The 41612-nt window shown below is 65.1% G+C and carries 36 protein-coding genes and 2 pseudogenes; 22 read left to right on the top strand and 16 right to left on the bottom strand.

Going from position 1 to position 41612, the window contains the following annotated elements:
* The 4 genes from ACLP4W_RS14015 to ACLP4W_RS14030 form a co-directional block, all read right to left on the bottom strand.
* Positions 1-104 (bottom strand): HAD hydrolase family protein (locus ACLP4W_RS14015; RefSeq protein ID WP_442386882.1); only part of this gene is annotated, 104 nt, incomplete at its 3' end.
* Positions 105-150: 46 nt separating this feature from the next.
* Positions 151-915 (bottom strand): lysophospholipid acyltransferase family protein, encoded by a 765-nt coding sequence (locus ACLP4W_RS14020; RefSeq protein ID WP_442386821.1) that lies wholly within the window; start codon positions 913-915, stop codon positions 151-153.
* Between the two features lie 17 nt (positions 916-932).
* On the bottom strand, positions 933-1688 hold the full coding sequence (locus ACLP4W_RS14025) for a lysophospholipid acyltransferase family protein (RefSeq protein ID WP_442386823.1): 756 nt from the start codon (positions 1686-1688) through the stop codon (positions 933-935).
* Positions 1689-1691: 3 nt separating this feature from the next.
* On the bottom strand, positions 1692-2459 hold the full coding sequence (locus ACLP4W_RS14030) for a lysophospholipid acyltransferase family protein (protein WP_442386884.1): 768 nt from the start codon (positions 2457-2459) through the stop codon (positions 1692-1694).
* 124 nt (positions 2460-2583) lie between these two features.
* Here ACLP4W_RS14030 and ACLP4W_RS14035 point away from each other — a divergent pair.
* From ACLP4W_RS14035 to ACLP4W_RS14045, 3 genes and pseudogenes are all read left to right on the top strand, one after another.
* Positions 2584-2823: pseudogene (locus tag ACLP4W_RS14035) on the top strand (aminoglycoside phosphotransferase APH(3')); the annotation flags it as partial.
* A 59-nt stretch (positions 2824-2882) separates the two neighbouring features.
* A complete protein-coding gene (locus tag ACLP4W_RS14040; protein WP_442386825.1) occupies positions 2883-4433 on the top strand; it encodes a Rieske 2Fe-2S domain-containing protein in 1551 nt (516 codons plus the stop codon).
* Complete coding sequence (locus ACLP4W_RS14045) at positions 4430-4762, top strand: hypothetical protein (protein WP_442386826.1); 333 nt, start codon at positions 4430-4432, stop codon at positions 4760-4762. Before ACLP4W_RS14040 ends, ACLP4W_RS14045 begins: the two co-directional genes overlap by 4 nt.
* On the opposite strand, the gene ACLP4W_RS14050 is transcribed toward ACLP4W_RS14045, so the two are convergent.
* The gene (locus ACLP4W_RS14050) at positions 4745-6157 is read right to left on the bottom strand and encodes a condensation domain-containing protein (RefSeq protein WP_442386828.1); all 1413 of its coding nucleotides are present in this window, start codon (positions 6155-6157) and stop codon (positions 4745-4747) included. The genes ACLP4W_RS14045 and ACLP4W_RS14050 overlap by 18 nt on opposite strands.
* Positions 6158-6618: 461 nt before the next feature.
* On the opposite strand from ACLP4W_RS14050, the gene ACLP4W_RS14055 reads away from it, so the two are divergent.
* Together ACLP4W_RS14055 and ACLP4W_RS14060 are read left to right on the top strand one after the other, a co-directional pair.
* The gene (locus tag ACLP4W_RS14055) at positions 6619-7338 is read left to right on the top strand and encodes a GAP family protein (protein WP_442386830.1); all 720 of its coding nucleotides are present in this window, start codon (positions 6619-6621) and stop codon (positions 7336-7338) included.
* A gap of 115 nt (positions 7339-7453) precedes the next feature.
* Positions 7454-8599, top strand: a complete 1146-nt coding sequence (locus tag ACLP4W_RS14060) for a PE-PPE domain-containing protein (protein WP_442386832.1) — start codon at positions 7454-7456, stop codon at positions 8597-8599.
* Positions 8600-8630: 31 nt separating this feature from the next.
* Here the strand turns inward: ACLP4W_RS14060 and ACLP4W_RS14065 are convergent, their stop codons facing one another.
* The 4 genes from ACLP4W_RS14065 to ACLP4W_RS14080 all read right to left on the bottom strand — a co-directional run bounded on the left by ACLP4W_RS14065 (position 8631) and on the right by ACLP4W_RS14080 (position 15971).
* The gene (locus tag ACLP4W_RS14065; protein ID WP_442386834.1) at positions 8631-11861 is read right to left on the bottom strand and encodes an MMPL/RND family transporter; all 3231 of its coding nucleotides are present in this window, start codon (positions 11859-11861) and stop codon (positions 8631-8633) included.
* A gap of 69 nt (positions 11862-11930) precedes the next feature.
* Positions 11931-13373 carry a condensation domain-containing protein gene (locus tag ACLP4W_RS14070; RefSeq protein WP_442386836.1) on the bottom strand — a complete coding sequence of 481 codons (1443 nt, stop codon included), beginning with the start codon at positions 13371-13373 and terminating at the stop codon, positions 11931-11933.
* Positions 13374-13712: 339 nt separating this feature from the next.
* Positions 13713-15287 (bottom strand): phytoene desaturase family protein, encoded by a 1575-nt coding sequence (locus tag ACLP4W_RS14075; RefSeq protein WP_442386838.1) that lies wholly within the window; start codon positions 15285-15287, stop codon positions 13713-13715.
* 66 nt (positions 15288-15353) lie between these two features.
* Positions 15354-15971: a TetR/AcrR family transcriptional regulator gene (locus ACLP4W_RS14080; protein ID WP_442386840.1), complete on the bottom strand. Its 618-nt coding sequence runs from the start codon at positions 15969-15971 to the stop codon at positions 15354-15356.
* A 70-nt stretch (positions 15972-16041) separates the two neighbouring features.
* On the opposite strand from ACLP4W_RS14080, the gene ACLP4W_RS14085 reads away from it, so the two are divergent.
* Positions 16042-16530 carry a DUF2834 domain-containing protein gene (locus ACLP4W_RS14085; protein WP_442386886.1) on the top strand — a complete coding sequence of 163 codons (489 nt, stop codon included), beginning with the start codon at positions 16042-16044 and terminating at the stop codon, positions 16528-16530.
* On the opposite strand, the gene serS is transcribed toward ACLP4W_RS14085, so the two are convergent.
* Positions 16527-17780: a serine--tRNA ligase gene (gene serS, locus ACLP4W_RS14090; RefSeq protein ID WP_442386842.1), complete on the bottom strand. Its 1254-nt coding sequence runs from the start codon at positions 17778-17780 to the stop codon at positions 16527-16529. The genes ACLP4W_RS14085 and serS overlap by 4 nt on opposite strands.
* Positions 17781-17891: 111 nt before the next feature.
* Between serS and ACLP4W_RS14095 the strand changes: the two genes are divergently transcribed.
* From ACLP4W_RS14095 to ACLP4W_RS14105, 3 genes and pseudogenes are all read left to right on the top strand, one after another.
* Entirely contained in the window at positions 17892-19217 is a 1326-nt protein-coding gene (locus tag ACLP4W_RS14095; RefSeq protein ID WP_442386843.1) for a septum formation family protein, read from the top strand.
* A 4-nt stretch (positions 19218-19221) separates the two neighbouring features.
* A pseudogene (locus ACLP4W_RS14100) lies at positions 19222-19650 on the top strand (metallopeptidase family protein).
* Positions 19647-19892: a hypothetical protein gene (locus ACLP4W_RS14105; RefSeq protein ID WP_442386845.1), complete on the top strand. Its 246-nt coding sequence runs from the start codon at positions 19647-19649 to the stop codon at positions 19890-19892. Before ACLP4W_RS14100 ends, ACLP4W_RS14105 begins: the two are co-directional and overlap by 4 nt.
* Here the strand turns inward: ACLP4W_RS14105 and ACLP4W_RS14110 are convergent.
* The 4 genes from ACLP4W_RS14110 to ACLP4W_RS14125 all read right to left on the bottom strand — a co-directional run bounded on the left by ACLP4W_RS14110 (position 19869) and on the right by ACLP4W_RS14125 (position 25524).
* Positions 19869-20555 (bottom strand): histidine phosphatase family protein, encoded by a 687-nt coding sequence (locus ACLP4W_RS14110; RefSeq protein ID WP_442386847.1) that lies wholly within the window; start codon positions 20553-20555, stop codon positions 19869-19871. The two genes, ACLP4W_RS14105 and ACLP4W_RS14110, sit on opposite strands and share 24 nt — an antisense overlap.
* A gap of 2 nt (positions 20556-20557) precedes the next feature.
* Positions 20558-21508 carry a prephenate dehydratase gene (gene pheA, locus ACLP4W_RS14115; protein WP_442386849.1) on the bottom strand — a complete coding sequence of 317 codons (951 nt, stop codon included), beginning with the start codon at positions 21506-21508 and terminating at the stop codon, positions 20558-20560.
* Positions 21509-21680: 172 nt separating this feature from the next.
* Entirely contained in the window at positions 21681-23237 is a 1557-nt protein-coding gene (locus ACLP4W_RS14120) for a hypothetical protein (protein WP_442386851.1), read from the bottom strand.
* Complete coding sequence (locus ACLP4W_RS14125) at positions 23230-25524, bottom strand: peroxidase family protein (protein WP_442386852.1); 2295 nt, start codon at positions 25522-25524, stop codon at positions 23230-23232. Before ACLP4W_RS14125 ends, ACLP4W_RS14120 begins: the two co-directional genes overlap by 8 nt.
* Before the next feature lie 411 nt (positions 25525-25935).
* On the opposite strand from ACLP4W_RS14125, the gene ACLP4W_RS14130 reads away from it, so the two are divergent.
* The 4 genes from ACLP4W_RS14130 to ACLP4W_RS14145 all read left to right on the top strand — a co-directional run bounded on the left by ACLP4W_RS14130 (position 25936) and on the right by ACLP4W_RS14145 (position 32791).
* A complete protein-coding gene (locus ACLP4W_RS14130) occupies positions 25936-29055 on the top strand; it encodes an ATP-binding protein (RefSeq protein ID WP_442386854.1) in 3120 nt (1039 codons plus the stop codon).
* A gap of 230 nt (positions 29056-29285) precedes the next feature.
* Positions 29286-30707, top strand: coding sequence for an FAD-dependent oxidoreductase (locus ACLP4W_RS14135; protein ID WP_442386856.1), 1422 nt, complete (start codon positions 29286-29288; stop codon positions 30705-30707).
* 35 nt (positions 30708-30742) lie between these two features.
* Positions 30743-31552 (top strand): DUF2470 domain-containing protein, encoded by an 810-nt coding sequence (locus ACLP4W_RS14140; RefSeq protein ID WP_442386858.1) that lies wholly within the window; start codon positions 30743-30745, stop codon positions 31550-31552.
* A 33-nt stretch (positions 31553-31585) separates the two neighbouring features.
* A complete protein-coding gene (locus ACLP4W_RS14145) occupies positions 31586-32791 on the top strand; it encodes an LCP family protein (RefSeq protein ID WP_442386860.1) in 1206 nt (401 codons plus the stop codon).
* A gap of 38 nt (positions 32792-32829) precedes the next feature.
* Here the strand turns inward: ACLP4W_RS14145 and ACLP4W_RS14150 are convergent, their stop codons facing one another.
* Positions 32830-33654 carry a glycerophosphodiester phosphodiesterase gene (locus ACLP4W_RS14150; RefSeq protein WP_442386862.1) on the bottom strand — a complete coding sequence of 275 codons (825 nt, stop codon included), beginning with the start codon at positions 33652-33654 and terminating at the stop codon, positions 32830-32832.
* 4 nt (positions 33655-33658) lie between these two features.
* Positions 33659-34705, bottom strand: a complete 1047-nt coding sequence (locus ACLP4W_RS14155; RefSeq protein WP_442386864.1) for a DUF4328 domain-containing protein — start codon at positions 34703-34705, stop codon at positions 33659-33661.
* A gap of 778 nt (positions 34706-35483) precedes the next feature.
* On the opposite strand from ACLP4W_RS14155, the gene ACLP4W_RS14160 reads away from it, so the two are divergent.
* The 9 genes from ACLP4W_RS14160 to rraA form a co-directional block, all read left to right on the top strand.
* On the top strand, positions 35484-36107 hold the full coding sequence (locus ACLP4W_RS14160; protein WP_442386866.1) for a superoxide dismutase: 624 nt from the start codon (positions 35484-35486) through the stop codon (positions 36105-36107).
* A 194-nt stretch (positions 36108-36301) separates the two neighbouring features.
* Positions 36302-36835 (top strand): peptidase, encoded by a 534-nt coding sequence (locus ACLP4W_RS14165; protein ID WP_442386867.1) that lies wholly within the window; start codon positions 36302-36304, stop codon positions 36833-36835.
* Between the two features lie 252 nt (positions 36836-37087).
* Positions 37088-37783, top strand: coding sequence for a TMEM165/GDT1 family protein (locus tag ACLP4W_RS14170; RefSeq protein ID WP_442386869.1), 696 nt, complete (start codon positions 37088-37090; stop codon positions 37781-37783).
* A 455-nt stretch (positions 37784-38238) separates the two neighbouring features.
* Positions 38239-38637, top strand: coding sequence for a transcriptional regulator (locus ACLP4W_RS14175; protein ID WP_442386871.1), 399 nt, complete (start codon positions 38239-38241; stop codon positions 38635-38637).
* A 123-nt stretch (positions 38638-38760) separates the two neighbouring features.
* The gene (locus ACLP4W_RS14180) at positions 38761-39417 is read left to right on the top strand and encodes a DUF6474 family protein (protein WP_442386873.1); all 657 of its coding nucleotides are present in this window, start codon (positions 38761-38763) and stop codon (positions 39415-39417) included.
* Between the two features lie 8 nt (positions 39418-39425).
* Positions 39426-40106, top strand: a complete 681-nt coding sequence (locus tag ACLP4W_RS14185; protein ID WP_442386875.1) for a YcnI family copper-binding membrane protein — start codon at positions 39426-39428, stop codon at positions 40104-40106.
* Positions 40103-40612 (top strand): copper resistance CopC family protein, encoded by a 510-nt coding sequence (locus ACLP4W_RS14190; protein WP_442386877.1) that lies wholly within the window; start codon positions 40103-40105, stop codon positions 40610-40612. The genes ACLP4W_RS14185 and ACLP4W_RS14190 overlap by 4 nt, the downstream gene beginning before the upstream one ends.
* 101 nt (positions 40613-40713) lie before the next feature.
* On the top strand, positions 40714-41124 hold the full coding sequence (locus ACLP4W_RS14195) for an Rv3852 family protein (protein WP_442386878.1): 411 nt from the start codon (positions 40714-40716) through the stop codon (positions 41122-41124).
* 30 nt (positions 41125-41154) lie between these two features.
* On the top strand, positions 41155-41612 hold a 458-nt coding region (rraA, locus tag ACLP4W_RS14200; protein WP_442386880.1), incomplete at its 3' end, for a ribonuclease E activity regulator RraA.

The raw sequence follows: 41612 nt of genomic DNA on the forward strand, positions 1-41612 counted from the left end.
GCGACGGCGGCACGTATCGCGTCACGGGTGCGCGGGGTGATGGTTTCGTCGTCGTCGAACAACGTGCCGTCGACGTCGCAGGCGATGAGCGCCGGCAAAGTCATCGAGACGATCCGCCCTTTTCAGCCGTCAGTTCGGTTCGCTTTCGGTCTATCCCGGTCGCGTCACGCCGTCGGTCCCGTACCTCTTTGCCCGCTCGGCCAATTCGGCGATTCGGAGCGCGCTGGAGTCATCCTGATTCGGCGCGCCGCCACCGAGCCGCCGCGGCACCCAGTACTCCCCGTCGGGATGCGGATACTCCTCCTGCACTCGGTACAGCAACGCATTCATCGCTTGGCGCAGTGCGGCATTGAGCTGCTCGGCGGTGCCCTGCGGCGGCAGCGGACGCCCAGCGGCCACGGTGATCGGAATCTTGTTACGGAACAGCTTCTTTGGATGATCTTTAGGCCAAATCCGGTGCGCGCCCCACACAATCATTGGAACTATCGGCACCTGCGCCTCCAGCACCATCCGAGCTGCCCCGGTCTTGAATTCCCTCAGCTCAAAGCTGCGGCTGATAGTGGCCTCGGGATGCATCCCGATGAGTTCGCCCTCGCGCAGGCGCTGCACGGCCACCTCGAACGCGTCGTGCCCCATCCTGCGGTCGACCGGGATGAGCCTAGCGTGCTTGATCACATAGTTGACCGCTTTCACGTCCGCCATCTCGGCCTTGATCATGAAGTACATGCGCCGGCCCCGCTCACGCGTGGACAACATCGTCGGAAGCCAGTCCAGGTAGCTCGTGTGATTCTGGGCAAGTAAGGCACCGCCCCGCGCAGGAATGTTTTCCAGGCCTTGGAACGTGAATTTTGTTCCGTTCACCGCCACGATCGGCGGTAAGACCCACTCTCCCAACCGGTAGAACGCCTCAGCCATGTTCTTTCCTTCCACCCCTAGCGCGACTGACGCGGGGTACGGCTGGCGGCCCTCGCCGCCGCCTCATCGGCATCCAGCTGAGCCGCCTCGGCGAGCGTCGGTGCGCCACCACCCAGCCGCCGCGGCACCCAGTACGCCCCCGGCTCGTGCGGATACCGCTGTTGGGCCTGGTGCAGCAGCGTGGTCATCGATTCACGCAGCGCGACGTCGGTGCCCGCGATGTCTTGGGCGGCATGCAAGGGCACACCCACCTGCACGGTGATCGGCATCTTGTTGCCGCCTACGTGTCGCGGGTGGTCCTTGGTCCAGATCCGATGCGCACCCCAGACGATCACCGGGACGATCGGGACATTTGCCTCGATAGCCATCCGGGCCGCCCCCGTCTTGAAGTCCTTGAGCTCGAAGCTGCGGTTGATCGTTGCCTCCGGATAGACCCCGACCAGCTCGCCCTCGCGAAGCCGCTGAACGGCCACCGCATAGGCGTCCGCCCCGGCGCCGCGGTCGACCGGGATGGTGCGGGTGCGCTTGATCAGAAAATTGACCACCTTCACCTGCTGCATCTCGGCTTTGATCATGAATCTAAGCCGACGACGCCGGCGATGCACGGCCAATGCGGCGGGAAGAAAGTCGACGTAGCTGGTGTGGTTGATCGCGATCACGGCGCCGCCCCGCTCGGGGATGTTCTCCTCCCCGCTGTAGGTGATGCGGCTGCCTGCGGCCAGGACTACGAGCTGAGCCAGGATCTCGAGGGCGCGAAAGGTTGGCTCCGCCATCGGCTACTGCTCCCGCGCCCTAGCGTGGGCGCGGCGGGCCGCCCGCGCGGCTGCCTCCTCGGCGTCCATGCGGGACGCCTCAGCCAGCGATGGAGCACCACCGCCCAGCCGACGCGGCACCCAGAACTCACCGGCCGGGTGGGGTCCATAGAATTCTTGGGCTTGTTCCAGCAAATGCTGCATCCGCGAGTGCAAAAGCATCTTCAATTCCTCTACGGATAGCGTCGGTTCGATCGGCTCGCCGACCAGCACCGTGATCGGCACCTTCGGCCGCAACAGCTTCTTGGGGTGGTCCTTGGTCCAGATCCGCTGCGCACCCCAGACGATGTGCGGAACGATCGGCACTCCGGCCTCGACCGCCATCCGGGCGGCCCCCGACTTGAACTCCTTGATCTCGAAGCTGCGGCTGATCGTGGCTTCCGGGTAGACGCCTACCAACTCACCGTCTTTCAGACTCCTGACGGCGGCTTCGTAGGACGCGGCCCCGTCTTGTCGATTGACGGCAATGTGCCGCAGGCTGCGCATGATCGGCCCGGTGATCTTGTGGTCGAACACCTCCTGCTTGGCCATGAATCGCACCTTGCGCCCCAGGCCCTGCTGGAAGGTGGGCAAACCCGCGAAGGTGAAGTCGAGGTAGCTGGTGTGGTTGATCGCGATGACCGCGCCCCCGCTTTTCGGTAAGTTCTCGACCCCCGTGACGGTGATCTTCAGACCCTGTACCCGCCAGATCAAGCGGACAAGCTGGATGACAGTCCCGTATACCGGTTCCACAGCCACCCAGCCTAGTGCTCCCAACTATGAGCCGCCTGAAGTGCCCAGAAGAGGCAACCCTTGTGATTTCCGTCATCACCGCCCGCGGTGCCCGCGGTCGTCGACCGGTTTGCGGCCGGCAACCTGCTCACCCAACACGGTGATCAATGACGACGGCCGCTGCTGCGGGCACGTCGACCTCGGCGCACTCGGTGTCGCGGGTCGGTGGGCCGACCTCGCGGTGGCGATGCTGTCGTTGAGCTGGAATTATCCCGGCCGAATCCGGCACGCGGAGTTCTTCGCCGCATACGGCATCGAGCCTGATCCGGCCCGCATCGACTACTACCGGCGGTTGTGGCGGGCCGAGGATGCCGCCTCGCGCTAAGCTCGGGGGCTGAAAAGCCGTTACCCGGCCGAGGCCCCAACGGCCCCAGGAAGGTATTTGTGCAGGTCACGAGCGTAGGGCACGCCGGATTCTTGATCGAGACCCCAGCGGGCAGCATCCTCTGCGACCCCTGGGTCAATCCGGCCTACTTCGCGTCCTGGTTCCCGTTCCCGGACAACAGCGCGCTGGACTGGGACGCATTGGGCGACTGTGACTATCTGTATGTATCGCATCTGCACAAGGACCACTTCGACGCGAAAAATCTGACCGAGCACGTCAATAAAGACGCGGTGGTTCTGCTGCCCGACTTCCCGGTGCCCGACCTGCGAAATGAGTTGCAGAAGCTGGGCTTTCACCGGTTCTTCGAGACCACCGACTCGGTCAAGCACCGGGTCAGCGGGCCCAAAGGCGACCTCGACGTCATGGTGATCGCCCTGCGGGCACCTGCCGACGGCCCGATCGGTGATTCGGCACTGGCCGTTTCCGACGGCGTGACAACGGTTTTCAACATGAACGATGCCCGGCCGATTGATCTGGATGTGCTGACATCCGAGTTCGGACGCGTCGATGTACATCTGCTGCAGTACTCCGGAGCGATCTGGTACCCGATGGTCTACGACATGCCGGTCCGCGCCAAGGAGTCGTTCGGCATCCAGAAACGGCAGCGTGGGATGGATCGCGCTCGCCAGTATATAGCCCAGGTGGGGGCCACCTGGGTTGTCCCGTCGGCGGGACCCCCGTGCTTTTTGGACCCCGAGTTGCGCCACCTCAACGACGACCACGGCGATCCGGCGAACATCTTTCCCGACCAAATCGTGTTCCTGGATCAGATGCGAACGCACGGGCATGACGGCGGCCTGCTGATGATCCCGGGGTCTATCGCGGATTTCGCAGGCGCGAAACTGAATTCGCTGCGCCATCCGTTGCCCGCCGACCAAGTCGAGGCCATCTTCACCACCGACAAGGCGGCCTACATCGCCGACTATGCCGACCGGATGGCGCCGGTGCTGGCCGCGGAGCGGGCGAGCTGGGCCCGCGCCGCCGGAGAGCCACTGCTGGAACAACTGCGCGCGCTGTTCGAACCGATCATGCTGCAAAGCGACGAGATCTGCGATGGAATCGGCTATCCCGTCGAGCTGGTCATCGGTCCCGAGACGGTGATCCTCGACTTTCCGAAACGCGCCGTGCGCGAACGTATTCCCGACGAAAAGTTCCGTTACGGGTTCGCCATCGCGCCCGAGGTGGTCCGCACCGTGCTGCGCGATCACGAGCCGGACTGGGTCAATACCATCTTCCTGTCAACCCGTTTCAGGGCATGGCGGGTCGGCGGCTACAACGAATACCTGTACACATTCTTCAAGTGCCTGACCGACGAACGGATCGCCTACGCCGACGGATGGTTCGCCGAGACCCACGATGATTCCGCGTCGATCACGCTGGACGGCTGGGAGATCCAGCGCCGTTGCCCCCACCTCAAAGCCGACCTCTCGAAATTCGGTGTGGTAGAGGGCAACACGTTGACCTGCAACCTCCACGGGTGGCAGTGGCGGCTGGATGACGGCCGCTGCCTAACCTCGCGGGGTCACCAGCTGCGGAGCTCGCGGAAATGAACGAGGCTTACGATGACGGCCTGGTCCAGCTGGATCGCGCGGCGATCACGCTGCGCCGCTATCACTTTCCTTCCGGCACGTCGAAGGTCATCGCGCTGGACGCGATCCGTGGGTATGAAGCCGAGGCGTTGGGCCTGTTCGTACAGCGGTTCCGCATCTGGGGCAGCTCGGACTTGCGCCGCTGGCTTCCGCTGGACATAAACCGGCCGTTCAAGTCGACGCTCATCACCCTGGACGTGCCGGGGATCTGGCCGAGCCCGGCGTGCACGCCGGCGCGCCCGGACGAGTTCACCGCCCTTCTCGACGAGTTGCTAAGTCAGCGCGGTTAGCGGCGCACGACCAAGCCTGCCGTAGGCGGCACGGGCGAACGTAAATTTCATGGCCTCGATGTAACGGGCAACAGATTCGCGAGCGACCGGGTTGTCGGGGAACAGTACCGTCACCGTGGTCTCCTGCTGGAACCGATTTACCCACAGCGAAACTTGATGGGAAACCCTTCCCTCGTCGTAGATCCGGAAATTCAAATCGGAGTTAGCGACAGTAGAAAGCGGCGCAATGCTCGCGTCGAGGAACGACATCACGAAATTGCCGGGCCGTGGCCTCTTAAGCCCCACCTCGGCGGGCGCCAACTCCAATACGCGATCAAACGGTATGGTCGCCAGGTCGATGCCCGAATCGAAGGAAAGTTGCGCGGCACGGGCCGCATCCTCGAAAAGCCCTGCGACGACGGGGACGGTGATTGGAACCAAGCCGGTGAACCAGCCCGCCGTCATGAGTTCTGTTGGTGTCCTCCGTGTATCAATGGTCGTGACCACTGAGAACGTTTCAGCGCCGGTCAACAGACTTTCCGTGAGCGCGGCGCACCCGAAGACGCCGCCACTGAAACGGGCGCCCGCGGCGACGCAGATTGCCTCGAATCGCTCTGTCTGTTGCTCGTCCATCAGCGTTTCGGTGAGCAGTCTGCCCGCATAGGGCACCGATAAATCACCGAGGGGCAACGGGAAGTAAGGAAGGGTTCCGCCGTTGTTGGCCGCGAACTCGATCCACCCGCGCACCTCAGGGGAGTCGAGCGTCGAAGCAGCCAATTCCTCGCGCTGCCGGACACAGTAATCGCTATACCGGCCCGCCTCCGGTAGCTCAACAGGCGCGTTGCCGCCCATGAGGGCGAGGTACATCATGTGGATCTCCGTCAATAGGACACCCACAATCATCGGGTCCACGCAAAGATGAGCGATACTCGCATAGAACGTGAAGTGGTCGTCGCTCTGAATAACCCCGAATACGAAGCAATCCCACTGCAGCGGTTGCGGTGTCGATATGTGTTCGCGCAAGTCCGCCGGCGTCATATCCGCGTGCTCAATCGGAACGAGTTCGATATCGGCCGGGTCGACGATGGTATGTCGAACCACACGTTCCGCATCGTGGTACTCAAACCAGCTGTGGTACGTGTCGTGCCGACGAAGGTGCGCATTGATCGCGTAATTCATGGCACGGATGTCGCAGCGGCCCGGCATGTCCCAGGTGAAGATCATCAGGCGCGACATATCGAGACCTCGCGCTGCGTGATCGCTATAACGCCGCAGATGTTGGGCTTGCTGATAACTGGGTGGCACCGAATTGACCGGCGCTTTTCGCGCTTTGGCAATCGTCGCGGGTGATGCATGCCAACAGACGACAGGGCCCGGATCCGGCGTCCAGTCGTGGAGTGTGGTTACGCCAAACACTGGATCCTCCTGTAACTCGACGCTCTCCGGGGTCCGCATAGATCGAGCTGAGCGACCCCCCAAGCACATGCTTCTCGCCAGCCCCCGGCACCGCCAGCGCGGTCGCCACGGTGCCCGCCAGCGCGCACCGCAATTAACCTGCAGCTAGCCATTGTTAGGTTACTCCACATCATCTGTTAACGTGACTTCAATACCGACGGTACCAAATCGGCACACTCACATACCCCCAGAGCTTTCCCCGGCCGCAAATGATATTGCGGGATGGCGTAGCATAACGTGCCCGCTTGACGGTCGTGTTACGGAACCTGTGCGGCCGCTGCGCCTGCTTCACAGGCGGCCCTGATGAACTCTATTCCAGAAACCCCCTGATGAACTCTATTCCAGAAACCCGGAGCACGGGTGCGGCCTCGCCGGAAGGTTTGCAGCCCAGAGCCGGGGGAGGTGGGGTACGGTTCCCCAGCATGTGGACGACCGTGCTGGTACTGGCGAGCTCGGTGATCTTCGAGCCGATCCGGCTCGGTCTGGTGGTTCTTCTGCTCAACAGGCGGCGACCGCTTTTGCAGCTGTCCGTTTTCTTGTGCGGTGGTTTCGCAATGGGTGTCGGCGCAGGTCTGGTCGTGCTTTTCATCCTCAGGACCACGCCGTTGGTCGGACACTTCACCACGGCGAAAGTCCAGGTCGCGACCGGGCTCATCGCCCTGCTCATCGCCGTTGCGCTGGCCGCAAACGTCTCACTCAGAAAGCTGGTCCCCAGGGCCGCGGCCGGCGGCGATGGTGGCGTCGCCCTGCTTGAACACAGACCGCCAACTGGCCTGCAGAAGCTGACCGAACGTGCGCGATATTTTCTGCAGGGCGACTCGCTGTATGTCGCGGGGGTTGGCGGGCTGGGGGCCGCATTACCCTCGGCCAACTACATGGGCTCGATGGCTGCCATTCTTGCCTCCCACGCCGCGCTGGCAACACAGGCGCAAGCCCTTCTCGCGTTCAACCTCGTGGCGTTCACGGTGGCGGAGATCCCCCTCATCAGCTTCCTGGCAGCGCCGCAGAAGACGCGCGTGTTCATGGCAGCGCTGCAAACGTGGCTCCGGTCCCGTAGCCACCGGGACGCCGCGGTGTTGGTGGCGGCGGGGGGTTGCCTCATGCTCGTACTCGGGTTGACCCAACTCCAGGGCGGCGGGTAAACGCGTAGCGAGCCGGCTAACCGCCCGATCGGCGGCCCGTTGACCAAGCTCAGGCCGCATGAATTGCTCTGCCGCACGGTACGCCCTCGTCGTTGCCCCGCACGAGGTAGGATCCTTGCCATATGTCGATCGCGGACGCGATGACAATCTTGTCGGTCGGCCTCTTCAGGGGGAGTTTGTGAGCAAACTGTTCGCCGGGGCTGTCGCGCTCGGAATGTTAACTTGGGCAACAGCTTTCGGTGATGGTGTCGCCTCCGCCGACACGGCGTTGATTGTGCCGGGCACGGCGCCGTCTCCTTATGGGCCGTTGCGGTCGCTGTACCACTTCAATCCCGCGATGCAGCCTCAGATCGGCGCAAACTATTACAGCCCCGACGCCACCCGGCAGATCATTTCCTATCCGGGGAGCTTTTGGCCGGTCACGGGCTTGAATTCGCCGACGGTCGGTAGCTCTGTGAATACCGGCGCAAACAATCTCGACCAGGCGATCCGTAGCACCAACGGGCCCATCTCTGTGGCCGGACTGTCACAAGGAACGCTGGCGCTCGACCGCGAGCAGACACGACTGGCGAACGACCCAACCGCACCGCCGCCGGGCCAACTGACGTTCATCAAAGCCGGTGACCCCAACAATCTGCTCAGCAAGGCGTTCCGGCCCGGAACCCGGGTGCCCGTCATCGACTACACCGTTCCGGCTCCCTTGGAGAGTCAGTACGACACGGTCAACATCGTGGGCCAGTACGACCCCTTTTCTGATCCGCCCAACCATGCGGGGAATCTGCTGGCTGACCTGAACGCGGTTACCGCGGGCGGGTACTACGGCCACAGCGCCACGGCATTCTCGGACCCGGCCCGGGTGGCGCCCTGGGACATCACGAAGACAACCAACAGCTTGGGCGCCACCACGACGACGTACTTCATCCGCAGCGAGCAGTTGCCGCTGGTGCGGGCGCTCGTGGACATGGCGGGCCTGCCTCCCGAGGCGGCTGGTCCGCTCGGCGCGGTGCTGCGGCCGATGATCGATAGGGCGTACGCGCCGGGGCCAGCGCTCGGTCCGGGCAACCTCGTCAATGGTGTCCCCCATATCCCCGCCATCGCTCCCGCAATCTCCGCCCCCATCCAGGGCACCGCCGCGGGCATCAATGCGGCCACCACCACCTTCACAGTCGCCAACGCGGCCCGAAACGCCGTCTCCGGACTTCAGGTGGGCAAGGGTGTGTTGCCGAAGGTCGGCCGTCTGCTACTCAAAGCCACGAAATAATCTCCAGCCGGCCAAGCCTGCACGCCGACCGCTAAAGCCTGAGCCCGTCGTGCAACGAGAAACCGATCAGCTGATCGTCTGTCCACGCTGGCCACTTCTCTTCGTCAGGCAACAGCGGCTTACGTTTGACCTGGCGAGCGCGCCCGCGGTCCCGTCGTAACGGCCACCAACCCGGCGGCCGCCAGCCCGACGGCCGCCACCAGTTCGCCCGTCCGACTAGCACGGCGATCGCGGGCACCGTGACGGTACGCAGCAGGAAGGTATCCAACAACAGCCCGGTCCCGAGAACAAAGCCGCTCTGCACGACATTGTTGAGGCTGGAGAAAACCAGACCGAACATCGAAGCGGCCATGATCAGGCCCGCCGCGGTGATCACACCGCCGGTCGAGCCCACGGTACGGATGACGCCGGAACGGATGCCCGACCGGGACTCGTCGCGCATCCGGGATATCAGCAACATGTTGTAGTCGGCGCCCACCGCGACCAATATGACAAAGGTTAATCCGGGAACGCTCCAATGCATTTCCTGACCGAGGATGAGTTGGAACACGATGACGCCGATACCGAGCGCCGACATGTAGGAAATAATCACCGAACCGATCAGGTACAACGGCGCAACGATCGCGCGTAGCAATGCGATCAAAATCAGCAGCACAACGCAGACGGTCATCACAATGATGAATCGCAGGTCATGACTGTAGTAGTCGCGCGTCTCCTTTACGAAGACGGGTAACCCCACTACCGATACCTTGGCGTCGGCCAGCGTGGTGTTCGGTTGAGCCCCCTGCGCGGCCGCCGTGATGGCATCGACCTGGTCCATCGCGGCGGTGCTGAAGGGATTGCGATCGGTCTGGATCAAGTACCGCACCGCGTGTCCGTCGGGTGAAACGAAGGCGGAGGCAAGTTTTTGGAGCTGGTCGGTGTCCAACCCGCCCAAGAGGTCCTGAACCTCACCTGGCATCGCCCCAGGGCTGCCGCCCTTGCCAGTGGCATACGACAATGCCTGCGCCGGAATGTAAAAGCCTGACATCGCCGGAGTTGTCGCGTCGTTTTTCATGGCCATCAGGAACGCGGAGGCCTCACCCAGCCCGAAGCCCATCTTCTTGACCTGGTCGACCAGAAGCTGCACGCCGTCGGCCAGTTGCCGGCTGCCGTCGGCAAGGGAGTTGGTCCCCTGCTGCAAAAAGTTGATCTTCGCCCGCATACCACCCGGACTGCCCATCCCCAACGAGCCCATAGCCCCAGTAGCGGTAGCCAGTGCCCGCCGCAACCCGGATACCGTTGCTGCCAGGGTCTGCACGGCTTGCGTCGCCTGTAGCTGTCGGGCCAGCTCGGATATCTTGCCGAGCGTTCCGTCGTCGCGCGCGGTGACCAGTCGCTGCAGTTCGGTGCGCGCATTGACACAGGCGGGTTCGGCACCGCACATCGGACTGTTGTCGAGTGCCCCCAGCACCGGGCTGGCCCAATCGGAGTTGTTGGCAACAAAATTGGCGTTTGCGCCGATGGTGTCACCGAGGGCACGCATGCTGCTGACAAGCTTCTCCGCGCCCTCGAGTTCGCCGAGTGCCCGATTCCCGCCGAATACGTTCTGCAGATATCCCAGCGCGTCAACCAGACCGCTGACGGCCGACACAGCCTGGTTGACTTGGGTCCGTACGTCGCTGAGCTTGCCCGCCATGAGGTTGGCTCCGCCCGCCAGCTTGTCGAGATCACCTGTGTGGTCGACGATCTGCTTGGAGCCCTCGTCGAGCTTGTTGCCGACTTCGCCCGCCTGCCAAGAAGTCTTAGCTTGCTCCAGGGACTCGCCGGTGGGTCGGGTGATGCCCCTGACCGTCGCCACACCCGGCACCTGGCTTACCCGTTGCACCATCTGCTCCAAGTCGGCAAGCGCCGTCGGCGTGCGCAAGTCGTGCGGCGATTGGATGAAGAGGTACTCGGGAATGATCAAGTTGGGCGGGAAATGCTTGTCCAGAGCGGCATATCCGACCGAACTCTCGACGGAAGCCGGCAGCGCCATTCGCTCGTCGTAGTTGTAGTGAGCCAGACCGGCGCAGCTGGCCAGAATGATCAGCACGAGCGCACTGGCCAGCAGATGGGCCTTGGGCTTACGCACGATCTGTACGCCCGAACGCCGCCAGAAACGGCGGGTGAGGTCACTTCGTGGCGCGATCCAACCACGGCGTCCGGCGAGCACGAGCAAGGCCGGTAGCAGGGTCACGCCGGCGAAGAAGACCACGGCTACCGAAATTCCCAACACCGGGCCGGCGCTTTTGAGGATCCCCAATTGGGTGAAGATCATCCCGAAAAACGTGACCGCCACGGTGGCCGCGGAGGCCGCAATCACCTTGCCGATGGACGTCAACGCCTTGGTGACCGCTTGATCCGAATCCACGCCCTGCCGCAGATAGTCGTGATATCGGCTGATGAGAAAGACGGCGTAATCTGTTCCGGCGCCGACCATCATCCCAGTCATAAAGATGGTGGTCTGGTTGGCAATGCCCAGGCCGGCTAATCCGACTATTGCAACAAGGCGCTGCGCAACCACCACGGACATCCCGATCATCACCAGCGGGAGCACCATGGTGACCGGGTTGCGGTAGATGACCAGCAAAATGACGAACAACAAGATGACGATGGCAAGCTCGATCCGAGTCCTGTCCTGCTGCCCGGTGAGATTGAGGTCGGCGACGGTGGACGCAGGCCCGGTCAGATTGGCCGTCAGCGTAGACCCCGCGACGTTGTGTTTGACGATGTCGTCCACCTGCGCATACGCCTGTTTCGACTGAGTCGAGCCCAAGTCGCCGGGCAGACCAATGGGCAGGATCCACGCCTGGTGATCCTTGCTGGTCATGACCTCACGCAACGGCGGTGTCGAAAGGAAATCCTCCAGCGTCACCACATCTCGGGTGTCCTGGCGCAGGGCGTCAACCAGTTTTTTGTAGGTGCCTTCGTCGGCCTGGCTCAGCCCTTTGGCGTCGCTCAGCACTACCACCGCGATGCTCTCCGACCCGGGTTCGTGGAAAGCCGCGGCCATGTTGTCGGTGGCGACCAGCACCGGGGCGTTGGACGGCAGAATGTCCACCGGATGCCGCTGGGAGACCTCGTCGAGGGACGGCATGGTCAGCGAAAGCACGCCCGCGAGCACGACCCAGGCGCCGATCACCAGCCACGGCCTGCGCGTGATCAGGCGCGCCAGTCGTGGGAAGACGCCCACTGGGAAGCCCTGGCCGGCTTGGCTGCTCATCTTCGTCTGCCGTGACATTCACAACCGCCTGAAAACTACGGACACCGGCGAAATCGCCCGCACATCATTGCGGTACTCGTTTCAGCATCAATACGCCACCTGCTTGGAAAGATCAGTGCCATTACGCGCACGCCCTTCCGCCCCGCCATCGGTAATGCGGACACACACGGATTTTATTGCCCCTAGATATTGGGTGACGGATTGGCGAGCGACCGGATTATTCGGGAACAACACGGTCGCTGCGGTCTCCTCGTACCGGCCCACCATCGTACTCAATGGATAGATAACCCTGCCGTCGCTATAAGAACCGGCCTTCCAGCCCTCGAACAATCTGCTCATCACGGAGAGCGGGCTTACTTGTGCGTCAAAGAAATTCACCAGGGCAAAGAGCGGTTGCGGCCTGCACAGCCAAGGCGCCAATTCCACTACGCGTTCAAATGGCACGTTCGCCAGGTCCGCACCCGAATCGAAGGATTTCTGCGCGCTTCGCGCAATATCGTTGAAAGACGATCCGGCGACAGGCACGGTTACCGGGATTTGGCCGGTGAACCAACCCTGTGTCGTGAAGTCGGCTTCCGTGCTGCGGGTGTCTTTCGGGGTAATGCCGAAATACGCATCGGCAGCGGTCAACTCGTGTACCGCAAGGGCGATGCAAGCGAACATGCCACCGACGAAACGGGCGCCCGCCGCAACGCAGGCGGATTCGAATCGCTCTGTTTGCTGCTCGTCCATCAGTGTCACGCTGATCAGGTCGCCGTCGCAGGGCACCGACCGATCACCCAGTGGCAGCGGGAACTGTGGGAACGTCCCGTCATTGACTTCAGCGAAGTCGATCCAGGCACGCACCTCCGGCGAGTCAATGGTCAACGCCGACGTGTACGCGTGCTGCCGGACGCAGAAATCGTCGTAGCTGGCGACCTCCGGCAACTCCATCGGCGCACCGCCCGCTGTCAGCGCGTTGTAGATCGCCTGGAACTCCATGAGTCCCACCCCGACAAACTGCCCGTCGGCATGCAGATGATCGAGGCTGACGTAGAACGTGAAGCAGCCCCGGCGCTGGATAATCCCAAACCTGAAGCAATCCCATTGCAGCGAATCCGGTACAGCCACGATGTGGTCTCGCAACTCCGCGCTGCTCAGCTCGCCATGCTCGGTGGGGACGAATTCGATATCGGCCGGGTCGGCGATGGTGTGCCGGACGATGTGGTCGGCGTCGTGGTACTCGAACCAACTGCGATACGTGTGGTGCCGGCGAAGGTGCGCGTTTATGACATAGGTCATGGCGCGGGAATCACAGCGACCGGGCACCTCGAGGGAAGCAATAAGCAGCCGGGAGTGGTCAAACCCCCGGGCAGCCTGCTCGCAGAAGCTCCGAAGATGCCGGGCTTGTGGATAGCTGGGAGGCACGGCACTGACCGGCGCCTCCAGGGCCTTGGCACTCGACGCAGGTGTTGGGTGCCAAGAAATCAGTGTTCCCGGCGTCAGCTCCCACTCACTGACGGTTGAGACATCCAACGGTCCGATTAGCACTGTTACCTCCCGTACCTCACCACCTTCCGTGCCGCATTTCGGCGCTCAATCCTTACCGTGGCGACGTTGCAGCAGAGGTCCCATCTGGCAGCTAGCTGCTCAGATGGTGGCCCGCCGCCAAACTCCGCACGGCAGTGGTGAGGTTTTAAGGTAGCCTAGCGGTCGTTTCTATGAGCCGCGTGCGTTCGTCACACGGATCCTTCGCCTCCGGCACCACGCCGCACGCTCGGGCAGCACGGCTCTCCCACTTCCGGACACGGCCGGGGCTCAGAGTTCTAAGAGGCATCCCCCTCCATCCGCTTGGGCGATTAACAGCGCCGCTCGGGCACCTCGAATCGGCTAAGCGCTGCGCTCGGCCAGCGCCGCGCGACCGGCATTGTAGCCGGGGATGAACGTGATTCCCGGGCCGCCGTGGCAGCCCGCGCTGCCCAGGTACAGCCCATCGATCGGGATCGGTTGCCCCCGGTAGCCCTTCGGGCCGGGCCGGTTGGGACCGATCTGGTCCGGGTTCAACAGCCCGTGGCAGTAGTCGCCGCCGGGAGCACCGAACATCACGCCCATATGTTTGGGCGTGAAGGTGGTGTGCCGGATGATGCTGCGCCTGAAATTCGGCGCGAGTCGGGTGATCTTGTCGATCACCCGCTGGCCCATCTCGACCTTCGTCTGGCCATAGTCCGCACCGCCCTCGATCGGGAACCACAACGCGAACGCCGAGGCGGCGTGTTTACCCTCGGGCGCCAGGTCCGGGTCGTTCTGCGAAGGGATCTGCAGCACCACCGTCGGGTCGGCCGGGACGATCCCGCGGCGGCAGTCCTCCCACTGCTGCTGGACTTCCTCCGGAGTGCAGAAAAGACCGATCGATGCCTGCATGGCCGGGTCGTTCAGCGCCTCGTAGGGCGCGGCAAAGCCGGGCGCTTCGTCCAGCGCGAAGTGCATCTGCAAATAGCTGCCGCGGTGGTCGATCCGCGCATACCTCTCCCGGATGTCAGCGGGCAATGCGGCCGGTTCGATCAGCTCGTTGAGCGTGACATCGGGCGCGATGGCGGAGACGACGATCGAGGCGGTCAGGGTGTCTCCCGCCTCGGTGCGCACCCCACGCACCCGCCCGTCGGCGACGAGGATCTCGGTCACTTGGGTACGCAACCGAACTTCGCCGCCATGGCTTTCCAGCAGTTCGCACAGATGTGAGGTGAGCGCGCCGATCCCGCCGCGCAGCTTTTTCATCTGCATGGTGTCCCCGTCGGGAACACCCAGCCCAAAGGCGAGGGCCGCAGCGCTGCCCGGCGTGGCCGGCCCGCGGTAGAGCGTGTTGACGGCCAGTACGGTCATCGAGCCGCGCAGCGCACCGTGCTTCTCACGATCGGGCAGGTAGCGGTCCAGCACGTCGGTGACCGACCCGAACAACATGTCATCAATAGCTGAGCGTTCGAATTCGTTTGTGGCACAGGCATACATCTCGTCGAACGTTTTTGGTACCGTCCCCGCCTCGAACCGGCCCAGCGCCCGTGTCGGCGCTTGGCTCCAGGCCATCAGTCCCGCCATTCCGTTGACGGCGTCCGCCCCGTGCACCTCGTTGAGGTGGGTGAACAACTTGATCGGATCGCTGTACTGGACCAGCGGATCGTCACCGACACCGCGCAGCGCTACCGACATCACGTCCAAGTCGATCGTCGGCAGGGTGTCCAGGCCCAGTTCCTCGACAACCACCGACGACGTCGGGAACTGCACCGAGCCGGCGATCTCGAATCGGTACCCGTCGAAAAGCTCCACCGTGGAGGCCATTCCACCGGCGTAGAGCTTGGCGTCCAGACACACGGTCCGCAGTCCCGCCTTCTGCAGCAGCACCGCCGCGGCCAGTCCGTTGTGCCCGGCCCCGATAACTATCGCGTCAAATGCGGTTTCAGATTCAGCCATGTCCTGCCCTCCAGCAATGGAGGCTGGCACGGCACCAAAGTTTTGTCAATTATGACGAAACGGTGGTCAGGTTCCCGTGGTCCAGGCGTCGGTGATGCCGGCGCGCAGTGACTCCAGTGCCGCGTGGCACATCCGCGCCAGCTCACCCAGCGACCGATCGTCACCCAGCATCCAGAATTCCATCGCCCCGAAAACGGCGGCCGCGATGCAGCGGGCGGTCACCGCGGCACGCAGCCGGGCATGCGGTGTCTCGGCCGTTGCGCAGCTACGCCGGTGCAGCTGCGCCTGGATGGCATCGGCGAAGTCGGCTTGAACTTCGCGCATATGGCGAACGATGCGGCCGGGGTCGAGCTCGCCGCCCCTCAGAGTGGCTATTTTCGCCACGGCCTCAACGTCATAGGGGAACGAGAAGATGGCCGACTGCACGGAATCGATGATCGATTCATTGGCGGGTCTGGCATCCAGGGCAGCGCGAAACCAGTTCAGTCCGGTGTAGTCGGCAAACAACAGATCATGTTTGGACTGGAAGTGCCGATAGAACGTCCGAAGCGACACCCTGGCATCCGTGGCGATCTGCTCGGCCGAGGTGTCCTCGACACCCTGGGCCAGGAACCGCACCATCGCAGCCTGGATGAGCGCCTCCCGCGTGCGCTCGCTGCGTGCCGTCTGCGCGGGCCTGACCATGGAAGTAAGGTACCCCAGCCATCTTTTGTCAGTATTGACAAAACTTCGGGCCGCGATGAAGACTGCCGCCATGGTGTCGCTAATTGTCCATGCGCTACTCGGGCTGGCCGTCATCGGCTGGATCATCGCGGCGAACCCGAAGATCTACGCCAAACCGGCCAAGGGACCGTGGCTCTCGCCGCTGGAAATGGTGTATTACGTCGTCGGTATCGCCTCGGTCCTGCTGGGTTGGTACTTCAACATCAAGTTCGTGGCCGAGGCGCACGGGCAGGGGAACCTGATCTCGGGACCGGCCAGCTATCCGCACTTTCTCCGGTCGCAGTTCGCCAGCTCAGCGGCCGGTTCAGGCATCGAGGACTACCTCATCGCGAATGTCATTCTGCTGCCGCTGTTCACCATTGTCGACGGCCTGCGGCGCGGCATCCGCCACCCGTGGCTCTTCTTCCTGTGCAGCTTCTTCACCAGCTTTTCGTTCCCGCTTGCGTTCTACTTCGCCACCATGGAGCGGCAGCGCCGGCACGAACGAGCCCGCGAGACGGTGCCCAAAATCGCCGCCTAAGGCTCGAGCAGCTCGGTGCCGACGAACGGGACCAGCGCCTCGGGCACCCGCACGCTGCCGTCGGGCCGCTGGTGGTTTTCCAGAATCGCAACCAGCCAGCGGGTGGTGCCCAGCGTGCCGTTGAGCGTGGCCGCGATCTGCGGCTTGCCGTTGGCATCCCGATAGCGGGTGGCCAGCCGGCGCGCCTGGAAGGTGGTGCAGTTCGACGTCGACGTCAGCTCGCGGTAGGTGCCCTGCGTGGGAACCCACGCCTCGCAGTCGAACTTGCGGGCGGCCGACGAGCCGAGATCGCCTGCGGCCACGTCGATTACCCGATATGGCACCTCGATGCGGGCCAGCATCTCGCGCTGCCAGCCCAGCAGCCGTTGGTGTTCGGCCTCGGCGTGTGCGGGCTCGCAGTAGACGAACCCTTCCACCTTGTCGAACTGGTGCACCCGGATGATGCCGCGGGTGTCCTTGCCGTAGCTGCCGGCCTCGCGCCGAAAACACGACGACCAGCCCGCGTATCGCAGCGGGCCGCCGGACAAATCCAGGATCTCGTCGGCGTGGTAGCCGGCCAGCGGCACTTCAGACGTGCCGACCAAGTAGAGGCCGTCGTCTTCCACCCGGTACACCTCGTCGGCGTGGGCGCCCAGAAATCCGGTGCCGGCCATCACCTCCGGGCGCACGAGCACCGGCGGGATCACCGGGATGAAGCCGTTGTCGACGGCCCGCCGCAGGGCCAGCTGAAGCAGACCCAGCTGCAACAGGGCGCCCCGACCGGTCAGGAAGTAGAACCGCGAGCCGGACACCTTGGCGCCGCGCTGCATGTCGATAAGACCGAGCGACTCGCCGAGTTCCAGGTGATCCTTCGGGTTCTCGATCGCCGCGGGCTCGCCGACCACGTCGAGGACGCGATAGTCGTCCTCCCCGCCGGCGGGAACCCCGTCGACGACGACGTTCGAGATCGCCATGTGTGCGGCCGTGAACGCCGTCTCGGCATCGGACTGCGCGGTTTCGGCAGCCTTCACCTGCTCCGCCAGATCCTTCGCGCGCTGCAGTAGGCCCGGTCGCTCTTCGGCTGACGCGGCGCCCACGCTTTTGCTCGCGGTCTTCTGCTCGGCACGCAGCGTGTCGGCGGCCGAAATCGCCGAGCGACGGTTGGCGTCTGCCGTCAGCAGGGCATCCACCAGCGCCGGGTCCTCACCGCGACTGAGTTGGGAGCGGCGCACGGCGTCGGGGTCTTCCCGGAGCAGCCTCAGGTCGATCACGGCCTGAGACTACTTTTGACGCCCCGGCCGGATCGCGGCGCACCCCACCCCGCTAATCCCAGAGCGCAACATCCGCAACATTTGTCACGCGGCTTAATGGGTCCTGTCAGAATGGACCGGATGTCGCAAGCGCCCGAGAAGGAAATTTTGGAAGTCGGCACCCTCGCCGGCTCCCCGAACGACCCGGCGGAACGCGCGCCGGCCGGCTCGCAGTGGCCGCATGCGGTGCAGGCTGTGCAGGGCAAGGCCACCAGGCGAGCGCTGCTACTCACGGCGCTGGGCGGCCTGTTGATCGCCGGACTGGTCACCGCGATCCCGGTCGGCACCGGGCCGGGTCGGCTGGCCGGCTATGCCGACGGCAATCCGGTGCCCAGCACCGGAACCAAGAGCGACGCCGCCCTCAACCGCGCCAACAGCGGTGATTGCCTGACGTGGCCGGATGCCACCCCGGAGTCCGCCAGCGTCGTCAACTGCGCGGACAACCACAAGTTCGAAGTCGCCGAGTCGCTCGACATGCGGACTTTCCCGGGCTCCGAGTACGGGCCCAACGCCGCTCCCCCGTCGCCGGCACGCATTCAGCAGATCACGCAGGAGCAATGCGAGGCAGCGGTCCACAACTATCTCGGACGCAAATACGACCCCAACAGCAAGTTCATCGTCAGCCTGCTGTGGGCCGGTGACCGAGCGTGGCGCCAGTCCGGCGACCGCCGCATGCTCTGCGGCCTGCAGCTGCCGGGCACCAACAACCAGCAGCAGGCCTTCAAGGGCAAGGTTGCCGACGTCGACCAGTCCAAGGTCTGGCCGGCCGGCACTTGCCTGGGCATCGACCCGACAACCAATCAGCCGATCGACGTTCCGGTCGATTGCGGGGCCCCGCACGCAATGGAGATCACCGGCACGGTCAACCTGGCCGAGAAGTTCCCCGGTCCCGTGCCCGCCGAGCCCGATCAGGACGGGTTCATCAAGGATTCGTGCACCAAGATGACGGACGCTTACCTTGCGCCCATCAAGTTGCGCGCCACCACCCTGACGCTGATTTACCCCACCGTATCGCTGCCCAGTTGGTCGGCGGGTAGCCGTGAGGTCGCTTGCAGCGTCGGCGCCACGCTGGGCAACGGCGGCTGGGCCACGCTGGTGAACAGCGCCAAGGGCCAGCTGCTGATCAACGGTCAGCCGCCGGTGCCCCCGCCCGACATCCCCGAGGAGCGCCTGACGCTGCCGTCGATACCCGTCCAGGTGCCGACCAGCCAGCCCAGCGCGCCGGACGCCATACCGCCGAACAACCAGCACCTTCCGCAGCAAGAGCCGGTCGTGACGCCTCCCCCGGCCCCGGCCTCTCAAGTCCCGCAGCGAGCTCCGGCCACCCAAGCACCACAGGACGGCCCACCCCCGGCCGACGGCGCAGCGCCCCCAGCCGAGCCCGCACCGGGAGGCTAGCCGGGTGTCCGTGCGGATGGACCCGCAGCGGTTCGACGAGCTGGTGTCCGACGCACTCGACCTGATCCCGCCCGACCTGGCGGCCGCGATGGACAACGTCGTCGTTCTGGTCGAGGACCGCCATCCGCAGGACGCGGAGCTGCTCGGGCTCTACGAAGGGGTGGCACTGACCGAGCGTGACTCCGACTACGCCGGGTCGCTCCCGGATTCCATAACGATCTATCGGGAGGCGCTGCTGGACGCCTGTGAGTCGGAAGACGATGTTGTCGAGGAGGTGGCGATCACGGTGATTCACGAAATCGCCCACCACTTCGGGATCGACGACGACCGGCTGGAACAACTCGGCTGGGGCTGACAACCCGTGACAAACCCCGCCGGCCCTAGGCGCGGCATCCCGAAGTTGTCCCGTCCGGATGCTATGAACGGCTTATGAGCGCTGAGTGCCGCGACTGCCGGGCAGGCCTAGATCACTGCCACGGGACCATCATTCGCCATTCATTCGGCCGGTTTTGGGGCCGCTGGGAATGCACGCAACCTGACTGCGTGAGCCCCGAGCTTACGGCGCACACGTTCGTCATCGATTGCGATGCCGTCGGCTGCAGATGCACGGAATCGGTTGCAGTGGCCCCCAATAAGTCGTCAGCTCGATCGTTAGCCCATCGGGTCGGCGCCTGAGCGCACCGCGTCCGCGACAGGGCTTGCATCGGCTTGGGGATAGAACGGCGGCATCACTGTTCCCCACCGCACACAACTCCACCGCCCGTCGGTGATCGGGGCCAACACCACCGATTCGGCGTTGTCGAGATGATTGTCCAGCGCGAAGTTGCCGTCCACTCCGGCTAGCACCGCGGAGGCCAGCCGGATCGCCGCGCCATGGCTGACGACGACGATGTCGCCGTTCCAGTCGTCGTCGTCGAGGTAGCGCATTCGCAACTCGGTGAGCACCGGCACGTAGCGATCCAACACATCGTTGCCGGTCTCGCCGCCCGGCAGCGGCACGTCGAGCTCACCGCGATGCCATCGCTCGTAGATGGCGGTGAATTCGGCGACCGCTTCATCGTCGCTGCGGTCTTCCAGCTCGCCGACCTGCACCTCGTGAATGCCGGCAACCTCGAGCAGCGACAGCTCGAGTTCGGCGCCGATCACCGCGGCGGTCTGCGACGCCCGCGCGGCCACGGAGTGCGTGAGCATTGCCGGCCGTCCCGAACCGCGCGCAAAAGCCCGGGCCTGGTCGCGCCCCAACGGTGTCAGCTCCGCGCCGGGCGGCCGGGTATCCAGCCTGCGCTCGACGTTGCCGTAGGACTGGCCGTGCCGCAGCAGCACCAGACGACCGCTCATGCCTATAGCCCCTCTGCACCGGAGGTCTGGTCGGGTTTGCCTGCCCGCAGCCGCGCCAGCCAGCGCGACGCCTCGTCCGCCGGCGGTGGCACCAACCCGGTGGCCGAACCCGTCGGCCAGGAACCCAGGTATCGCACATCGGCACAACGACGGTGCAACGCCTTTATTGCCTCGCCGACGGCGTCGTCGTCGATGTGGCCGACGCAGTCGGCGAAGAACAGGTAGGTACCGAGTTCGGTTCTGGTCGGCCGGGATTCGATTCGGGTCAGGTCGATGCCGCGGATGCCGAATTCGGCCAGCGCCGCCAACAGCGCACCGGGCACGTTGTCGATGCGCAGGATCACGGACGTTCGATCGGCTCCGGTGCGCGCCGGCGGCGGCCCCGGCAGCCCGATCAGAACGAAGCGGGTGCGGGCATTGGGTTCGTCGACGACGCCGTCGGCCAGGGCGGTCAGCCCCCAATGGGCGGCGGCCAGCGGCGAGGTCACCGCGGCGTCGGCTTGGCCGTCGGCCACCTGCCGCGCCGCGTCGGCATTGGAGTAGGCCGGCCGCAGTTGCGCGCCGGCCAGGTTGGCGGCCAGCCACTGCCGCACCTGGGCCACCGCCACCGGGAACGCGGCCAACGTCCGCACGTCTGCCGCGCTGTTGCCGGGTTTGACGACGATGCTGAACGACACGTCCAGCGTCGTCTCGGCGAACACCTGCAGGGGCGAACCGATCGCCAAGCTGTCCAAAGTGGGCATCACCGACCCGTCGATCGAGTTCTCGATCGGGACGCACGCGTAATCGGCGTTGCCGTCGCGGACCGCGTCCAGCGCCGCGGGGGTGCTTTCGATCGGCATCTGCCGCACCGGGACGGGCCCCTGCTCGGGAACCAGGCCGGCGGCCGTGATTTGCAGCAGCGCCGCCTCGGTGAAGGTCCCTTCGGGACCGAGGTATGCGATGCGGACCACATCCCAACCCTAACGGCGCCCGGCGTCAAACGGGTCTTGCGCCATCGTCGGGTCGTAAGTCGGTGAGGTGGGTGTGCGCGCGGGCTGAGTCGATAGCGGTGATGATGTCCCGATAGCCGAGACGATCAGTCGTTTGCGGTTGAGCCGGCGCAGGCACGCCGCTCGAACTTCATTACGCGTTGATGTTGACCTTCAGGTCGCGTGGGTAGATTCGCCATACCGCACGCGGTTGGCTTTCCATCTGCACCTGCAGCGCGGCGAGATCGCTCTGGAACTGGATCATTGCCAGCTTGGCGCGGTAGTCAAGGGCGATGTGATCGAAGTCGTGCATCAGGGCGCGTCGGGGCACATTCAGGTTGTAGTTTGCGTTGACCAGGCGCTGGTAGACGTCCAATGGCTCACGCCGGAAATCCTCGTATATTCGCGCCGGTTGGCGGTGCGTCCAGAGCTGATAGTTCCACATAAAACTGCCGAAGATCTCGTGCTGCACGGTCACCAAGTACAGTTGGGTCGCCAGCAGCCGCGCCAAAGTGTCCCAGGTGACATTCTTGGGAGTTACGCCAAAACCGTTGGGAAATAACGTGTTGAGTTCCGTGAGCCAGGCCAGCGTCTCGGGGTCGCGGCACACGTCGTTGGCGCCGGTGGCATTCCGCGGGTAGTAAATTTTCAGATAGTTGCGCACGTAGCGGTGCATGACGTCGAACAGCGCCTCGAGGTTTTGTTGCGTCGGTGTGTCGAAGCCGGCGTTGCGCACACGACGCGCCTTACCGTCCTCCTCAGGGTCATTGACGAGGTTTGTGTAGTCACAGTAGGTGTCGTCGAATAACCGGCACATGCCGTCGAAGGTGAGGCTGAAGGTGGTCTCAAAGTCGCCACCGCGGGCCATCTGCCCGCGGGTGACTATGTCGTTGCTCTGCTGGGTTCCGTAGGTGTACGGCCGCAGCAGCCTGCACAGTGGGTGGTTCGCCGAAAGGTTATTGCGGGTCGCAATGGCCAACTGCGCGCCGCCTGCTAGGTGCACCCAGTTGAAGTGACGCACGAGCGAAAGGTGTGTCGAGGCGGCGCACAACGCGATCTTGCAGGCGCGGCCCCAGTCTTGATGGGTTGGCCCAACCGAGCCCAGCGCGCAATCGATCTGATAGGCCTGCAGCGAGCGTCGCACCTTCTTGAACAGCACGCGCGAACCGATCTTCATTAGCCCGTAGTGGTGCTCGTAGTTGTTGAGGTCGCCCAGGTCCCACACCCAGGTAGCGCCGGCGCCGTCGAGGCGCTTGGTATAGCACGCGAAGGGACCGCGCACCGCCAGCGAGCCCAGGTTTGGACTGCCCAGATACTCGGCCGGTAGTTCGGGCGCTTGAAACCGTTTGCGCCGCAGCCCATTAAAAGCTTTCTTCAACGCCACCTGCGGGTCGGGGTCTATCGGCGGCAGGCCTGGCTGCATGGGTGAGAAAGCGCCGTAGAGCCAGACCTGAACTCGATAGGCCGTGGTGTTGCGGAACGAACGCTCGTCCTTCGGGATGTCCGCGCGCGCACAGACCATCACCTTGCGCAGCGGCACTTCGGGAATCGCCTCGATCATCGGCTTCGGTTTGATGGTGCGCCGCTTGGTCGGCGGCAGCGGAATTTTCACCGGCTTGTTGACGGCGAATTTCGCCCAGGCAATGAGGTCCCAAATGCTGCGCCGCACAAACCACTTCAGCATCCGCGCGCTCGGAAGATGGTTACGCATGGCGGTACGCGTCGCCGCGCCACGGGTCATGCTTCAACTCAGAGTCCCAGGCGCGCAATGGATGGCGATCGGGATCCAACACGGGCCCTTCGTCCCAAGGCTCGAAAGCGTTCTTGATGTTCGCCAGGCCGGTGTCCGCGAGCTCGGGGTAGTGGCGCACGAGCACGGTCTTGAGGTCGGTCTGGTCGATCCAGCGCAGGCCTTCCGGGGTGTAGACGCCCTCGTTGTAGCAGTCGGTGTAGAAACGATCAGCCTGCAGCCGGCGGCTCGCGCTCACGATGAAGATCTGAAACACAGTCTCGCCGAAACCGAAGTTTGTGGGCCGCTCGGCTTCGGCCAGCGTGCCGATCAGCAGGTCGAGGTCCTCGACCCCTTTCTTACCGCCGCCGTAGACCGCCTTCAGCTTCTCCAAGAATTCCGGGTTGTCGGTAAGGTCGTCGAAGCTCTTGATCGGATTCAGCCCCAGCTGGCGGCGGAACTCGTTGTAGCGCGGCACGCCGCGTTCGCGCGCGCGCACGATGTCCACCGTGCCCATGTCGAAGAACGGATTGCCCGGCACGCTGAGCTCCTGCATGAAGCGCGGAAAGTTGTTGAGCACCAAAGCGCCCGGGTGCTGGTTGCCGAACGAATAGAACAGGTCCGACATCGCGTAACCTGTCGTTATTACGACCGAACCGTGCTGGCGCGTGGCGGGTAGGGACACCTCCTCCGCGATGCCCTTTTGGCCGCGGAGCCGTAGCTGCAGCGTCTCGGGTAGCAGTGAGTGCAGACGATAGACCTCAACAAATTCCTCGGACAGCCCAAATGCGCTGTGGTGCCTGCTGATCGGGTTGCCGACGATGCCGCCGAGCTCGGGGTTGCGCAGGTTCACCTCGGACAGTGTCCTGCGGGCCTTGCCCTTACGCTGGAGGTAGGTCAGCAAGCCGTACCAGTTCGAGTTCAGCCCCGTTTCGAGCGCCCGGTTGGGCAGAATGGCAGGCGTCCATTCGATGGAATGGATCTTGGCCATTACCGCGGCGTTGATCAGCCGCGCGACATTGAAGAGGCGTTTGTCATCCCAGTCGGGGTAGGCCTCATGCAACATGTCGCAGATGGCGTTGTGTTCGCGCACGAAAAGGGTGTGCAGCATGGTTAGGCCGACCCACCAATTGCGCATGAAGCCGGCGTCCTCCACCCTCGTACTGCGGTCAACGGGCAGCGTGCCGTCGGTGTTCAGCCGCATCTTGCCAAATTTGCGGCTGCGCAGACGGTTCTGGGTCGCCTGGTCGCTGCCATAGATTTGTGAGCCGTCCCACCAGTGGGTGACCTCGTTGATCGAACTCGTGGCGGCGGGCTCGTGAGCACCGCGCGTCGGGTCCGGCTGGGTCATGCTGATGACCATGTCGCTCTGCAGATAACGGTCTATTGCCGGGTCGCCCGGCGGCAGCGGCACCCTGATGAAGGCGTCGGGTTGGACCTCGCCGTGGTTGACCCAGTCATGGTTCATGAATTGGATCCACGAGGCCGCAAGTAGGTTCAGGAACAAGACCGGCGCCATCTCGGGTCGGCCATCGTCATCGTCCGGGCGCGTGAGCAGCTTGAGACTGACCTCCCGCGGGTTCGGCGTGAGCAATCGCTTGCCCGTTTCGGGGCGGGTGGCGGCGAGCTCGACGTTGCGCAAGAAGCGCGTGCCGGCGGCGCCCTCCTTGGGATCGTCGAGGTTGTTCCAGCTTCCATCGGCGGTGCGGAAATGGCTGACTCCGGCGGGCGGTTTCTGCCCCGGCTGTTGGAAGGCGACGAGCGTGTTGTCCGGGTAGGTGCTTTTCAGGTTTTTCGCGTTCAGTTCCTCGCGGATGTAGGCGAGCGTCAGGACTCCCACCACCCAATGGCGGCGATACCAATTCGTCCAGACTTCGGCGCGGTAGTCGCAGATCCGGCCCACCAGGTCGATGACGCGATCCATCGCCACCGTCGCTACTGCGCCCAGCCGTTCGCCCAGAAAAAGTCGCACGCGTTTGAAGCGATCGGCCCCGGGCCGGTGCCCCGGTGGGTCGGGCAAGACGCCGGGGCGCACCCGTGGCTTCGCCAGCAGTGTTTTGCGCTTGAAGTACTGCAATGGCGGCACGTAGACGTTCACTTCGGCCGTGGCGTTGGCCTGCGCGAGGTCCAGCATTTTCCGCCACTCCCGGCAATCGCCGCGCGGGCCGCCGGCTTGGATCGCCGCTTCGTAGTGCCGCACAGCGCCGGGGTAATCCTCACCCTTGAAGCAGGCCAGCCCCGCCCGCGCGTCCCGATTGCCGTTGGGCACTGTCGGCGCCTTTCTGGGAGACGTACGAAGCTTCTTGCATGGGCAAAACCCGGGAACTAGAACTTACTCGAAGCGGATGGAAAAGAGGGCATGAAACCCGCGATTCACCAGCGGGCAGCCTGATTATCGTTAATTCGCTTTTTCGTTTCGGTGAAAAGCGCAGGACAGCCACCCGGAAGCTGCCGCCGAAAAGCGTTACCCACGTGTGTCGCGTGTTCCAAATGGCTTCCTCCGCAGCGCTGGCGGTCGATAATCTCCTGTGTTGCGGCTGGGAGCTTTAGGGTTGGTGCATATCGGATGCTCCGCACCACTGATTAGCGGCGGGAGAGGCGGATGGGGCCAGCAGGCGCGGTGTGCCGAGCGTGCGGCACTGAACTCCGCCACGGCGCTCGGTTCTGCGACGGCTGCGGGGTGCCTGCCCCGGAACGGGGAGAGCAGGCGGAGTTCAAGCAGGTGACCGTGCTGTTCGCCGACGTGGTGGGATCCTTGGGGATCGCCTCGGCGGTCGGCGCGGAGCGATTGCGCGAGGTGATGGCCGCCGTCTTCGGCCGCGCGGCAAGGATTATTCGGCGCTATGGCGGCACGGTCGATAAGTTCACCGGCGATGGCATCATGGCGCTGTTCGGGGCGCCAGTCGCGTTGGAGGATCACGCTTTTCGGGCCTGTTTGGCGGCCCTGGACATCCAAGAGCAGATCACGCAGCTCGCCGATGAGGTGCAGCGCCGCGATGGCGTCGTGCTGCAGCTGCGAATCGGGGTGAACTCGGGCCGGGTAATCGCCGGGGAAATCGGCTCTGGTCCAACGGGTTACACCGCGATCGGCGAGCACGTCGCGTTGGCACAACGGATGGAGTCGGTCGCCCCGCCCGGCGGGGTGATGCTCGGCGAGTCCACCGCCCGGCTGGTCGAACACGCCACCGTGCTGGGGGAACTCGAGTGGGTGCACGTTAAGGGCATCGAGAAGCCGCTGCCGGCGCGTCGGCTGCTGCGGGCAGCTGCTGAGCGCGGGCGCATCGGCCGGCGCGAGCCGACCCTGGTCGGGCGCGCCTGGGAGTTGAACACCCTGGCCGGCATCCTCGATCAGGCGATCAGCGGTGCCGGGTGTGTGGCCGGCGTGGTCGGGCCACCCGGCATCGGCAAGAGCCGTATCACGCGCGAGGCCGTGACGCTGGCCATCGGGCTCGGGGTCGAGGTGTTCACCGTCTCTTGCGAATCCCATACCCGCGAGATCCCGTTCCATGTGGTGGCACGACTGCTGCGCAAGGTTTTCGGAGTGAGCGACCTCGACGAGTACGCGGCCCGGGCTCGGGTGCAGGGCGCCATCCCCGACGCCAACCCCGAGGATCTGCTGCTACTGGATGACCTGCTGGGAATCGGCGATCCCCACGTCGCACTGCCCGACATCACCCCTGATGCCCGCCGGCGCCGGTTGGCGGCCTTATTGAACGCCGCCGCCCTGGCCCGCAGCACACCGGCGCAGTATGTGATCGAGGACGTGCACTGGATCGACGAGGTCAGCGAGGCCATGCTCGCTGAGTTCGTCATGGCGGTGCCGCGAAGCCGCTCAATGGTGCTGATCACCTACCGCCCCGAATACGCCGGCGCGCTGTCGCGCACACCGGGCGCTCAGACGATCTCGTTGGCGCCGCTGAGCTCCGCGCACACCACGGCGTTGACCGCCGAGCTGCTGGGTAGTGACGCGTCGGTGGGTGCGCTGGCCGCCCGAATCGCCGACCGGGCCGCCGGCAACCCGTTCTTCGCCGAGGAAATGGTGCGTGATCTTGCTGAACGCGGAGTGCTCACCGGCGATCGCGGCGCCTACCTCTGCCGTGATGACGCCGCCGACATCACGGTGCCGGGCACCTTGCAGGCCACCATCGCCGCCCGCGTCGACCGCCTCGGCCGGCCGGCCAAACAGTTGCTGTATGCCGCCTCGGTGATCGGCGCGAGGTTCAGGCCCGAGCTGCTGGCCGCCTTAATGGGTGACATCGAGAAATCAGAGGCCATTGCCGAGTTACTGCGGGCGGAGCTGATCGATCAGGTGAAGTTCACCCCGCGCGCCGAGTACGCGTTTCGCCACCCGTTGATCCGCACGGTGGCCTACGAGTCACAGTTGAAGGCCGGGCGCGCCGAGCTGCACCGTCGCCTGGCCGTCGCGATCGAACACCAGGAGCCGGACGCGGTTGACGAGAACGCCGCCCTGATCGCCGAGAACCTGGAGGCTGCCGGCGATCTGCGTGCGGCGTTCGGCTGGCACATGCGCGCCGGCGGCTGGTCGGTCATCCGCGACGTCCGCGCGGCCCGCACCAGCTGGCAGCGGGCCCGCCAGGTCGCCGACAAGCTACCCGCCGACGAGCCCGACCGCACCTCCATGCAGATCGCGCCCCGCACCCTGCTATGCGGCACCGTCTGGCGGGCCGGTGGCACTGTCGCTGATACCGGCTTCGACGAGCTGCGAGATCTGTGCACCGCCGCGGACGACAAAGTGTCGCTGGCCATCGCCATGACCGGGTTCATCATGGCGTTGACTTTTCACAACCGCTTCCGTGAGGCGGCCCAAGTGGCCTCCGAGCAAAGCGTCCTGCTCGAATCGATCGGAGACCCGACGCTGACCGTCGCTCTGCTGTTCGCAGCGATCTACGCCAAATGCGAGGCGGGCGAGATGATCGAGGCGCTGCGACTGGCGGATCGCCTCATCGACCTGGCCGACGGCGACCCCACCAAAGGCAACCTGATGGTGGGCTCACCGCTGAGCACGGCGATCGCGATGCGGGGCCACGTCAAGATGTGCCTGGGAATGCGGGACTGGCAAGACGACGCCGCCACCTCAATCGCGATGGCCGCTCCGCTCGACTCGACGAGCTACGTTTTCGCCCTCCTGTGGAAGTACGTTGCCTCCATTCCATTCGGGGCGCTGCCGCCCGATGCGACCGCCATGCGCGAGACCGCGGCCGCGCTGCAAATCGCCGAGCGTTCCAGCGACGACTTTATTCTTGGAATGGGCCGACTCAGCCGAGGCCTCACCCTGGTTACCCGCGACGGCCCACAACGCGAGGCGGGCCTCGACCTGTTCACCCAAGCCCGCGACGCCGCCGTGACGGAGCGGTTTTCCCTGAGTGCGCTGACGATCGCCGACCCCGAGTTCGCGATAGAGAAGGCCCGCACCGGGGATCTCGATGGTGCCATCGAAATGGTGCGGGCAGGCGTGGATGTCTCGTACGAAAGCGGCGACATGATCTGGCGCGGAAGGGCCACCGAGGTTCTGGTGCAACTGCTGATCCGACGCGGATCCGTTTCCGACCTAGACGAAGCGCAGGCGGCGATCGACCGACTGGCCGCCGTACCCACCGATCCCGGCTTCGTCCTCCACGAGCTTCCTCTGCTGCGTTCGCGGGCGCTGCTCGCGCGGGCGCACGGCGACGAAAACAGTTGCCGGAACTTCATGGAACGCCACCGCGCCAGGGCAGCGGCCGCAGGCTTCGAAGCACTCGCGGCCACCGCGGAGTCGATCTCCATCGCGCCCCGCCTGTGATCCCGCGGCTTAACGAGCTTTGAAATCCACTGACCCACAATCACTCTCGCAAGCCCTTGATCATCGTCGAGGGTCCGGCCAGTTACGACACGCAGACCGGTGCCGCGACCGCGGCAAATGAAAAGAACCGTGATCAGCCAATTCTGTGCAACGGCGGTGGTCGGTTGGTACCTTCTGGGGAAGTTCGGCCGACGATGACGAATGTCTGACTTCGACTCAGGAGTTTCGCCATGCCAGAACTGGGTGAGCGCGCGGTCGTCCTCGGGGCGAGCATGGGCGGGCTGCTTGCCACGAGGGTCCTGGCTGATTTCTTCGGCACCGTCACCGTGGTCGAAAGAGACGTGTTGCCCGACGGTCCCGCTGTCCGACGAGGGGTACCGCAGGGCCGGCACGTCCATGTTCTGCTGGCCCGCGGTGCGCAGATCTTGGATGAGTTCTTCCCCGGGCTTCTCGATGAGCTCGTAGCCGCTGGTGCCCCCGTGTGGGACGACGGGGAGTTGTCCGAGCTGCACTTGTCCTTCGGCGGTCACGAAATGCTGCGGTCGGGCAAGATCGCACTCGAGCCGAAGGCGCTGGCTGTGTACCTGCCGAGCAGGCCGTTCCTGGAATGCCATGTCCGGCGGCGCCTACAGGCGATTACGAACGTGACGATCCTGGACGGCCATGACGCCGCCGGGTTAACGTCGACGGCGGATCGGAATCGCGTCACCGGAGTGCGGGTGGTCAACCGCGACAGCGGTGCCGAACGGGAGTTGACGGCCGATGTAGTCATGGACGCGACGGGCCGAGCTGCCCACACGCCAGCTTTGCTGGACGGCCTCGGGTACGGCCGACCGGTCGAGGACCACATTGTCATGCATACGACATACGTAAGCCAACTGCTGCGGATCCCCCCGGGCACGCTGACGGAGAAGCTGGTCGACATCAGCCCCGCGCCGGGCCGGCCAGCCGGGATGTTTCTGGCCGGCTATGAGAACGACACGTGGATATTCACGGTCTTCGGGATGGTGGGACACGAGCCGCCTCGGGACCTGGCCGGCATGCTGTCATTCGCCCAGCAGTACTGCCCCGCCCACCTGATTGCGGTGGTGCGGGCCGCCGAACCAATCGGCGAGGTGGCGCATCACCGCATGCCGTCCAGCCAGTGGCGACGCTACGACAAGATGCCCCGACTCCCCGGCGGTCTACTGGTCTGCGGCGACGCGATCTGCAGCTTCAACCCCATCTACGGACAAGGAATGACGGTCGCCGCCCTGGACGCGGCCGCGCTGCGGGACTGTCTGCGTCGCGGCGGCACCGACCTGCCCCGGCGATACTTCGGCGCCTCGGCGAAACCGATTGGCGTGGCCTGGCAGATGGTAGCGGGCTCTGACCTGGCCTTCCCGGAGGTGACAGGGCGACGGTCGAGGTTGATGCGCGTCACCACCCGGCTTGTGGACTGGGCGCTGACCGCGTGTGAGTCCGACCCCGTTGTCGCCGCACGCTTCTTCAGAGTCAACGGCCTCATCGACCCCCCGATTCGCCTGCTCCACCCCGCGTTTGTTTACCGGGTGGCGGTCGAAAACCTGCGCCGCCGGAGAGGCAATGGGCAGCCTCGGCCAGCCGAACGGCACCCGGCGTCAGACGGATCTTGCGGCATCCCGGGCTCCTAAGTTAACTTAGGCTTACCTAATGTTAGAGGAGAACGATGTTACCGCTGCCCAGCCCCGCGCCGACGACCGCCGAACGCATTCGCAGCGCCTGCGCCCGGGCCGGCGGCGCATTGCTGGCCCTAGAAAATGGGGAAGCAAGTGGGAAAGCGGACGCAGTCGCCACGCCCGTGCATCACTTGCTGCACGACGGCTCGTTCGCGGTAGCGATTCCCGCCGACCACGAGGGCATGGCCGGTAGTACGATCTCCGGGTCGCAAGCACTGCTGGAACTGATCGACTACGCACCGCTTCCGCTGCGCGAACCCGTCCGATCACTGGTGTGGGTGCGTGGCCGCCTGCAACAGGTCCCACCGGAGACCGTGACCCAGATGCTCGACGTGATTGCCGGTGAGCACCCGGATCCGGCATTGCTTCAAGTCGAGACGCCGATATCGGTCCCTTGCGGGGGAGGCGAACCCCGATACACCCTGCTGCGGCTGGAGATCGCATCCGTCGTCGTCACCGACGCCACGGGTGCCGAGCCCGTCAGCGTGGCGGACCTGCTTGCGGCTCGGCCCGACCCGTTCTGCGAGATCGAGTCGAGCTTGCTGTGGCACCTGGACACCACCCATAACGACGTGGTTGCGCGGCTGGTGTCCAAACTGCCAGCGCCGTTGCGACGGGGGCAGGTCCGTCCGCTAGGGCTGGACCGATACGGCGTGCGGTTTCGGGTCGAAGGCAACGACCGCGACCGCGACGTCCGGCTGCCCTTCCACAAGCCGGTCCACGACATGGCCGGGCTGAGCCAGGCCATCCGGGTGCTGATGGGTTGCCCGTTCATCAACGGGTTGCGCGCCCGGCGCTAACTTATGGAGGGTGCCGGCACGTAAATTATCCAGGTGAACGGCGACCGACCACCGCGACGCCATGGGCCTTGGGAACCTCGCAGGCCGATCCCGCCGACCGGAACAAGTCCGGAGTCGTCGCGGGTGATTCGCCGCATGACCCGCCCACCGGCACCGCCTCCCGGTCAGACGACTCCGCTGCGCCGACCATCCCCGCCCTTGCCGATCGATCCGCCTCCCGCACCGGGGCCACCGCCACGGCCCGTCGCGCCGAGGGCGCGCCGCAAGCGCGGCAAGTGGCGCTGGGTCCGGGCGGTGGCGCTCAGTCTGCTGATCGGCTTGCTGCTCGTCGGCGCCGGCATCCTCGGCGGCTCGATTTGGCTCGACACGACACTGCACCGCGACCAGGCACTGAACGACTACCCCGATCGGCCCGCGCCCGGCCGCGGTACCAACTGGCTACTCGTCGGCTCGGATAGTCGCCAGGGACTTAGCGCCGAGCAGCAGCAAGAACTGGCCACCGGCGGCGACACCGGGAGCGGTCGCACCGACACCATCCTGCTGGTACACGTGCCGGAGTTCTGGTCCAGCGCGCGGGTGACGATGGTGTCGATACCGCGCGACTCGTATGTGCCCATCCCGGGTCACGGCAAGGACAAAATCAACGCCGCGTTTGCGATGGGCGGAGCGCCCTTGCTGACCCAGACGGTTGAACAGGCCACCGGGCTGCGCCTTGATCACTACGCCGAGATCGGATTCGGCGGGTTCGCCGCCCTGGTCGATGCGCTCGGTGGGGTCACCATGTGCCCGACCGAGCCCATCAACGATCCGTTGGCCGGCATCGACCTGCCGGCCGGCTGCCAGAAGTTGGACGGCCGCAACGCACTCGGATACGTCAGGACGCGCGACACACCGCGCGCGGATCTGGACCGGATGGTCACCCAACGGCAGTTCCTGTCGGCGCTGCTGCACCGCGCCGCCAGCCCTGCAGTATGGCTCAATCCGTTGCACTGGTACTCGGTGCCGCGTGCGGCCGTCGGGGCGCTGACCGTTGACCGGGGAGACCATGTGTGGGATCTGGCCCAGCTTGGTTGGGCGCTGCGCGGGTCCACCACGACGATGACCGTGCCGATCGGTGAGTTCACCAACACCGACGCCGGGTCGGTGGTGGTGTGGGACCACGAGGCCGCCGCCAAGTTGTTCGAGGCGCTGGCCTCCGACGCACCGATGCCCGCCGCCGCGCTCGACGGACAGCAATAGCGGGCAGTTGAGGGTGCCATGCGGAGCGCGCCGCCGGGCTAGCCGCTGCCCTGCTCGGCGCGTCGGTTCTCCAAATAAGCCTTCGTGCGCCCCGGGTGGTGAGTGGCAAGCCAGGCCACCCCGACATCCCGGCAGAAGTCAAGGTCTTCGTACTCGTCGACGTTCCAGCAGTACACCGCCCTGCCTTGCGCGGCGGCGCGGTCCACGAGTTGCGGGTAGTCCTTGAGCGCCGCCAACGAAGGTCCGACGGCGGTGGCACCGACGGCGGTGGCCGCGCTGCTGGTCAGGTATCGAGCGGTTCTGCCAAGCAGCACGGTCGGCAGCAGCGGGGCGGCCCGCCGGATCCGCCAGACGGCGGCCGCCGAAAACGACATCACCACCGCGCGGGACCGATCGGCGGACGCGGGCGCGGCGATGCCATAGCGGTGCAGCAGCGCGAGGAGCTTGCTCTCCACCAGTGAGCCGTACCGGACCGGGTGCTTGGTCTCGACGAAAAGTTTCACCGGACGGTGCCAGTCCAGAACGAGCGAAACGAGGGCGTCCAGCGTGAGCAGGCTGGTATCACCGTGCGTGCCGTCCGCACGCCAGCTGCCGTGCCACGCTCCGTACTCGAGCTCGCGCAGCTGAGCGAGGGTCATTGTGCTGACGAGGCCGGCTCCCGTCGAGGTCCGGTCCAGCCGGCGGTCATGCACGCAGACCAGATGGCCGTCGCGGGTCAGCCGCACATCGCATTCCACGCCATCGGCGCCCTCTTTGAGTGCGAGGTCGTAGGCAGCCAGCGTGTGCTCGGGCCGCGCGGCCGAAGCGCCTCGATGGGCAACAACGAAAGGGTGCCCGGCGAGCACCTCGTCGGGCCACGTCATACCCCTATGCTGCCGGTTCCTCCCCCTGCAACTCAACCCGACCGGCGGATGCGGGGACGGCAGGTCGATCGTCACCGATAACGACCCAGCGGTGCGCGGGCCGTTCGACCGGTTTCCGCTCGAACCCTTCGAAGACCCGTGCAACGGCGGCCACCGTGGCTGCCGCCAGCAGATAGGCAGACACCATCAACACGGTGTTGTTTGCGATGCCCTGAGCGTCCGTGGCGAAGCTGGTAACCATCGCGAAAATCGAAACGACGTAGCTGAAAACCCAGACGATCCACCACTGCACGATTGGTCGTCGCAGCCGGGCGTAGTGCCCTTCGATGGTCGCCAGCTCGATGACGAAAACAGGGGCCCACAGCAGATTCGCCAGCGGCACCGCGCAGCCGGCCCACAACGCCCGGACGGAGCGCTGCTCCGGCAGCCCATGGTGCGAGAAAACCGCGGCCCTGCGCGCGATCAGCCACCGAATCAACATCACGCCAGAGGCGATTACCGCCGCGATCGCCGCCACGCTGGCCAGAATCCCCAGCCAGTCCGCGACGATGGCCACGATCGAGTTCAGCAACGTGTTGCGGTTGATCACCAACAGGACGTACCGCACGACATACACCAGGGCGGCCATGCTGAGCACCAGCACGCTCAGGAACAGCGTGGTGCGAACGACCGCGGCCGATGGCCCTGCCGGCGTGGGTTTTTCGGTTGCTGCGGGGGCCTGGTCGACGCGGTCCGCCAAACCCCAGCGCGGGATCACGGCGTAGCGCGGAGTGGGGCCGAGGGGCCGTCGTCCGTGTCGCGCGGGCGGAGCGGCGCCGGGGCGCACCGCTATCCACCGGAAGCCCAGCGGCAGCCGCGGCGGTGTGCGCTGCCACCCGGCAGGCGCGGGCGGTCGAGCCGGCGGCGGGCCACCGTGCGTACTCCATCGTGAGTCGGCCGACAGCACATCCGCCAAGGGTGCCATCAGCGCCCCGCGGCAACGGGGACACCAGTCGCGTCGCCGCTCGCGCACGTTCCACCGAGTGCCGCACTGGGAGCACACCTGGATCACCGGACCAGCCTATCCCCGGAGACGAAGCGGGCCGCGGAAGCGTTTTCGGTGCCTCTTTTGAATGCCTCGGATCCGGCGCGCCCGCGATCCATGGGCAACACGAATAGTTGCCTATGGCTATCCACAGTTTCCACAGGTTTATCCACAGTTGCTGTGTGGGTATCAACCCCATCAACACAGCCTTTACCGTCCGCCCCGGGCCGCAATTGTGGATAACCGCCGGGCTGCAGGGGCGCGCCATAGACAGCCCAAACCGGTACCTGAGCGAAATGGATCGTCTTGCTAAGCACCCGCAGACTCGCGCGCCGGGCCCGCCGGTCCGCACCCCATCCCGGCTTGGTCCATTGCGCCCCACGGTCACCCAGAACCCGCAGCTCGGAGCCCTATTGCGCGAAGCATTTTTCAAGACCGTTGCAAAGGGCTATGATCGCGGTCACGAAAGTTCCGTGTGACTCACCTCACTGGAGCGGGGTGAGGGCGGTGAAAGGCGATTAATGGCCACGCATTCGTTCGGTCCGGGTTCAGCGGCCCCGTCGAGGTCGTATTCCGGTTCGCCTGCGTGGAACCACAGCTACGGTGTCGCCTGCTTACGCGCCGCCCTGATCGCCCTGGCGTTGCTGGCGATTCTCGCCCTCATCGTTTTGTCTTGAATTAACCCCGACCGGGTATGTCTCTCTTCTGGCGGTCGTTGTTGCGACGCGCGCAGTCATAGAGCAGGGTTGATGACGGCTGGCCGCCGCACCAACGATGCACCGAAGACACCGAAGAAAGGAATGCCGTGGCTGAATACACCCTGCCCGACTTGGACTGGGACTACGGAGCGCTGGAACCACACATCTCGGGTCAGATCAACGAGCTCCACCACAGCAAGCACCACGCCACGTACGTCAAGGGCGCCAACGACGCGGTCGCCAAACTCGAGGAGTCGCGTGCCAAGGACGACTTCTCCGCAATCCTGCTGAGCGAGAAGAACCTGGCGTTCAATCTGGCTGGTCACGTCAACCACACCATCTGGTGGAAGAACCTTTCCCCGAACGGTGGCGACAAGCCGACCGGCGAGCTTGCCGCAGCCATCGACGACGCCTTCGGATCGTTTGACACGTTCCGTGCGCAGTTCCACGCGGCCGCCACCACCGTGCAGGGGTCGGGATGGGCGGCACTCGGCTGGGACACACTCGGCAACAAGCTGCTGATATTCCAGGTGTATGACCACCAGACCAACTTCCCACTCGGTATCGTGCCGCTACTGCTGCTCGACATGTGGGAGCACGCTTTTTACCTGCAGTACAAGAACGTCAAGGTCGACTTCGCGAAGGCGTTCTGGAATGTCGTGAATTGGGCGGACGTGCAGAAGCGTTATGCAGCCGCAACCACTAAGACCAAAGGCCTGATATTCGGCTGACTTCATCTCGGCCGCCAGGGGCGTCGCGCGGATGGCGCGGCGCCCTTGGCGTTAGTAGGGCCTCGATTCGGCCATCGAACATCACGCGCGCTAGGTAGCCGTGTCGAGTTGCATGGCGCCTAAACCGCAGTCATGCTGAATCATTCGAGCTACCAGCGTGGTTATTCGGATGGAGGCGTCACACGGAGGTCGAGATGGACACTGGGTCAGACCGTCCCATCGGGGTTGCGCCCTTCCATGCTCGTGGTGCCCTGAAAGGGTTTGTGATCTCCGGCCGTTGGCCGGATTCAACAAAGGAGTGGGCCCAACTGCTGATGGTCGCGGTCAGGGTCGCATCAATGCCCGGATTGCTTTCCACCACAACGGTGTTCGGCGCCCGTGAGGAGTTACCTGACGAGCCTGAGCCGGGCACCGTCGGCCTGGTGCTGGCCGAGGGCACGGTCTTCGGTGAATCAGCCATCCAGCCAGGATATTTCGCCGATCATCAGCCTCCCGCGTTGCTGATGTTACATCCGCCCTCGGAAACCATGCCGTCGTTGCCGGAATGCACCGGGGCCGCCTCCGGGTGCGTATTGCTCCCGGGATTGCCCTATTTGGGCTTAGAGCACCGGGCGGCTTGGGTGGAAGCAGAACCCGACGGCACCATCACATCCATGGTGAGTCGCGTCGGCGTTGACCCAATCAGCCATCCCGACACGGCGATTCTGGCAATGCTGCTTGCCGCATAGACAAATTCAACCGATTTTGTTCGGCCGGCGAATCGAGGAATGCGGACGAACTCCGGCGCTCGCCTGGCGCACGCCGGATTTGCCCGCTAACCTGGGACCGTTAGCGAAGGGGAGTAGCCCCGAATCGTCTGGTCGACATACTGGCGCATAGCCCGGCCGGCGAACCGGTTCAAGCAAACCGGTGGGCGAGACCTTCGACCGATGTTCGATGACTTCAGTGGTCATCGACGACGTGTCGAAAGGTCGCCCGCCATGCTCGCCGCCACCTTGTTAAGTCTCGGGGTGGTTTTTCTTGCCGAACTCGGCGACAGGTCCCAGCTCATCACCATGACCTACGCGCTGCGCTATCGATGGTGGGTGGTGCTGACCGGGGTGGCAATTGCGGCGTTCGCGGCGCACGGGGTCTCGGTGACAGTTGGCCACTTTCTGGGCACCACGCTGCCGGCACGGCCGCTGGCGTTCGCCTCTGCGATCGCCTTCCTCGTTTTCGCGGTGTGGGCCTGGCGCGAGGGCGGCGCGGACGAGGAGACCGTCTCGACCAGTCAGGAACCCCGATTTGCGCTACTGACCGTGATGTCGTCGTTTGCACTCGCAGAAATGAGCGACAAGACATCGCTGGCGACGGTGACGTTGGCCAGCAATCACGACTGGGCCGGCGTGTGGATCGGCACGACCGTGGGCATAGTTTTGGCCGACGGCCTGGCGATCGGTGTCGGGATCCTGCTCCACCAGCGGCTGCCCGAACGGCTACTGCACGGCTTGGCCAGCCTGCTCTTCCTGCTGTTCGGATTGTGGATGTTGTTCGACAGCGCGCTGGGCTTGCGTTCGGTCGCCATCGCCGTCACCGTCGCGGTGGTACTGGTCGCCGCAGCGGCAACGGTGGCGCAAACTCTGCGACGGCGGCGAAGGCAGGCTTCGGTCGCCAGGAGATCACCGGACGTCGCTTGAGGTGCGACCGGCGTCCTTCGCCTCACCCCGCCATGCCGGGCAGTCATCCCTACAGGTATCTGTATGGGACATTCTTTGCACCCGAGGTCCGTTTTATGCCCGCTTTAAAGACCTGACAGCAAAAGGTTGCTGTCGACAGGTAACAGTTGCCTGCTGGTTGCGGTGCGACTGCCCAGCACGCTCGGCCCGATGGCCTCGCCGGGCTTGCGGCCTGCGGCCCGCCACGCTGGCACCGAAGCTGAATTCTGCGGATAACCTGTGAGTTTCGCTGATTTGGTGGACACCTCAGCGAATTAGTTAGACGCTCGTCGAGTGCGGATTTGGCCACCGTCAGCAACACCGGTGCCGGATCCGCCCAAGTTTGCACCTGGCTGCAGACTCCAACTCCCGCTACCATGGTCAGCAAATACACCTAGGCAATAATTCACTTCTACAGCCCAGTGGAGGTCATATCGATGAGCACGACATTCGCCGCCCGCCTGAACCGCTTATTCGACACGGTGTACCCACCCGGGCGCGGGCCACACACCTCCGCGGAGGTGATCGCGGCACTCAAGGCGGAGGGCATCACGATGTCGGCTCCCTACCTATCCCAGCTACGTTCGGGCAATCGCACCAATCCGTCGTCAGCGACCATGGGCGCGCTGGCCAACTTCTTTCGCATCAAGCCGGCCTACTTCACTGACGACGACTACTACGAAAAGCTCGACAAGGAATTGTCGTGGCTGGCCACGATGCGCGATGACGGCGTGCGCCGCATCGCGCTGCGCACCGTCGGGTTGTCCGCCCAAGCCCAGCAAGACGTCGTGGAGCGGGTCAACGAGCTACGCCGCACGGAGCATCTCGACGCCTAAGCGCGCCACCTGCTGTACACCCAGACCTGAGCGGCTGCCCCCGGCCCATTCCGATTAGGGTTGGCTCACGGATCGCGCACGCGCTAAAGCGATAGTCGACGAGATACCGGGAGGCGGCCGGGAATGGGCCTGTTCCGCAAGCGAAAGAGTCGCGCGACGCGTCGCGCCGAAGCACGCGCGATCAGGGCCCGCGCCAAACTGGAGGCCAGGCTCGCCGCCAAGAACGAGGCTCGTCGGATCAAGGACGATCGACGTGCCGCGGGCAAGGTCCTCAAGGCGCAGGTCAAGTCCCAGCGGGACAGCGACCGAACCGCGTTGAAAGTCGCCGAGGCCGAGCTCAAGGCGGCACGGGAGGGCAAGTTGCTGTCGCCGACCCGGATCCGCCGGGTGCTGACGGTGTCTCGGCTGCTCGCCCCGATCCTGACCCCACTGATATACCGCGCGGCCATCGCCGCCCGTGCGGTGATCGACCAGCGTCGCGCGGATCAGCTCGGAATTCCCTTGGCTCAGATCGGCCAGTTCTCCGGGTACGGCGCCCAGCAGTCCGCCCGGATTGCCGGGGCGGAAAAGTCATTGCGAATGGTGCAGGACAAGAAGCCCAAGGACTCCGAGACCAAACAGTTCGTCTCCGCCATCGCCGAACGGCTCACCGATCTGTCGGCGGCCGTCACCGCCGCGGAGAATATGCCGGCCGCGCGACGGCGGGCGGCCCACGCCGCGATCTCGTCGCAGCTCGACGGTATCGAGGCGGACCTGATGGCCCGCCTCGGATTGACCTGACCGCCGACATGTCACGCCACAACAGGCGGATTTGGCGGGTCCTGATCCCGGCCGCCGCGGCCGTCGCGCTCTGTCTCGGCTCCACGGTGGGTACCCCGGCGGCATGGGCGCACGTCCACGCCAGCACCGACAATCCGGTGCGCGGCGCCACGGCCATCGTCACCTTCCAGGTGCCCAACGAATCCGGCACCGGCGCGGCAACCACGGCGCTGACCGTCACCCTCCCCGACGTCGCATCTGCCAGTGCCGAAACCATGCCCGGCTGGACGGCCAAGCTCGACCGCGACGCGCCTTCCGGCGCCGTCCGCGCGGTGACCTGGACGGCCGCTCCCAACGGCGGGATCGGCGCGGATCAATTCGCGCTGTTCCGTCTATCGGTGCAACTGCCGGACACCGACACGGTCAGCTTCCCGGCCACGCAGACCTATGCCGACGGCACGGTTGTGAAGTGGGACCAGCCGCCGCTGCCCGGCGGCGGTGAGCCGGAGCATCCGGCACCGATGCTCACCCTCACCGCGGGGCCGTTGGCACCTCACGACCATCATCCGCCGTCCGCCGCGCCCGCCGACCGCGCTGCCGCGCCGCCGCCGTCGAAATCACCGGATAACACCGCCCGCCTGTTAGGTGGGGCGGCTCTGGTACTAGCAGCTCTCGGTGCCTGCCTCGTTCTCGTCCGCCGGCGGACATGAGGCGCCTGGCGATGATCGCCTGGGCCGGCCTGTTGCTGGCCGCCATGGGATTGACCGCAACCGTGAATGCACAGGTGGCGCTCGCGCACGCCTGGCGGGTATCCGCGCAGCCCGCGGACAATACGGTACTCACCACCGGTCCGGAGCGGGTGAGCGCGACCTTCAACGAGCGATTGCAAACCACGTTCGCGGCCATGACCGTCGTCGGGCCCGATGGCAACGTGTGGTCCACCGGGGAACCGGCGGTGCAGGGCGCCGTCGTCGGCATCGGCCTGCGACCCCTCGGACCGGCCGGGACCTACACGGTGAACTACCGGGTGACATCGGCGGACGGCCACGTGGTGTCCGGGTCCTGGTCGTTTCGGCTGACGGTGCCCGGCACCGGCACGCCCGGACCGCCCGCCGGCACCGACGCTGGTGGCGCCGTGCCGGTCTGGCCGTTTGTGGTGGTAGCACTGGCGCTGGTCGCAGCGGGCGGCCTGTGGGCGGTGCGGCGCAGGCCGTGATCGGCCCTCGTGGCCGAGACGCCACCAGCCGGCCTGGCATGATGGGACGCTAGGAACCGGTGCGCTAGAAAACGCGAGAGAAGGCTCAAAGGAGCGGCCGCATGGCAGACCCGCAGGATCAACCCAACAGCGAACCCGACGGCGCGCCGGCCCCGCCGGAAAAGACGCCGGAAAAGACGCCTCCCGCCAAGGCCGTCAAGAAGACCGCGAAAGCGCCGGCCAAAAAGGCACCAGCCAAAAAGGCACCAGCCAAAAAGGCGCCGGCAAAGAAGGCGGAACCGCCGACCGAGCGACCCCTCAGCATGCAGCAGCGGATCGAGACCAACGGCGAACTTGCTGCTGCCGCCAAAGATGCTGCCGCACAGGCGAAATCGACCGTAGAAGGCGCCAACAACCCGGTGTCGCCCACCGTTGCGCCTTCGGCATCGAGCCTGTCGCCTGTGCCGATGATAGTTGCCCTGGCCGCAACCCTGTTGGCCATCCTGCTGATCCGGCAACTGCGGCGCCGCTGAACTCCCACTGTCCCGGCTAGCATCTCAGAAGTGACCGTGTCATTCCGGCCGACCGCCGACCTCGTCGACAGCGTCGGGCCCGACGCGCGCAGCTGCGACCTCCAATTCCGCCAGTTCGGCGGCCGCTCCGAGTTCGCCGGGCCGATCAGCACCGTGCGCTGCTTCCAGGACAACGCGCTGCTGAAATCGGTCCTCTCGGGTCCGGGCGACGGCGGGGTACTGGTTATCGACGGCGCCGGCTCCCTGCACACGGCACTGGTGGGAGACGTCATCGCCGAATTGGCCCGTTCCAACGGCTGGGCCGGACTGGTCGTGCACGGCGCGGTGCGTGACGCCGCCGCACTGCGCGGCATCGACATCGGCATCAAGGCGCTGGGAACCAATCCCCGCAAGAGCACCAAGACTGGCGCCGGAGCGCGCGACGTCGAGGTCAGTCTGGGCGGGGTGACGTTCGTGCCCGGCGAGATCGCCTACAGCGACGACGACGG

Origin of the sequence: Mycobacterium sp. (assembly GCF_052145595.1) — a bacterium.
In the GTDB taxonomy this organism is placed as follows: Bacteria; Actinomycetota; Actinomycetes; order Mycobacteriales; family Mycobacteriaceae; genus Mycobacterium.

Coding starts and splice junctions, on each gene's coding strand:
- ACLP4W_RS14020 (WP_442386821.1), bottom strand. CDS start 915: ATGGCTGAGGCGTTCTACCGGTTGGGAGAGTGGGTCTTACCGCCGATC.
- ACLP4W_RS14025 (WP_442386823.1), bottom strand. CDS start 1,688: ATGGCGGAGCCAACCTTTCGCGCCCTCGAGATCCTGGCTCAGCTCGTA.
- ACLP4W_RS14045 (WP_442386826.1), top strand. CDS start 4,430: ATGAACGAGGCTTACGATGACGGCCTGGTCCAGCTGGATCGCGCGGCG.
- ACLP4W_RS14055 (WP_442386830.1), top strand. CDS start 6,619: ATGTGGACGACCGTGCTGGTACTGGCGAGCTCGGTGATCTTCGAGCCG.
- ACLP4W_RS14065 (WP_442386834.1), bottom strand. CDS start 11,861: ATGTCACGGCAGACGAAGATGAGCAGCCAAGCCGGCCAGGGCTTCCCA.
- ACLP4W_RS14075 (WP_442386838.1), bottom strand. CDS start 15,287: ATGGCTGAATCTGAAACCGCATTTGACGCGATAGTTATCGGGGCCGGG.
- ACLP4W_RS14080 (WP_442386840.1), bottom strand. CDS start 15,971: ATGGTCAGGCCCGCGCAGACGGCACGCAGCGAGCGCACGCGGGAGGCG.
- ACLP4W_RS14085 (WP_442386886.1), top strand. CDS start 16,042: ATGGTGTCGCTAATTGTCCATGCGCTACTCGGGCTGGCCGTCATCGGC.
- ACLP4W_RS14095 (WP_442386843.1), top strand. CDS start 17,892: ATGGACCGGATGTCGCAAGCGCCCGAGAAGGAAATTTTGGAAGTCGGC.
- ACLP4W_RS14105 (WP_442386845.1), top strand. CDS start 19,647: ATGAGCGCTGAGTGCCGCGACTGCCGGGCAGGCCTAGATCACTGCCAC.
- ACLP4W_RS14110 (WP_442386847.1), bottom strand. CDS start 20,555: ATGAGCGGTCGTCTGGTGCTGCTGCGGCACGGCCAGTCCTACGGCAAC.
- ACLP4W_RS14120 (WP_442386851.1), bottom strand. CDS start 23,237: ATGCGTAACCATCTTCCGAGCGCGCGGATGCTGAAGTGGTTTGTGCGG.
- ACLP4W_RS14135 (WP_442386856.1), top strand. CDS start 29,286: ATGCCAGAACTGGGTGAGCGCGCGGTCGTCCTCGGGGCGAGCATGGGC.
- ACLP4W_RS14140 (WP_442386858.1), top strand. CDS start 30,743: ATGTTACCGCTGCCCAGCCCCGCGCCGACGACCGCCGAACGCATTCGC.
- ACLP4W_RS14150 (WP_442386862.1), bottom strand. CDS start 33,654: ATGACGTGGCCCGACGAGGTGCTCGCCGGGCACCCTTTCGTTGTTGCC.
- ACLP4W_RS14165 (WP_442386867.1), top strand. CDS start 36,302: ATGGACACTGGGTCAGACCGTCCCATCGGGGTTGCGCCCTTCCATGCT.
- ACLP4W_RS14170 (WP_442386869.1), top strand. CDS start 37,088: ATGCTCGCCGCCACCTTGTTAAGTCTCGGGGTGGTTTTTCTTGCCGAA.
- ACLP4W_RS14175 (WP_442386871.1), top strand. CDS start 38,239: ATGAGCACGACATTCGCCGCCCGCCTGAACCGCTTATTCGACACGGTG.
- ACLP4W_RS14180 (WP_442386873.1), top strand. CDS start 38,761: ATGGGCCTGTTCCGCAAGCGAAAGAGTCGCGCGACGCGTCGCGCCGAA.
- ACLP4W_RS14185 (WP_442386875.1), top strand. CDS start 39,426: ATGTCACGCCACAACAGGCGGATTTGGCGGGTCCTGATCCCGGCCGCC.
- ACLP4W_RS14190 (WP_442386877.1), top strand. CDS start 40,103: ATGAGGCGCCTGGCGATGATCGCCTGGGCCGGCCTGTTGCTGGCCGCC.
- ACLP4W_RS14195 (WP_442386878.1), top strand. CDS start 40,714: ATGGCAGACCCGCAGGATCAACCCAACAGCGAACCCGACGGCGCGCCG.